This window comes from Geodermatophilus sp. SYSU D00705, from assembly GCF_054050135.1.
This window is the reverse complement of sequence record NZ_JBJGYT010000031.1, coordinates 1-52,523: the sequence shown is the minus strand read 5'-3', so window position 1 is coordinate 52,523 and position 52,523 is coordinate 1. Positions and strand designations below refer to the sequence as shown.

Genomic DNA, 52,523 nt, shown 5'->3' with positions numbered 1-52,523 from the left:
CGCGCTGGTTGGTCGGGGCCGGCGGCGGCGGGGCCGGCCCCCGGAACCCCACGGCCCCGCCTGGGTGGCGTCTAGGCCGAGACGGCCTCGAGCGCCTGCTGGATCACCTCGGTGACGGCCTTCGGCTGGGAGACCATGATCACGTGCGAGCCCTCCGCCTCGACCACGGTGGCGCCGGCTCGCTGGGCCATGGCCCGGAGGACGTCGGTCCCGGCCGCCTTGTCGCCGGTGGGGATGACGGCCCAGGACGGCAGGCTCCTCCACGCCGGCGCCGCGGTCGGCTCGCCGAAGCCGAGCGACGAGATGGGCCGCTGGGTCGCCGCCATGACGCGCGCCTGTTGCTCCGGAACGTCGGCGGCGAAGGCGTCGTGGAACTTCGCCGGGTCGATCGCGAACTCGATCCCGGTGTCCGTCTCACCCATCGGGTAGCGGAGTTCGAGCAGCGCCGTGTTCAGGACGCTGTCCTTGGAGTCGGTCTCGATGTCCAACAGCGTCTCGCCCGCGTCGGGCGCGAAGCCGGCCACGTAGACCAACCCGACGACGTTGCCCGCCCGCAGCGCCGCGTTGGTGATGACGGCTCCGCCGTAGGAGTGCCCCACGGCCAGCACGGGCCCCGCGATCTGCGACAGGGCGCTGGCCACGTAGGCGGCGTCGTGGGAGATGCCGCGCAGGGGGTTCGAGACGGCCTGCACCGGCACGTCGGCGGCGAGCAGGTGTGCGACGACGTCGTTCCAGCCGGCGCTGTCGGCGAAGGCGCCGTGGACGAGTGCGACGGTTGGCCGGGAGCGGCCTGCGGCGGTTCTCTCGGTCATGGTGATCTCCTTGCGAACTGCTCGGCGGAGCCCACGTGCCCCGGACGTCGGGGACGGCATGGCGGGTGACCCGGGACGTTGCTCCCGCGGTCGGGCCGTCGCATCGGTCAAGTGGCCCTGTGGTCGAACCCTCGGGGCCCAGTGGCACGCGGTCGGGCTCCCACGGGGCGCGTGGGACTCCCGGATCGCCAAGGCCCCCGCAGGCACACTCCTCGCGGAGGAACGTGCACGTCAGGAGGGCAGCGGGGGATTCCTCGAGCTGCTGGGGTGACAGACTTCTCTCCCGGTCCATGATCGACACGACCGCGGGGACAGGAGGGAGGCGGCATGGCCCGGACGAGCCCGTACGCCGGCTCCTGGGAGCAGCGCCGTGCCCGTATGGAGCAGACGGCGCTGGAGCTCTTCCGGACGAGGGGCTTCGACAACGTCACCGTCGAGGACGTCTGCGCCGAGGCCGGTGTGGCCCCTGCGACCTTCTACCGGCACTTCGGGACCAAAGAGGACGTCGTCTTCGCCTACCAGGACGACTTCTCCGCGGCACTGCGGACGGCGCTCAGCGCTGCCGCGCACCTACCGGCGCCCGCCCGCATGCCCGTCATCCTCTGCGAGTTCGCGGCCTTCCTGGAGTCGCAGCAGGACCTGCTCGCGCTGCGGGACCAGATCGTTCTCGGACACGCCCGGCTGATGCAACGGACACTGATGGCGCAGCGTGACCTCGAGGGCGTCCTCGCCGCCGGTCTCGCGCAGCTCCGCGGCTTGACCGTCCCTGACGCGGCGGCCCTGCTCGAGGCCGGCGCCGGCATCGTGGTGCTCCGCGTCGCTGTCCGCTCTTGGCGCACGGAGGGCGGCTCGCTGCTCGCGGCCACGCGGCAGACGCTGACCGGACTCCGGGAGATGGTCGGCGGCCTGACCATCGGCGACGACTGACCTCCCGGCAGCGACGACCTCCGCGTGGAGGTCGGTGCGCACGATCCGCGATCGCGGAACCGGAATGGACGGATGACTCATGCTGCGACGCTGCAGATGAGCGAAGCCTCGGTCCCGTCACACGCCCACCCGCAAGGCGGCCGTCGTCCCGGCAGCGCTGACCACGTCGTCCCGCTGGTACGCCGCTCGCTGGTCTCGCCGGTCCGCGACGTCCCCTTGCGCCTGCAGGACAGAGGAGCAGAGCAGCGATGACGGCGGTCGCACGACAAACCGGCAGTGCCATCCGACCCTTCAGCGTGGCCGTGCCCGACGAGGATCTCGTCGACCTGCGCCGGCGCCTCGCGGCAACCCGCTGGCCCGACAAGGAGACCGTCTCCGACCGGTCGCAGGGTGCGCAGTTGGACGACCTGCAGGAGCTGGTCCGCTACTGGGCCACGGAGTACGACTGGCGCAGGGGCGAAGCCCAGCTGAACGCCTGGCCGCAGTTCATGACGACCATCGACGGGGTCGACGTCCACTTCTTCCACGTCCGCTCCCGGCACGGGAACGCGCTGCCGCTGATCATCGCTCACGGGTGGCCGGGGTCGGTCTTCGAGCAGATCAAGGTCATCGGTCCGCTCACCGATCCGACGGCGTCCGGCGGCTCGGCGGAGGACGCCTTCGACGTCGTCATCCCCTCCCTGCCCGGCTACGGCTTCTCGTCACGACCGACCGAGACCGGGTGGGACGTGGAACGCATCGCGCGGGCGTTCGACGTGCTCATGCAGCGGCTGGGGTACGAGCGCTACGCCGCGCAGGGCGGCGACTGGGGCGCAGGCGTCGTCGAGGCGATGGCACGGCAGGCGCCTGAGGGGCTGCTCGCCATCCACACCAACCTGCCGGCCGTGTTCCCGCCCGACGCGGCCGCGGCGATCACCAGCGGTGAGCCCGCACCGGGAGGACTCTCCGAGAAGGAACAGGCGGCGTTCGACGACGTGCGGACCTTCCTCCAGACCGGGGGCTGGGGCTACTACCAGATGATGACCGCGCGACCGCAGGCAGTCGGCTACGCCCTGACGGATTCCCCCGCCGGGCTCGCCGGGTGGATGCTCGTGCACGGCGGGTTCGGGAAGTGGACGTACGGCAGGGACCCCGCGCAGTCGCCGACGGTGGACGAGGTCCTGGACAACTTCTCGCTGCACTGGCTGACGAACACGGCGGCCTCCGGCGCCAGGCTCTACTGGGAGAACCGCGCCCAGAGCCTGATCAGCGCGGCGGCGCAGCAGACCGACGGGATCCGGCTCCCCGTGGCCATCACGGTGTTCCCGGACGACGACCTCTTCCGTGCCCCCGAGACATGGGCCCGGCGCGCCTTCCCCAGCCTCGTCTACTTCCACGAGGCCGAGGCCGGCGGCCACTTCCCGGCCTGGGAGGTGCCCGACGTCTTCGCGGCCGAGGTCCGTGGCGCGTTCCGGTCCCTGCGCGGGCCCCGGCTCCCTCAACCGCGTCGCTGATCCCGCGGCGAGGTCGTGACCGGCGCCGGTCGGGACCTGCCGCGGGCGGACCACACCGGCGATCGGCAGCCCCGCCGAGCCGACGACCGCTGATCGCCGCCCCCCGAGAACCGGGGCGCGACCGCCCCGACCACTGCACGTGAGGTGACCGACATGGCACTCGCAGGTCTGTTGCGCACGGAGAGCCGGATGCCGTCGCTGGACGGTGCGACCGGCTGGCTCAACACGGCGCCGCTGACGGCGGACGGGCTGCGCGGGCGGGTCGTCCTTGTGGACTTCTGGACCTACACCTGCATCAACTGGATCCGCACGCTGCCCTACATCCGGGCGTGGGCGGAGAAGTACCGGGACCTGGGCCTGGTCGTCCTGGGAGTGCACACGCCGGAGTTCTCCTTCGAACAGGACGTGGACAACGTCCGCCGGGCGGTCGAGCGCACCGGCATCTCCTACCCGGTCGCGCTCGACAGCGACTACGCGGTCTGGGAGGCCTTCGCCAACCACTACTGGCCGGCGCTGTACTTCGTCGACGCCACGGGTCACATCCGCCACCACCGGTTCGGCGAGGGCGATTTCATGCAGTCGGAGCTGGTCATCCAGCGGCTGCTCGCCGAGTCCGGAGCCGACCTCGTCGACCGGTCGTTCGTCTCGGTCCGCGGCGAGGGCGTCGAGGCCGAGGCGGACTGGGACCACCTGGAGTCGGGGGAGAACTATCTCGGCTACGCCCGCACCACCGACTTCTCCTCGCCCTCTGGGCTGGCGCCTGATGCCCTCCGCGCGTACGCCCTGCCTGCGCGGCTGCGGCTCAACCACTGGGCGCTGTCCGGGACCTGGACCGTGGGGAGTGAGGCGAGCGTGGTGCACGAGGCCGGTGGGCGGATCGCCTACCGCTTCTCCGCTCGCGACGTCCACCTCGTCATGGGTCCCGCGGCCCGGGACGTCCCGGTGCCCTTCCGGGTGCTCCTCGACGGACGGCCCCCGGGGCGTGCGCACGGCGACGACGTGACCGAGCAGGGCGACGGCGTGGTCCGTGACCAACGGCTGTACCAGCTGATCCGGCAGCCGCCGCCCGTCGTCGAGCGGCAGTTCGAGATCGAGTTCCTCGAGCCGGGGGCGGAGGCCCACGTCTTCACCTTCGGCTGAACCACGCCGGGGGAGCGGCTGAGACAGGCCGTCATCCCGGCGCCGACCGTGCGCGGGCTGTGGCTGTACCCACGAGAGGAACGACACATGTCCCTGAAGAGCAAGGTGCTGGCTGCAGCGGCGGCGCCCATGACGGTCGTCGGCGTGGGCGCGGTGACGACTCTCCCGGCGAGCGCGGCCACCCCGGAGTGCGGGCCGGACTGCATCGCCGTCTTCAGCCCTGCGTTCGGCACGCACGGCGACCCGCAGTTCGTGGAGGCGGTGCTCGGCGGGGTGGGGACGGTCGGCCAACCGCTGATCCTGCACCGCGCCAGCAGCTCGGACCCGTCCGAGGACTTCCTGCCCCGCGGTGGCCTGGTCTCTGACTTCCACGCAGCCGGCATGGTCTCCGCCGCGGTGAACAGTCACTACGGGAGCCTGCGCGCGGCGCAGCTGGAGTACGCGCCGTCCGGTGTCGCCAGCGGCCTGTGCGTGGGTCTGGCCAGGGCCGCATACGAGAACGAGCCGCTCAGTCTGCAGCCCTGCAGCGTCCCCGAGACGACCGTCTGGATCGTCGACACCGCGGACTCGCCCGCGACCGCAGCCGAGGGGTACTCCCCCTTGGTGAACGGCTCGACGAGGGACTTCACCCACCCGTTCGCGATGACGTATCCGACCGATGCGTTCCCGACCGACGAGCCGGCTCCGCAGATCCACGTCCGCCACCTGCGATTCTGCGACGATGTCGGCCGGGACGAGAGCGCAGTGCCCGACCGGCAGCTCTGGGGAACCGACTTCGGCGTCCTCGAGTAGGCAGCCCAGCGCGACCCTGCCGATGACCGACGGTGCCGACGTCCCGCGGTGCCTCCCGATGCCGCATCTCGCTCGGCGTACAGCGGCGCCCATCACGGCTGGACGACGCCTGCTGCGATCCGAGCCGGTCATCGGGCGACCAGGAACGCGTCGTTCCCGGTGGCGACTCCACCGCCACGGGTGACGACCGGGGAGGCAAGTGGGCCACCGCGCGGCCGCGGTCGGTCAGCCAGCGGGCGGAGCAGACTGCACCCCAGCGACGTGTACCGCAGCTGGAACCGCTGCAGACCGTTCCTGGAGTGGGGGGGCTACGGTCGCGCCCCTCGTCCTCCGAGGAGTCGCCGGTCACCTGCAGCCTGATCTTCCCGAGAACGATGTGATCGGACATCGCGGCCTTCGACCGCCGGTGCACCCCGGGGATCCGGAGCCCGGAGGTCCGGGCCGTCACTGACGCGGGAGGACGAGCGCACGCCCGGAGGAGGAGACCGAGATGGCCTCGACGACTGCCCGTGCCACGACGACGACGCGCGCTCCTGTGCGGTTGCCCGGACGCTCGCCATCGAGAGTCCGCCGACGCCGCGACGTGGAAGGCGGCCTCGACCTCTCGGACTCTCTCGGGATCGCCGCTGTGGTCCTCACCGGTCTGCTGGCGGGTGGGATGGTGCTGATCGAACTCGTACTCCTGCCTTTCTGGCGTGGCGCCCCTCCGGCGGAGTTCCGCGCGTGGTTCACCGCACACGCCGACCGCATCCGCGCGCTGATGGTCCCCCTGGGCGCCGCCGCCGGCTTGGCGACCGCTGCCTCGGCGACCGCGCGAGTGCTCTCCGGTCACCGACGCAGCTCGGCGTCCGTGGCCGCTGCCGCGGCCACGGCGGGCGTCATCGCCATCACCGTCACCGTGAACGAACCGGCCAACCACCGGTTCACGGCGGGGACGCTCTCGGACGCCCAGACAACGGAGCTCTTGGAGCGATGGGCGCGCTGGCATGACGTGCGCGTGGTCCTCGGTGTGTTCGCGACCGTGGCGGCCGCGTCAGCCCTGTCCAGCCGGAGACCCTGAGCACCAGGTCGCGGATGCGGGACACCAATCCGCCGCCAAGCCGACGCCAAACGAGTCGTCCCACGCTCACGTCCGTCAGGAACGGGAACGCAGAGATGGGAGCTGGCGATGCGGGAGGACGTGCTCGCCGCCCTGGCCGGCAGGCTGAAGCGGCAGAACTCGGAGCAGCGGCTCAAGCGCCGTCTCTACTTCAAGAGCAGCAGCCTCGACCTGTACCTCCAGATGGCGCTGAGCTACGGCAGCTTCGGCGGCTCCTCCGTCGGCGAGGCGCTCTACGCGTCCTCGCGGGTCCGGGAGAGGGACCTCGAGACCTGGATCACGGCCTGGCAGACGGTCGGCGAGTCGGCCTCCCGGTACGCCGCGGAGGCCGAGGCGCGGGGCGCCGGTGCGAGCGCCCGCCAAGGCTGGCTGCGCTCGTACACCTACCTGCGCACCGCCACCCACGTGGTCCGCCCCGGGGATCCGCGCTTCCGACCCCTGTGGGACCAGGCCGCTGGCGCGTTCGAGCACGCCGCCCACCTGTTCGACCCACCGCTGGAGCGGATCACCGTGCGGTTCGACGGCGGCATCCTCCCCGGTTACGTCATGCGGCCACCGGGCTCGCCCCGGCCGCGCCCTACGATGCTGCTCTTCGGTGGTGGGGAGACCTACGCCGAGGACATGTACTTCTGGGGCGGTGCGACCGGCATGGCCCGTGGCTGGAACGTCATCGCGGTGGAGGTTCCCGGGCAGGGCTCCACCGCCTTCGACGGTCTGCACTTCCGTGCCGACGTCGAGGATGCGGTCTCCGGGATCATCGACACCGTCCTGGCGCGGCCGGACGTCGACCCGGAGCGGCTGGCCGCGTACGGCTTGAGCCTCGGCGGGTACATCGTCCTGCGTGCCGCTGCGCACGACGAGCGCATCCGGGCGGTCGCGGCCAGCACGCCGATCATGGACTGGCGCCGCCTGCTCGACGAGTCGACCCCGTCCGTGCTGCGCCGCTTCCCCGCGCTGCTCGAGGGTGCGACCACTCGGCTCGGCCGCTTCTTCGATCCCACCCAGCTCGTCGTGTTCGAGAAGTTCTTCCAATGGCAGGTCGGTGCGAAGAGCCTCGGGGAGGCGCTGCGGTCGTTCGAACCCTGGAAGGTCGACGTCCGTCGCATCCGGGTCCCCGTGCTGTCGATGGCCGGCGACGGGGAGGGGCCGCCGTTCCGGCGGCAGGCCCGCGAGGTGCACGAGCTGCTGTCCGGTCCCACGGTCCTGCGGGGCTTCCCCGCCTCCAGCGGGGCGGATGCCCACTCCCAGGTCAACAACCTCGCGCTCGCGCAGGAGGTGGTGTTCGACTGGCTCGACGAGGTCCTCCAGCGAGATCGACGGGCGCCCGAGGACGCGGTGCCGATGGTCGCGAGCTGAGGCGCAGGCGGCCCAGGTCCTCGGTGGCACGCCGCACTGCCGGTTCCGCGCCCTGCCGCCGGGCGATCGTCCTCGATGCCCGGAAGGCCACCTCGGCGTCGGCCGTTCGAGCCGGTGTCAGGGCGGCCAGAGCCTGGCCGCGGAGCCGGTACAGCTCGGCCTCGGTGAACCGCTCGTCGGTGCGCTCCACGCACTCCCGCGCGTCGTCGAGGAGGCTGAGTGCCTCCTGGGCCCGGCCCGCCAGCAGTTCCGCCTCGGCGGCCAGGCTCAGCATCGTCGGGAGCATCAGCCGGGCACCGCTCGACCGGATGGCCTCGAGCCCGTGACGCAGGACGGGGATGGCGCCGTCGGGGTCCCCCTGGACCGCCTGCACCCATCCCAGCACCGCCCTGGCATATCCCTGCACGGCCCCGATGTGCCAGGTGGTCGCCAGGGAGAGGGCAGCGCGGGCGCGTTCGCCGCTGGTCCTCGGGTCCCGGCCGAGGACGGCGACATGAGCGCTCATGGCCAAGGCGGTCGCCTGCGCGAAGGGGGAGTGCCGGGCACTGATCAGCAGTGCCTGGTCCACCGCCTCTGCCGCCGCCTCGTCCTCACCCACCAGCTCCAGGACGGCCGCGTGCAGGATCCGCGCGCTGATCGACAGCGGCACCGGCCACGGCGGGAGTGCGGGCGCGGTCTCGGCCAGCTCGAGGCTGCGCTCCATGTGCCGGCGGGCGTCCTGGAACCGTCCCCGGATGTAGAGGGTCCGCCCCAGCGTCATGTGCGCAGCGGCACGCAGTCCTCGGTCGTCCAGCCGCGCGGCGACAGCGAGCAACTGCTCGGCGAGCTCCTCGGCGCGGCGGTGGCTGCCCTCCGCGGTGTACGCCTCGTGGAGACCGCGCAGTGCGGTGAACGCTGCGGAGTCGTCGCTGACCTCTGCCGCCAGTTCGAGCGAGCGGGTGAATGCGTCGGCGGTCCCGGGCTGCGTGGGGCCGTGCAACTGGGCGAGCACAGCGCCCAGCCGGAGGTGCAGCTGGAGCTCGGAGCGGGACCGGTCGAGTGTCGACGGCAGCGAGACGGTCAGCTGCAGCGCCCGCCGGAGCTGCAGCTCGGCCTCCTCGTACGCGAGCGTCGTCAGCGCGCCGTCGGCAGCGGCCAGCACGTGCGGCAGGACCGTCGGGGCGCCGAGCACCGACGCGGCCTGCCACATGTGGTGCGCGAGGTCGGACACGCGTCGGTGGCCAGGGGCGCCGGCGGCCTGCAGCACCTGTCCGATGCGGGCGTGCAAGCGGGCGCGGCGCGCGCGACTCATGTCGTCGTAGATGGCTTCCCGGACCAGTGCGTGCCCGAACCGGTAGTGGCCGACCCCGTCGTCGTCCTCCACCACGAGCCCGCTCAGCAGTGCCGCCTCCACCGCCCCGAGGATCTCGTCGTCGTCGAGAGAGGTCACCGCCTGCACCGTCTCCAGGTCGAACCGCGGGCCGGCAACGGCGCCGACGAGGAGGGCCGAGACGGCCTGCTCGGGCAACGTGGCCAGCCGGCGCCGCAGTACGTCGCGCACGGTCACGGGGATCTGCCGCGCGAGCACCGCCTCGGCGTCGTCACCGCGCAGCCGGCCCTCACCGGCCAGGAGCCGGAGCAGCTCCACGACGAAGAACGGGTTGCCGCCCGTGCGGTCGTGGAGCAGGCCGGCCAGCCGCCGGTCCGGTTCCAGGCCCGTCTCGGCGGCCATGAGCCGCGTGACGTCGCCTGCGCCCAGCCCACCCAGAGCCATTCGTTCGACGGCCGGCCGGCGCGCCAGCGCGGCGAGCGCGTCGGTGAGCGCGTCGTTCTGTGCCCCGATGTCGCGATACGTGGCCAGGACGAGCACCCGTGTACTCGTCACCTCCCCGGCCAGATAGGTGAGCAGCTGCAGCGACGGCGGATCGGCCCAGTGGAGGTCTTCCAGGATGACCACGAACGGCCGCTCTGCCGCCGCCTGCCGCAGCGCCTCGCAGACGGCCTCGTAGAGCCGGAACCGGGCGGCGTCGAGGTTCGGCGCCACCGCACGGGCGCCGGAGTGCCGGTCCGCCAGTTCGGGCAGGAGCGGGGCGAGCTCCGCTGCCAGGGGCTCGGGCACCCTGCCAGGGCCGCCGGGAGGGAGACCGGCGAAGAGCGCGCGGACCACCTGGACCCAGGGCCACATCACAGGTGCGCCGGAACCCTCCCAGCACCGCCCCCACCCGACCTGGCCACCGACGTCGCCGGCCCGCGCCGCGACCGCTTCGGTCAGCCGGGTCTTGCCGATGCCCGGCTCGCCGGTGACGAGAACGACCCGGCCGTGCCCGGCCGCCGCCTCCGCCAGCAGCGCACCGGCGGTGGCGAGCTGCTCGTCCCGCCCGACCAGCCCCTCGCCCGCCGACCGCGGCTGCGCTCTCGCCCCCGTCCTCCTCTCGACAGCGACCCGGGGCGGCGACCAGTCCAGCTCAGCGGACTGCTGGAGAACCAGGTCGTGGAGCCGCCGCAGCCGAGGACCCGGCGAGATGCCGAGCTCGTCGCGGAGGGTGGAACAGGCGGCCTGGTAGGCGCGCAGGGCGTCGCCCTGCCGCCCGGCGCGGTAGAGCCCCAGCAGGAGAAGGCCCTGCAGCCGCTCCTGGAAAGGATGGGTCGCCACGAGCTGCTCGAGCTCGGGGATGACGGCGGTGTGGTGCCCCAGCGCGAGGTCTGCCGTGATGCGGTCCTCCATCGCGGTCAGCCGCAGCTGCTCCAGCCGGGCCCGCGCGGGCTGCACGAACGGCTCGTCGGGGAAGTCGACCAGCACCGGTCCGCGCCACAGCGACAGTCCCTGCCTCAGCACCGTGCTCGCCTCCTCCGGCCGCTGCGCTTCCAGCAGCCGATGGCCGTCGGCAGCCGACGCCTCGAACAGGTGGACGTCGAGGTCCCCGTCGGCGACCGCCAGGCGGTAGCCGGGCGGCTGGCTGAGCAGCGTCCTCGGCGGGGAACCCGGACCGCGGCCGGGTTCCAGCACCCGCCGCAGGTTGGAGACGTAGGCCTGGAGGGAGCCGATGGCCTGGGCGGGCGGCTGCCCGTTCCAGAGTTGCTCGACCAGCTGGTCGAGGGAGACGGCCCGATCGGCCTCCACCAGGAGAACGGCCAGCAGAGTGCGCTGCTTGGGCCGGCCCAGGTGCACCGGCCGCCCGTCGTCGACCACTTGCAGTGGACCGAGGATCTGGAACTGCACGCTCTGCCGCCTGCCAACCCGAGCCCCGCTCGCCGGCCGCGGCGGCCGGGGAGCGGAAGGCGATCTCACAGGGACGCTCCGAGTCCGGAGCGTTCCGCTGGCGGGGGGACGGGTCAAGGCATCGGGCGACGGCCGGGAGAACACCGCCTGCGCGTCGCGTCAGAGGGTGAGGAGGAACCGGGTGACGTCGTCCGCGAAGCGCCGACGGGTGATCGTGCCGCCGTGGCCGGTTCCGGGACAGCGGACCAGCCTTCCGTCGCGGACGCCGTCGGCGGTCCGCTGGGAGATCTCCGGGGTGTGGACACGGTCCTCGACCTCAACTGGCTGGCCACGGCCGAGTTTCCCCCGCGCGCTGCTCTCCGCCCCCACAACCGTGCTGAGCTCGCTCATCGCGCTGGCCGGCCGACGAGACCCCTTCCTGGCCCGCACCCGGGAGAAGTTCCTGTGGCAGTGCGGCGTGCACGAGGTCCGCGAGTTCTTCGACGCCTTCGCCGGGACCTCCGACGAGGAGCTGGTCCCGCGGCTGTCGATCCCGGTCCTCGCGCTGAGCGGCGAGGGCGAGTCCGAGGGACAGCGCCCCAGGCGGAACAGGTGTGTGCGGGGCTGTCCGGACCGAAGCACCTGCGGATCTCCACCGCCGCCGAAGGAGCCGAAGCGCACACCCAGGCCGACCATCCCGCGCTGATGCAGGAGACCGTCTTCGCCTGGCTGGCCGACGTGGGGGCCGCTCCGAAGACGGGACCGGGCCCAGCAGCGGCCGGTCCTGACACCGCATGGCCGGACCCCGCCGACGAGGCTGAGCGCGCACTCTCTTGCCGCCGGCGCCGGACTGGTGTCTTGTGTCGCGCACGCCGGCCACGGCGGCACCAGAGGCCGCGAGACGGATCCTCCGGGGGGTGGGTGTTGGCACAGCGGATGCGGGCCCCGATCAGGACCCCCGATCGCCGGGTGCGTGTGTTCGTGTCCTCCACCCTGGAGGAGCTGGCCCCCGAGCGGCGGACGGCGCGCGCGGCGATCGAGGGCCTCAGGCTCACGCCGGTCATGTTCGAGTTGGGTGCTCGGCCGCACCCACCCCGGGAGCTGTACCGCGCGTATCTGGCGCAGAGCGACGTGTTCGTCGGCGTCTACTGGCAGCGGTACGGCTGGGTGGCGCCGGGCGAGACGGTGTCGGGGCTGGAGGACGAATACGCACTGTCCGGCGACCGGCCGAAGCTGATCTACGTGAAGGCCCCGGCCCCGGACCGCGAGGCGCGTCTCGACGAGCTCCTGCAGCGGATCCGGGCCGACGATCGCGCCTCGTACAAGGCCTTCACCGACAGCGCGGACCTGGCCGAACTGCTCGGGGACGACCTGGCGGTGATGCTGACCGAGCGGTTCACCGCACAGGAGCAGGTCTCCTCGCCTGGCCTGCGGCCGGCCACGCTGCCGGTACCGCTCACCCGCATGATCGGCCGGGACGCCGACCGGGACGGAGTGGTGGCCCGCTTCCGCGATGGCGCTCGACTGGTCACGCTCACCGGCCCCGGTGGGATCGGCAAGACGCGGCTCGCCCTGGACGTCGCCGCCGCGCTGGAGCGCGACCTCGTCGACGGCGTGTGGTTCGTGGATCTCGCGGCGGAGACCGAGCCCTCCCGCGTGCTCGGGGCCATCGCCTCCGCACTCGGGGTCCGCGCGTCGGGACGTCGCCCGCTCCACGACGTGCTCGCCGACCGGCTGACCGGTCGGCGAGCGCTGCTCCTGCTGGACAACCTCGAGCACCTGCTGTCCGCGGCCACCGACGTCGGCCGGCTCCTCGCCGCCGTTCCCGACCTGGACGTGCTGGCCACCAGCCGCACCGTCCTCCGCTTGCGGGGTGAGCAGGAGTGGCCGCTGGCCCCGCTCGCCGTGCCGACGGCGGAGGACTCCACGCGTGCGTCGGGAGTGGCGGACTCGCCCGCCGTGCAGTTGTTCGTCGCCCGCGCCGTGGAGGTCGACCCCCGCTTCGTGCTCACCGCGGAGAACGCCGGCGACGTCGGCGAGATCTGCCGTCGGCTGGACGGCATCCCGCTCGCCATCGAACTGGCCGCCGCCCGGGTCCGGATGCTGCCGCCGTCGGCACTGAGGGACCGGCTGGGGCAGCGGCTGGACCTCGACAGCGGACTGGTGGACCTGCCTGAGCGGCAGCGCACGCTCCGATCGACGCTGGACTGGAGCTACCGGTTGCTCGACCCGCCGGAACGGCTGCTGCTCACCCGCCTGTCGGTCTTCCCGGGGGGCTGGACGTTGCGGGCGGCCGAGGCGATGGCCGGCACGGACGGCGGGAGCTCCGGGCCGGCCGACGTCGTCACGCTGGTGTCCTCGCTCGTGGACAAGAGCCTGGTGACCGCGGACGACGGCGCATCGGCCGCGCCCCGGTTCCGGATGCTCGGCGTGATCAGGCAGTACGCCGAGGAGCGGCTGGACGAGCGCAGCGAGCGCAAGGCGGCGCTGGACCGCATGGCCGAGGTCGTGATGTCGTTCGTCCGGGAGGTCGGTGCGGGGCTGACGACCGGCTTCCATCGGTGGGCGCCGCTGGTCGACGACGAACTGGACAACGTCCGGCTGGCGTGGCGCCACGCGGTCGAGGTCGACGATGCCCAGACCGCCTACGCCATCGCCACGCCACTCGCGTACTACTTCTGGGCCAGGAGCCTCATCCCGGAGGTCCTCGAGCTCGCTGACGCGATGGCGGCTCTGCCGTCGGCATCCCGGTTGGACCCAGCGGCCCGCGGACGCCTGTTGTGGGCGCGCGCCACCAGCTTCTACTCGATGGGGCGCCCCGAGGGCGCCGGCGCCATGCTGGCCGAGGCCCTGCGCATGGCCGAGGACGCCGGTGACGAGGAACTGGGCATCCGCGCCCGAGTCAGCCTCAGCTATCTCGCGACGGAGGCGGAGATCCCCCCGTTGCGGACGGAGCTGGAGGCCGGCGTCGCCTGGTTCCGGCGGCGCGGCGAGCTCATGGGCGCCGCGTACACCCTCTCGGCCCTCGGTCAGCTCATCATGCGATCCGGGGAGGTGGCCGGCGTCGCGGCGGTGTACGAGGAATGCCTGCGGCTCGGCGAGCAGATCGACAACGACCATCTGCAGACGCTGGCCCTGCACCAGCTCGGGTTCGACGCCTTGCTGCGCGGACAACCGGACCGGGCACGGGTGATGTTCGACAGGAGCCTGGCGGCGAACGAGGGGCTGCTCGACCAGGAGGGGGTGTCCTACTGCCTGGACGGCCTGGCCGTGGTCGCCCGGATGGAAGGCCGGATGGGAACGGCCGCGCGGCTGCACGCCGCGGCCGAGCGCATCCGCGGCAGCCTGGGTGTCAGCTCCTGGCCGGTTCTCCGGCCGTTCCACGACGACGGGGTGGCGGCAGTGCGCTCGGCGCTCGGCGTGGATCGGTTCGAGCGGGAGTGGAGGGCCGGACTGCAGTTGCGTCCGGCCGACGCGCTGGCGCACGCCCGGCAGCACCGACCGGACGTTCGCGCGGCACAGGACGGGCCTGCGACGACGGTCGACGGTGGGCCTTCCCGCCGCGTCGAGCAGGCGTCGAACCGCCCCGACCAGCCTGACTGAGCACGCGAACCGGCTGGAGGGGCGATGGCGCCGAACGGGTGCGACTCGCCGTTCGGCATCGTCCTCCCGGCTCGATGCCTCGGAACTGCCCCGAGCAGTACGGGACGAGGTCGATGAGGGAGGTCCGCACGCTGCGCGGCCGAGTCAGGGCCGTCATCCGGCCGGCCAGCGGTGGGCGAAGGTGTGCCGGAAGCGGTGCGGGTGGACGTCGGCGACGCCGGCCCGGGCGGCGCGGTTGTGCAGCACGTCGCGGGCGCCGTCGGGGGTCATCGGTACGCGCTGGCCCAGCAGCAGCCGCGTCGACCGGGCGTAGGGGTGCAGCGCCCGCACCCGCAGGTAGCGGTCCACGGCCTGGGCGGTCCTCGCGCCGAACGGCACCACCCGGGGGCGGGAGCCCTTGCCGGTGACGTAGGCCAGCTCCCGGTCCAGGTCGACGTCGGTGATTTCCAGCCCGCACAGCTCCGACACCCGCACCCCGGTGTCCAGCGGGAGCCGCAGCACCACGCGGCGGCCCGCAGGTGCCGCCGGAAGGACGCGAGCAGGTCGTCCAGCCGCACGGCCACGGCGGGAGGTTTCCGGGGAAACAGCGCTGTGCCACCCCTCCGCGGGCGACCGGATCAGGCGTTGTCGCTGGTAGGGCGTCTGGCGCGACTCGGTTGGACCCGCATCGGCTCGCCCGGCATCTTCGGGTAGTCCGGGGGATAGGGGAGGTCGCCGAGGCCGTCGTCCTTGGCCTGGCGGTCGGCCAGCTCCAGCAGCGGCTCGATGCCGAACGCATGGTCGGCCAGGCCGGCGTGCTTGTCGCCGACCTCCTTGAACCGCGCCGGCATGGTGCGCACGTCGAAGTCGAGCGGCGAGACGTCGGGCAACTCGTCCCAGTCGACCGGCGCGGACACCGGGGCGTGCGGCTTGGCGCGGATCGAGTAGGCCGAGGCGATCGTGCGGTCCCGGGCCATCTGGTTGTAGTCGATGAAGATCTTCTCGCCGCGCTCCTCCTTCCACCACGACATCGTCACGCGGTCGGGGAGGCGCCGCTCCAGCTCGCGGCCGAAGGCGATGACCGCCCGGCGCACCTCCGGGAAGGTCCACCGCGGCTGGATGGGCACGTAGACGTGCACCCCGCGGCCGCCGGAGGTCTTCGGCCAGCCCTGCATGCCGAACTCGGCCAGCAGCTCCCGGACGTGCGGGGCCACCCACACCGCGTCGGCGAAGTCGGTGCCCGGCTGCGGGTCGAGGTCGATGCGGATCTGGTCGGGCTGCTCGACGTCGGACTTCGACACCGGCCACGGGTGGAAGGTCAGCGTGCCGAGGTTGGCGCACCACGCGACGACGGCGACCGAGTCCGGGGCGATCTCGTCGGCGGTGCGACCGCTGGGGAAGGTGATGTGCGCGGTCGGCACCCAGTCGGGCGCGTTCTTGGGCACCCGCTTCTGGTAGAAGGCGTCACCGGTGTTGTCCACGCGGGTGGACAGCCGGGCGCCCTCGAACACCCCGCCGGGCCAGCGCTCCAGCGTCGTGGGCCGGTCCCGGAGCGCGTTCAGGATGCCGTCGCCGACGCTGATGAAGTACTCGACGACGTCGATCTTGCGGATGCCGCGGTCGGCGAAGTACGGCTTCTCCGGACTGGAGATCCGCACGTCGTGGCCGTCGACCTGCAGGACGACGGCGTCCTTCGCAGAGGCCATCACCGACCGGACCCGGATCGCGCGTTCACCCGGCGCACCCTAGGGCCCCGCCGGCTCAGAGGGGACACGTCGCACCGTCGGCCGGGACGACCAGGTCGACCAGGTAGGCGTTGACCACGTCGTTGACGCAGCCGGTCTTCGGGTACGAGGTGTGCCCGAGGCCCTGCCAGACCAGCAGCACGCCCGAGGTCAGCTCGGTGGCCATCTGCTCCGCGCCGGGCAGCGGGGTGACCGGGTCCCCGGTGTTGCCGACGACGAGGATCGGCGCCGCCCCCTCGGCGTCGCGTGCCGGCAGCGGCGTGGGGTCGTCGTCCCACGCCGAGCAGGTGTAGAGGCCGGCGGCCGAGCCGGCGCCGAACAGCGGGTACCGCTGGCCCCAGTCGGCGGCCAGCGCCCGGATCTCGTCCTCGGGTACCTGCAGGTCGGGGTCGCGGTCGGCGCAGCCGATGGCCAGAGAGGCGTCGATGAGGTTCGAGTAGGTGCCGTCCTGGAGGCGACCGTAGTAGGCGTCGGCCAGGGAGAACAGCTGCTGGGCGTCGCCGTTGCGGGCCGCGGCGAGGCCCTGCTGCAGCTGCGGCCACGCGCTGGTGTTGTAGAGCCCGGCCTGGATGGCGGTCATGACCACCCCGGGGGTGGCCTGCCGGGTCTCACCCGCCCGCGCGCTGGGGATCGGCGTCTGCGCGGCCTGGGCGAGCAGCTCCTCGACGAACCGCCGCGGCTCGGCCCCGATGGGGCAGCCGGCGACCAGGGCCGTGCAGTTCGCGGCGAAGGCGTCGAAGCCCGCCTCGAAGCCGGCGGCGCTGGCCTCGGCGTCGGCGCGGGGGTCGTTGTCGGGGTCGACGGCGGCGTCGAGCACCATCGCCCGCACCCGGTCGGGGAAGAGCTCGGCGTAGGTGGAGCCGAGCGTGGTGCCGTAGGACCAGCCGAGGAAGGTCAGCTGCTCGTCGCCCAGCCCCTGCCGCAGCAGGTCCAGGTCGCGGGCGGTGTCGGTCGTGTTGAACGTGCTGAGCGCGTCCCCGTACTCGTCGGCGCAGCCGTCGGCGACCTCCTGGGCCAGCGAGAACGCCTCGTTGAGCTGCTCGTCGCTGACCGGCCGCGGCTCGGCGGCCACGACGCGGTCCTTGAGCTCGTCGGGGACGCACTCGACCGCGGGCGTGGACAGCCCCACCCCGCGCGGGTCGAAGCCGACCACGTCGAAGCGGGCGAGCACGTTCTCCGGCAGGGTCAGCGCCCGCTGGATCGCGGCGTCGGCGCCGGATGCCCCGGGGCCGCCCGGGTTGACCACCAGCGAGCCGAGCCGGTCGGTCTGCCCCGCCAGCCGGGCGCGGACGAGGAAGATCGTGAGCTTCTCGCCCTGCGGCTCGGCGTAGGTGATCGGCACCTGGGTGCGGCCGCACTCGAACAGGATGTCCCGGTCGCTGCCGGGGCTGCCGGCGATCGAGGACTGGATCTGCTCGTCGCAGTCGGTCCAGGCGATCTCCTCGGCCTCCGGCTCGGCCGCCGTCGTCGACGCGGCGGAGGAGTCCGGCGACTCCGAGTCCGAGGACGTGCAGCCGGAGACGGTCAGCAGCAGGCCGGAGACGACGGCGACCAGGCCGCGGGACAGGCGCATGATCATGAGCCTAGGAGCCCCGCGCCGGGACCGCAGAGGCCTCCCCTCACCGCTGCCCGGCTCAGCGGTCGACGGTCACTCGTCGACGACGACGTCCGCGAACGGCAGGTGCGGCTCCACCTCGGGGAACACGACGAACAGCAGCAGCGCGCTGACCGCCGCGACGAGCACCAGCGCCTGCAGCGTCTTGACGGCGGTCGGCCCGGGCAGGTGCCGCCAGATCCAGGAGTACACGGTCGTCGTCCTCATCCCTCCCGGAGGGCGCCGGGGCCCTCCGGGACGTCGGCGCGGGGGATCGGGGCGCCGTCGAGGACGGCGTGGATGATCAGCCGCTGGCGTGCGGAGTACTCGGGGTGGCACGTGGTCAGCGTCAGGTAGGCGCCGGTGGGCGCGGCCTCGGGGGCGCCGGGCGTCGGGTTGATCACCGACACGTCGCTCGGCGACACGATCTGCCGGCCGGGGACGGCGGTGCCGGGCGCGGTGAACGAGCCCGTGGCCGGGTCGCCGATGACGCGGTAGACGAACCAGTTCTCGGCGGTCTCGACGACGATCGGGTCACCCGGGCGCAGCTCGTCGAGCTCGAGGAACGGCGAGCCGCGGCCCACCCGGTGGCCGGCGACGGCGAAGTTGCCCTGCTCGCCGGGCATCGCGGTGTCGACGTAGTGGCCCGGGCCCTGGGCCAGCTCGGTGGCGCCGGTGCCCTCGACGATCGCCCGGGAGTAGTCGGCCCCCAGCCGCGGGATGTGCAGGAACGCGAACGCCTCGCCGTCGGGGAACTCCGCGGGGGCCGCCTGGGCCGGGTCGTCCCACTGCTCACGCAGCTCGGTGGTGAGCTCCTCCTGCGCGGCGGCGCTCTGCAGGTCGGTCACCCACAGCTCGTAGACGACGAACAGCAGCAGCACGAACCCGACGGTGAGGAGCGACTGCCCCAGCCCGCGGGCCGTCGTCCGCAGCACGTCTCCAGGGCTCCTCGACACGGGGAGCGATGCTATTTCGGGAACCGATCGGACCCGTCCGCGACAGGCGGTCTGGTCCGGGTCCCTCGGCCGCTGCGCCCCTCCGGTCACAACGGCCACTCACGCTGCGCTCAGCCGGCGATGACTTCGGCAGCAAGTGACTCTCGGGTGGGAGAGTCGCCGCCCGTCACGAGAGGCCACGCTTTCGGAGGTGAACTCGCCCTCTCGGAGTCCAGCAGCCCCCGAGACGCGAGTTCGACCCGGAAACCGCGCCCGACGCAGTCCTCTTGCGGTGTTCTCCACGCTCGTGCGGCACCGCACGACCGCAAGGGCGTGCACGACACCGCAAGACTTCGCCCGGCAGGAGTCCTGGGTATCCAGAGGTCGTCTCCCGCCCCGAAGTCACCGAGCTGCCCAACTCAGCCGGCGATGACACCGGCCGGCCCCCGCGCCCCGGACTGACCTGTGCTGCGATGCTCCCTGGGCTGTCAGCCGGCGAAGACCTCGGCGAGGTCGTAGCGCACCGGCACGTCCAGCTGGTCGTAGGTGCAGCTGCGCGGCTCCCGGTCGGGACGCCAGCGCAGGAACTGCCCGGTGTGCCGAAGCCGGCGGCCCTCCAGCTGGTCGTACTTGATCTCGACGACGAGCTCCGGCCGCAGCGGCACCCAGGAGAGGTCCTTGCCGGCGTTCCACCGGCTCTGCGCCCCGGGCATCCGGTGCTCGCCGTTCCCGTTGGTCTCCGCGTTCGCCCAGTCCTGCCAGGGGTGCCCGTCGAGCGCCTGGGCCCGGTAGGGCGCCAGCTCCTCGACCAGCTCGGCCCGCCGGGCCATCGGGAAGGACGCCGCGACGCCGATGTGCTGGAGGTCGCCGGCGTCGTTGTAGAGCCCCAGCAGCAGCGAGCCCACGATCGGCCCGCTCTTGTGCCATCGGAACCCGGCGACCACGCAGTCGGCGGTGCGCACGTGCTTGACCTTCGTCATGAGCCGCTGGTCGGGTCCGTAGGGCAGGTCGGCGGGCTTGGCGACCACGCCGTCGAGCCCCGCGCCCTCGAACTCCTCGAACCAGCGCTGCGCCGTCCCGGTGTCCTGGGTGATGGCGGTGGCGTGCACCGACTCGGTGCCCTTCCCGATCACCTGCCGCAGCCGGGCCTGCCGCTCGCCGAACGGCAACTCCATCAGCGACTCGTCGCCGAGGGCGAGCAGGTCGAAGGCGACGAAGGACGCCGGGGTCTGCTCGGCCAGCAGGTTGACGCGCGACTCGGCCGGGTGGATGCGCTGCAGCAGCGCCTCGAAGTGCAGCCGGTCGCCCGCCGGCACGACGATCTCGCCGTCGACCACGCACCGCTCCGGCAGTGCCGCCTTGACCGCCGCCACCACCTCCGGGAAGTAGCGGGTGAGCGGGCGCTCGTTGCGGCTGCCCAGCTCCACCTCGTCGCCGTCGCGGAAGACGATGCAGCGGAAGCCGTCCCACTTGGGCTCGTAGAAGAGGCCCTCGGCGGTGGGCAGCTTGGTCGAGGCCTTGGCCAGCATCGGCTTGACCGGCGGGAGAACGGGCAGGTCCATGCCCGCAGTCAAGCAGCCGCGGCCGGCGGCCGGCAGCTCAGCGGGGTGCGAGGACCCCCGGGCGGGGCGAGTGTGGGGGCGGTGTGGAGGTCGTGTGGGTGCCGCCGTCCCCGGCGCCCGGACAGGCTCGTCGCCATGACCGAGACCTCCTCCGCCCCGCTCACCGACGTCCACGACATGGTCGTCGTCCACCGCACGTTCCGCCGCGAGTTCCGGCTGATCCCGGAGCTGGTGCGGGCCGTCCCCGCCGGGGACACCGCCCGCGCCGCCGTGGTCGCCGCCCACGCCCGGCTCGTCCTGAAGGGGTTGCACCTGCACCACACCGGCGAGGACGAGCTGCTCTGGCCCAAGCTGCTGGAGCGCGCCGCCCCCGACGCCGCCCTGGTCCACCGCATGGAGGCGCAGCACGGGCAGGTCGAGAAGCACATCGACCGGCTGCCCGCGGCGCTGGCGCGCTGGGAGGCCGAGGCGCGGCCGGCGGTCACCGAGGAGGTCGCCGCGACCTTCGACGCGCTGCGCGCCGCCCTCGTGGAGCACCTCGACGAGGAGGAGCGGGAGATCCTGCCGCTGGCCGCGCGGCACGTGTCGACGGAGGAGTGGGCGGAGCTGGGCGACCACGGGCTGGCGCAGATGTCCCTGGCGGAGCTGCCGATCATGTTCGGGTCGGTCCTCGAGGAGGCCACCCCGGACGAGGCCGCCGAGATGCTGGCCAAGCTGCCGCTGCCGGTCCGCCTGCTGGCGCGGACGGTGTTCCTCCGGCGGTACCGGCGCTACGTCAGGCGGGTGCGGTCGGCCGCGTGAGCCGGGCGGCGAGCCCGGGGACGTCGGCCGGCCGGACGCCGCGGCCGCGTTCCCAGGCCCGCCGGAACGCCTCCTCACCCAGCTCGGCGCGCACCGCGGCCAGCCAGTGGCCGGCCCGCTCCAGGTCCGGCGGGAAGCTGACCGCCACGGACGCCGCCTCGGCGGTCGCCGACCCGGCCGCGAACAGCTCCGCCGCCAGCTCCGGGCGCCCGCGCTGCGCGGCCAGCACCGCCAGCCCCGGGAGGGTGTAGGCCAGCGTCCAGGTGGTGGCGACGGCGGCGGCCAGGTCGGCGGCCTCGGTGAGGCAGGCCAGCGCCGCGGCGTCGTCCCCGGTGCCCTGGGCGAGGGTGGCGCGCATGTTGAGGACCGTGGCCAGGGTGAACGGGCTGCCGATCTCGCGGGCCACCCGCTCGGCGTCGTCCAGTCCGGCGGCCGCCCCGGGGAGGTCCCCGGACTGGACCAGCCGCTGCGCCTCGGCGAGGGTCGCGTGGGCCAGCGCCCACGGCAGGCCCGCCGTCCGGCCCAGCCGCGCCGCCTCGGCCAGCTCCCCGGCGGCCCGGTCGAGGTCGCCGAGGAAGACCGCCGCCGACCCGGACAGGACCAGCGCCTCGGCGAGCAGGTCGTCGGCGCCGGCCGCGCGGGCGGCCGGGACCGCCTCGGCTGCGGGGGCCCGCATGCCCGCGATGTCGCCGGCCGCGTAGCGGAGCCCGGCCAGGGCCAGCTGCAGCGCCGCGCGCTCGGCCGGCGGCAGCGTCCCCGTGCCGGTGGCGTCCCGCACGCGCTCGACCCACCCGAGCCCCTCGACGACGTCGCCGCGCAGCGCCCAGTACAGCCAGGTGTCCGCGCCGAGCCGCGCGGCCGGACCCAGGCGGCCGCTGTCGACCAGCCGGCCGAAGGTGGCACTGAGGTTTCCGTGCTCGCGCTGCAGCCGGTCCAGCCACGCGGCCTGCTCCGCCCCGCGCAGGCCGGCCCGGGCGCCCGAGGCGAGCGCGCAGCCCCATTCCGCCGCGCGGTCGGCCACCGCGTCGGTCTCGCCGGCCTCCTGGAGCCGGGCGGCCGCGTACTGGCGCACCGGCTCCAGCATCCGGTAGCGGTCGCCCTGCACGGCCACCAGCGACTGCTCCACCAGGCCGCCGAGCGCCGGGACGACGTCGCCACCGTCCCCCGCCACCTCCTGCGCGGCCGCCAGCGAGAACCCGCCGGGGAAGACCGCCAGCCGGCGCAGCAGCACCTGCTCGTCGAGGGTGAGCAGGTCGTGGCTCCAGTCCAGCGTCGCCCGGACGGTGCGCTGGCGCTCGGGCAGGTCCCGGGACCGCGGGAGGCCCACCGCCTGGTCGAGGCGGGCCAGCAGCGCGGCGGGAGAGAGGAAGCGGGCGTGCGCGGCGGCCAGCTCGAGGGCCAGCGGCAGCCCGTCCAGGCGCCGGCAGATGGCGGCCACGTCGGCCGCCGTCGCCCCGGTCAGCGGCACCGCCCGGCCGGCGGCGCGGGCACGGTCGAGGAACACCTGCGCGGCGGGGGACGCGGCGACCGACGCGACGTCGGCGCCGGCCGGCACGGGCAGCGGGTCCAGCGGACGGTCGCGCTCGGCCCGCACGTGCAGGGCCGCCCGGCTGGTGGCCAGCACCGCCAGTCCGGGGCAGCGGGCCAGCAGGTCGGCGACGTCGGCCGCCGCGTCGAGCACGTGCTCGACGTTGTCGAGGACGACGAGCTGCCGCCGGGTCCCGACGAAGGCGGCCAGCGAGTCGCCGAGGGGAGGGGCGAGCTGCCGGGCGCCGAGGGCGCGGGCGAGCGTCGGCAGCACCAGCCGCGCCTCGCGGACCGGCGCCAGCTCGACGACGGCGATCCCGTCGGGGAAGTCGCCGGCCAGGGCTCGAGCGACGTCGAGCGCCAGGCTGGTCTTGCCCACGCCACCCGGCCCGGTGAGGGTGAGCAGCCGGGTCGCGCCCGAGCGCAGCAGCCCGAGCACCTCCGCACGCTCGGCGTCCCGGCCGACCAGTGGCGTGGGGGGCAGCGGCAGGCCGACCGGGGGTGGCGGCTGCTCCTCCCCGGCGGGGCGCGACGCCGCGGTCAGCGCGGCCCGGTCCCCGCCGGCCAGGCCGAGGGCGTCGGCGAGGGCGCGGACGGTGTGTGGGTACGGCCGGCGGCGCTCGCCGCGTTCCAGGGCCCCGACGGCCTTGGCGGTCAGGCCGGCGCGGGCGGCGAGCTCGTCCTGGCTGAGCGCGGCACGGTCGCGGAAGCGGCGCAGCAGCTCGGCGAAGGACCCCGGACCGGTGCTCGCGTCGCCCACCGGCGGGAAGTTAGCAGCGCCGACCGGTCCCTCGGGTGCCGTGCGCTCAGTCGAGCAGTCCGATCCGCTGCCGTGACGGGGGGACGGCGGGGCGGGGGAGCTGGATGTGGACGGTCGCGTCGGCCAGCAGCGGGGCGTCGTCCGCGGTGGGGTCGCCGGCCCGCGACGGCCGCGGACCCGGCGAGACGGCGATGACGGCGCAGACCAGGAGGATGAGCATGCCCGCGCCCTTGGGCGACTGCAGGATCGCCGCCGTCCGGCCCAGGTTCGCGACGCTGAACGCGTACTCCCCGCGGACCGCGGAGGCGGGGACCGGGTCGATGTCGGGGTCCTCGTTGGCGTCGCCCTGCGTGGTGAAGACGGGCGTGCCGCTGGACGTGTCGACGGCGATGATGCGGTGCGTCACCAGCTCGGGGGAGTCCGGCTCCCGCTGGAAGGTGATGACGTCCCCTACCTGGAGCGTCGCGGGGTCCTCGACCGGCGTGGTGAAGACCATGGCGCCGACCGGCAGCCCCGGCGTCATGCTGCCGCTGAGGACGGCGAGGGCCTGACCGCCGGTCACCATCGGGTAGACCACCAGCCCGAGGGCCGCTCCCGTGCCGGCGAGCAGGACCACGCCGAGCACCCACGAGACGAGGCGGCGCAGCAGGTGGACGGCCGCACCGCCGCTGGGTGCCGGGGTGGGGTCGGGGGAGGGCACGCCCCGATGCTCCCCGGCGGGCTCGTTCTCGACATCATCAAAGTTGTCGATGCGCGCGTCTCTCCCCGCGCCCGAGCATGGGCTCGTGCGTCGACCCCTCCCCGCTCTCGGCGCCGTGCTCGCCGCGGCCGCCGTGCTGGCCACGCCCGGTACGGCGATGGCCGGCGGGCCGCTGGCCCCGGGGAGCAGCCAGACGCTCGACGTCTTCCTCCCGGCCGACTGGGCCAGCGGCGTCGACCGCCTCGGCGTCACGGTCACGGGGCTGACCCAGCTCGAGAACGGCTGCGTCGAGCCGGAGTCCGAGTCCGGCGACCGCTCCTGCGGCGCCGAGGAGGGCGAGCTGGCCGACTTCCTCGACGCCACGGTCATCGGCGGGACGACGGACGGCAAGACGTGCCGCGCATCCGCCACCCCGGACGACGCCGTGACCCTGGACCTGCTCGAAGGTGAACCCAGCGAATTCGACGTCGACGGCGTGAACTGCCTGGTGCTGCGCCTCGAGTTCGGGGACGACGAGTCGCGGAACCCGGACAACTGGGCCCAGTCGGACAGCATCGACTTCACCCTCGGCGTCGTCGGCCGGGAGAAGCTGGGCGGTCAGGCGTCCGCCGGCAACGCCCAGACGACCGCGTCCGAGGACCTCGCCGACGTGGCCGCCTCCGACAGCGCGACCTCCGCCGGCTCCGCAACCGGCAGCGCCACCACCCCTCGCGGCTCGACCGCCGTTGCGGGGGCGCCGACCGGCGCGGGCACGGCGACCGTTGGCACCGCCGTCGCGGGCGGCGCCGCAGACGGTGCGGCCGCCGCGGGTGGAGCCACTCCGGCCGGTGTTCCCGCGCCCGCGGACGCGGGAACCGGCGGCGCGGCGAATGGACCGGTCGTCGGACGGGTGGACACGCCCGTGACCGTCGACGACGGCGGGGTGGCCCTGGCGACCGAGTCGGCGTCCACCTCCCTCGCCGGCCAGGTGCTCGCCTGGGGGAGCCTGTTCCTGGGAGCGGTCGTCCTCGGCGGCGTCGTGTTCGTGCTGGCGCGGCGTCGGCGCCGGGAGCGTGCCGCATGAGGCGCCGCACCGCGCTGGGGCTGGGCGCCGTGACCGCTGCGGCGGCGCTCGCGGTCGGCCTCGGCGGCACGACCGCCGTGCTCAGCGACACTGCATCCGTGCCGGCCGCGGTGGGTGCCGGCTCGCTCAGCCTCTCGAATCAGCAGGGTGACGCGGCCGTCGAGTTCCGGCCGGGCCGGGACGCGATCGTCCCGCTGCGCGCACAGGTCGACGGCGGCGGGCGGGTGGTCCTCCAGGTCTCGCTGGTCGCGGCGGATCCTGCCGTCCCGTGCCCGGAGAAGGTGGGCCTCACCGTCGACGTGGCGTCCGGGACGTGGCAGAAGCCGGTGGAGCTCTGCGACCTCGCGCCGGCAGGTGGGAGCGAGCGGCCGGTCAGCTTTCTGGTGATGGACTCCGCGAAGCCGTCGACCGACCTGTCCCTCACCCTGCGCGCCACGGGGGGACCCTCGGCGAAGGACCCCGCGTGGGACGGTGCCCTCCGCTTCACGCTGCGGCAGACCGACGGCGGCTTCAGCGACTCGGCGGACGTGGCCGTCCGCCTCGTCCCGCCGTCCCCCCAGAACGCGACGCCGGCCGTGCCGAAGGGCAACAGGTCCGCCGGCGCCGCGGTGACCGGTGGTACCGAGCCCACCGTCGACGTCGGTGCGGGGGATCCCGCGGTGGACGCCCCCGCTCCGCAGCAGCCGGTCACCGTGGAGACGCCGGAGACCGCTCCCGATCCGCTCGTCGGCACCGGCAACGCCGGGACGGCGACCGGCTGACCCGGAGCGGCGTCCGGTCAGGACACGGCGGGCAGGTCGAGCCAGCCGGACCGGCGGGCCAGTGCGACGGCCTGCAGCTGCGAGGTGACCTCCAGCTTCGTGAGCACCGCGCGGATCTGGGTGCGCACCGTGGCCTCGCTGACGTGCGCGGTGGCGGCGATCGTGGCCGCCGGCATGCCGGAGGCCAGACAGCGCAGCACCTCGGCCTCCCGCGCGCTCAGCTGACGGAACGGCGCCAGGCGCGCCGACTCCTCGGCGCGGCCGCGGCGGGCGGCGGCCAGCAGGTCCTGGCGACGTCCCTCGGACAGGACGGGCCGGCCCTCCCGGACCGCGGCCACGACCTCCAGGAGGTCGGCCAGGTCGGTGTCCTTGGGCAGCACGGTGACCGCACCCCGCTCGACGGCGGTGCCCCACGTGTGGTCGCCGGTCTCGCCGGTGACCACGACGACGCGGCACCCGGCGGACGACAACGGGCCGACCAGGTCCAGGCCGTCGATCGGCACGTCGTCCTCGCCGTTCCCCAACCGCAGGTCGAGGAGCACCGTCGCCGGCGCGGAAGCGGCGCAGGCGCGTTCGATCTCGTCCGCCGAACGCGGCGGGACCCGGACCGCAGAGTGGCCGGCGGCCCGCAGCCCGATCTCGATCGACTGCGCGAAGAGCGAGTGGTCGTCGACCAGGAGGACCGGTTCCGTCACCCGGCCAGCTTCAGCGGAACGGCCGTGGCGCGCATCCCGGCCGGATGCGTCCCGGCGGTCGCGGGGTGCACCGGCAGCCGGAGTGCGAAGCGGCTCCCGACGGCCGTCTCCTCGGCGACGAGGTCACCGCCCTGGCGGCGGGCCAGGTCGCGGGAGATGGCGAGGCCCAGCCCCTCACCCGGGCTGCCGGGACGCCGGGCGCCCGCCTCGAACGCGGCCGCCCGGCGGGCCGCGGGGAGACCCGGACCGTTGTCGGAGACGGTGACGGTGAGGTGGTCGCCGACGTCCATGGTGACCCTGCACAGCGCGCCCGGCGCGTGGACCAGGGCGTTGCCGAGCAGGTTGCCGAGGATGACGGCGAGCGCGTCGCCGTCGACGACGACCGGCGGCTGGTCCGACGGCGCCCAGTCCACCCGCAGGCCGCGCTCGCGGTGGCCGACCACCAGGGCGCGCACCAGCCCGTCGAGGTCGACGCTGCTCACCGACGGCGGGCGGTCGGGCAGCCGCAGCATCCGCTCCAGTCGGGCCAGCTCGACGGTGACCGACTCCTCCAGGTCCGCGCGGGCCGCGGCGTCCGCTGGCCCCGTGAGGTGCCGGACGGCGGACGAGCCGGCGCGGATGCCCGCGACCGTGGCCCGCGCGTCGTGCAGGCAGCCGCGGACCTGCTGCAGGTGCCGCTCGTGGCCGGCGAGCTGCTCCAGCAGGCCGGCGACGTACCGCTCCTGGCCGGCCAGTGCGTCCGCGAGGCCTCGGGCGGCGGTGTCGAACGCGATCACTGCGACGAGCAGGAACCCGACGTCGGAGACGGTCTGCACCTCGGTGGTGAGGGCCGGCAGCACCGACGGCAGGCCGCGAAGCGCCGTGAGCAGCCCGACGGCGAGCGCGACGACGGCGAGGCTGCGTGCGGACCGCCGGTCGCGGGCGCCGAGGGGGTCGATCCGCCAGGCGGCGATCGTGACGGCCAGCCACGGGGCGCCGGCCAGCACGTAGGCCACCGGCACCGTCGCCCAGGCCAGCGCCGGCCAGGGACCGACGACGGCCGCGAGCGCGAGGGTGGTCCCGGCGAGCAACAGCCCGGTCAGACCGACGACGACGGCCCGCTGGAGCCGCGGCCGGGTGACCGGGTCGGTGAAGGCGCGGAGGCTGACCACCGCCGCCCACGCGACGATGCACAGGCCCGCAGCAGTGGCAACGGCCGGCCAGCGCCGGTCCAGGAACGCGTGCACCGCGATCGTCGCGGGCAGTTGCAGTCCCAGCAGCACGAGGCCCATGCCGGTCTGCCATGTGGCCCCGGTGCCGGTCACGCGCCAGCGGAGCAGGAAGCCGGCTCCGGCAGCGAACAGCCCGAGCACGCCGAGGACGACGAGGAGGGTGTGCCGCCCCTGGTGGCTCGCCAGCGTGAGCGCCGCGACCAGGGCGACGAGAGAGATCACGCGACCGGTCGACAGTCGCCCCCACGTGCCGCGTACCGCGCCGCCGATGGTGCCGTCGCCTGTCGCTGTCCTCATCCGCCCCGTATCCGTTCGCAGAACTCGCCGGTCTCGCTCGGCGAGCACATCACACGAGCGGGTGAGGAGCGGCGGTGGAGTGGCGAGTGCGCCGTGCGTGCCCAATGTGACGGAGGAGTCACGCGGCGAAGTCAATCAACAGTTCTGACGATGCCGCAGGGCGTGGCCGGAACCGAGTCTTGAGTCGTTCGCCGTGCAGATGTCCGGCGAGAACCGTCGTACCGACGGGGACACCGACAGGAGACACCCGTGAAGAAGATCGCCCTCGCCGCTGCCGCCATGGGTGGCACCGCCCTCATCGCCTTCGGCGCCAGCGGCACGTTCGCCGCCTTCACCGACGCCGAGCAGACCAAGACGTCGTCCGGCGCCGGCACGCTCGACCTCACCCTCAACAGCGGCGCTGTTGTCGGCGCCCCGAAGCCGCTCGCTCTCGCCCCCGGCGAGTCGACGACGCAGGCCTTCTGGGTCAACAACGCGGGCACCGTGGCGGGAGCGCTCACGGCCGCCCTGACGATCAACCAGGACGCCGAGCGGGGCTGCCAGGAGCCGGAGACCACGGCTGTCACGGGCTTCACCCCCGACAACACCTGCGATGAGTGGTGGTCCGGCGGTGAGTTTTCGAAGTACGCCCAGGTGCAGTTCCTCGACTCCGAGGCGAACACCGCAGCTGACTGCGCGACTTCGACCACGGGCGCCGAGTCTTGGGGCCGTGCGGTGACGCTGAAGGACGCCGCCGTTGCGCCCGCCCCCATCGGGGACCTCGCGGGTGGTGCGGGGAACTGCATCGTCCTCAAGGTCACCCTGCCCGGGAACGTCGGCAACGACGTTCAGAGCGACACGGCGGAGATCGGGTTCGCCGCCACCCTTGCCCAGCCGACGACCCCGCGGGCCGGGAACCTCTCCGGCCCCGGCACCACCGCCACCCTGAACTGACGTACCTGCCCTCGAGGGCGGTCCGGGATCTCCCGGGCCGCCCTCGCGGCGTTTCGCAGCCACGCGAGCGACTGCGACCAGACTCTCTGCATGACGACGTCCGTCGATCTGCGCGAGGTGGAGGCGCACCTGTCGCGGCTGCTCGAGAAGGTCGCCGCCGGCGAGGCTCCTGGTCAGCGGTCCACCGCGTAGCGGGTGAACAGGACGCCGTCCTCCTCCAGCACGTGCCGCAACTCCAGCGGCACGAGGTCGGTGAGCGGCTCGCCGAGCAGGTGTGGCTGCCCCGCCCCGACCAGCGCCGGTGACAGCGTGAGCGCGAGGTCGTCGACGACCCCGGCCCGCAGGGCGGCGCGGAAGAGCTGCGGCCCGCCCTCGCACAGCACCTGCTCGTGGCCGAGGTCGGCCAGCCGGTCCAGCGCGAGCGGCAGGTCCACGTCGTCCTGCCCGCAGACCAGCACCGTCACGCCGGCGTCGGCCAGTGCCGCCCGGCGGCCGGGGTCGGAGGCGGCGCAGGTGACCAGGATCGTCGAGTCGACCGCCAGCCGGTCCCCGGGGGCGAGCGACGCCCGGCGGGAGACGACGGCGATCGGCGCGGTCGCCCTCCGGCCGAGCGCGGCGCGCAGCGCCCCGACGGCGGGGTCCGCCGCGACCGGCCGGTAGCCCTCGGCCGCCGCCGTCCCGTGCCCGACGAGGACGACGTCGGCCAGGGCCCGCAGGACCCGGAACACCCGCTGGTCGCCCGGGGAGCCCAGCCCGGCGCTCTTCCCCTCGACGGTGATCGCGCCGTCGAGGGAGGCCACGAAGTTCGTCCGCAGCGAGCGACCGGGCGGCGGCCGGTAGGCGTCGGCCAGGTCGGCGTCGGTCAGCTCGGCCGCAGCCCCGGGGAGCAGGCGGCGCACGTCAGCGGGTGGAGACCACGACGGCGCTCTCGCGGGGCACCGTCACCGTGCGCCCGTCGATCGTCGGCAGCTCGCCGCTGGCGAACAGCACCTCGCCCGCCGGGACGTCGAGGTCGACCTCCCGGGCCTCGCCGGAGAGGTTCGCCACCACCCGCAGCGACCCGCGGTGCACGACCAGCCAGCGCTCGGCGTCGTCCCACGTGACCGCGATCCGCGACAGGTCGGGGTCCACCAGGTCCGGGTGCGCCCGGCGCAGGGCCAGCAGCGCCCGGTGCACGCCCAGCAGCCGGGAGTGCGGCTCCCGTTCGAGCTCCTCCCAGTCCAGCTTCGAGCGGGTGAAGGTCTCGGGGTCCTGCGGGTCGGGGACGACGTCGGCGTCCCAGCCGTGTTCGGCGAACTCGCCGATCCGGCCCTCGGCGGTGGCCCGGCCCAGCTCGGGCTCGGGGTGGCTGGTGAAGAACTGCCACGGCGTCGAGGCGCCCCACTCCTCGCCCATGAACAGCATCGGCGTGAACGGGCTGGTGAGCACGATGGTGGCGCCGACGGCGAGCAGGTCGGGGGAGAGGGAGGCGGAGATCCGGTCCCCGACCGCGCGGTTGCCGATCTGGTCGTGGTCCTGCAGATAGGCGAGGAACTTCCAGCCGGGCAGGACGCCGGTGTCCACGGGCCGGCCGTGGTGCCGGCGGCGGAAGCTGGACCACGCGCCGTCGTGGAAGAAGGCCCCGGTCAGGGTCTTGGCCAGGCCGGCGAGCCCGGCCGCGGCGAAGTCGGCGTAGTAGCCCTGCCCCTCGCCGGTGAGCGTGGCGTGCAGGGCGTGGTGGAAGTCGTCGCTCCACTGCGCGGTCAGCCCCGTGCCGCCGGCCACCCGCGGGGTGACCATGCGCGGGTCGTTGAGGTCGCTCTCGGCGATCAGCGTCAGCGGCCGCCCCTCGGCGACCGACAGCCGGTCCACCTCCTGGGCCAGCTCCTCCAGCAGGTGGGTGGCCCGCTCGTCGACCAGCGCGTGGACGGCGTCCAGCCGCAGCCCGTCGACGTGCATGTCGCGCAGCCACATGAGGGCGTTGTCGATGATGTAGCGGCGCACCTCGTCGGAGTCCGGCCCCGACAGGTTGACCGAGTTGCCCCAGGTGTTGGCGCCTTCGGAGAACACGGGGAAGAACAGCGGCAGGTAGTTCCCCGACGGGCCCAGGTGGTTGTAGACGACGTCCTGGATCACGCCCAGGCCCCGCGCGTGGCAGGCGTCGACGAAGCGCTGGTAGGCCGCCGGGCCGCCGTACTCCTCCTGCACCGTGTACCAGAGGACGCCGTCGTAGCCCCAGTTGTGGGTGCCGTTGAAGCCGTTGACCGGGAGCAGCTCGACGAAGTCGACGCCGAGCTCCACCAGGTGGTCCAGCCGCCGGGCCGCCGCGTCGAGGGTGCCCTCCGGGGTGAACGTGCCGACGTGCATCTCGTAGACCACGCCACCGGCCAGGGGGCGGCCGGTCCAGGCGGAGTCGCCCCAGCCGTACGCCGCCGGGTCGAAGCGGCGGGACAGTCCGTGCACGCCGTCGGGCTGGCGGCGCGAGCGCGGGTCGGGCCGGGGCGTCTCGTCCTCGTCGAGCAGGAAGCCGTAGTCGGCCTCCGGTGCCGCCTCGACCACGGCGCGCCACCACCCGTCGTCGTCCCGGCGCATGTCGTGCACCGCGCCGTCGACCTGGAGCCGGACCCGCTTCGGCAGCGGTGCCCAGACGGAGAACTCGACGGGTGCGGACATGCGGAACGCCTCCAGGCGTGTGGGCGAGGACGGTACGGCGGGGGCTCGGGTCTGGCCGGGGCCGGGGAACGGGGCAGATCATGCCCGCACACCCGACGGTCAACCGTGACGTGCGCGGCGGCCGGCGGAGGAGGAGAGCCGATGGCCGGCTGGGTCGAGCTGCGGGTCCACGGGGTCAGCGGGACCCCGCCGGGCTACATGCTGGGCAGCGCGCACACCGTCCAGGTCGCGGGGGACGACCGGAGCCGCTGCTTCCGCCCCGCCGACGCCCAGCAGCACGAGGTGCCGGCCCCCGACGGGCACCTGCTCGAGGCCTTCCACTGGGGCCGGTGGACGTCGGGCTCGTGGGCGCAGGGCCTGTGGCTGCTGCTCATCCCCTTCGGCATCGTCAACGCCGCCCAGTTCATGCTGCCGCCGCCGGAGACCGGCGCCCAGCGTCGCCTGCACGCGCTGTGCGGGGCGCTGCTGCGCACCGTCGGCCTGGTGCTCACCGGCCTGTTCGCGCTCGCCGACTGCCTCGTCGTCGTCGACCTGCTCGCCTGGCAGTGGCTGGCCGGCCGGGGCCTGCCGGTGGCCGACCGGGTCGTCGTCGTGGCCGGACTCCTCGTGGCCGCCGCCCTCGTCACCGGGCTGTCGCGGATCGGCGCGGTCGACACCGGCCGCCGCTACCGGTTCGCCCACGCCGGCCCCCGTGACCTCGGGCACGGCGCCGACGGGCTGCCCGGCCTCGGGGACGCCGCGTTCTTCGACGGCGACCCCGACAGCCCGTCGCTGCGCCGGCTGCACCACGCCGCGGGGCTGCTCGTCGTCGCCTGGCTCGGGCTGTCGGTGGCCGCCGACGGCGGGACCGGCTGGGCGGCGGGCTGGCGCTGGTACGCCGCCGCCGTGCTGGGCCTGGTGGCGCTGGTCGTGCTGTTCGCGGGCGACCCGGAGCGGCGGGCGACGGTGCTGGAGGCCGGTGCACCCGACCGCGCCCGGGCGGTGCGCTGGACCGCGGCCGCGGCCGGGGCCGTCCAGGTGCTCACCGGGGGTGCGCTGGTGCTGGCCCTGGTCGCCGTCGCGGTCACCGACGTCTCCGGCGCCGGCCGGCTGCCGGGGACCGAACCGGCGGTCGCGCTGCTGGTCCTCGCGGGCACCGGCGCGGTGACCCTGCTCGTGCTGGCCGTCGCCGGCCTCGCCGCCGGGACGCGGGCGGCTGCCCGCCGCACGCCGCGCCCGTTCCGCCGCTTCGCCGGCGGGATGTCCGCCGCGCTGGCGACGGCGGTCGGCTGCTACCTGGCGGTCGGCTCCAGCGCCGGGCTCACCCTCGGCGTCGAGGAGCTGGTCGACGGGCTGACCGGCACCGACGTGGACGTGCCGGAGCTCCTGCAGCGGTTCTCCTACGCGTGGGGGCTGACCGCGTTGGTGTTCGCCGCGCTCGCCGTCGCCGCGAGGCTGCGGGCCGGCCGCCGGCGGCGGGTGTTCCGCGCCCGGGCGCAGGCGGCGATGACCTTCGGGGACCCGCCCGCGCTCCACCTGCCGCCGCCGTGGGTGCACGCGGCCGGCAGGGCGATGCAGCGGGCACGGATGAAGAACGCCGTCCCCCTGGTGCTCGGCTTCTGGACCGCCCTCGGCCTGGTGCTGGCCGCGGCCATCGGGGCGGCGTCGTGGTCGGCCCGCGGCGCGGGGGAGGACCCGGCGTTCCCGGTCAGCCTGCTCACCGGCGTGTCCTCCCCGCCCGGCGGCACGGTGACCGGGGACGACGTGGTCATCGGGGTGGGCCAGGTGGCGCTGCTCGGGATCGGGCTGGGCACGGTGCTGCTGGCCCGGGGCGCGCTGCGCAGGGAGGGTGCCCGGCGCGGGCTGAACGTGGTGTGGGACGTGGTGGCGTTCTGGCCGCGCACGGCGCACCCGTTCGTGCCGCCGCCGTACGCCTCGGAGGTCGTCCCGGCGCTGGTGCGCCGGATCTGCTGGCACCTGGGTGTGCCCGACCCGCTGGAGGACGACGAGGACGCCGGGCCGGCCGGATCGCGGCCGGCGGTCAACCCCGCGCCGGTGCGGGAGGTGGTCGTGGCCGCGCACAGCCAGGGCAGCCTGATCTCGCTGGTCGCCCTGCTGTGGCTGCCCGAGGAGGTCCGCGGCCGGGTGCGGTGGGTGACCTTCGGGTCCCAGCTGCGGCTGCAGTTCACCCGCGGCTTCCCGCACTACGTGCCGCCGGAGCTGCTGCGCGGGATGGCGGGGGCGTTCCGGTGGGTGAGCCTGTACCGCGACACCGACCCCGTCGCCGGGCCGGTCACCAGCTGGGACCACAGCCACGACGGCGGCCCGCTGGTCTCGCGGCGGCTCGACGACCCGGCGACGCCGCAGCCGGACTGGGTCGACCCGCGCACCGGCCGCCGGGTGTGCGGCAACGAGTGGCGGCTGCTGGACCCGGTGCCCGGCGACCTCGCGCTGCAGACCCGGGCGGTCACCGGGATCGGCGGGCACAGCGGCTACTGGACCGACCCGGACTGGTCGCTGGCCCTCGAGGTGGCCTGCGGCCGGCTGCCCGACGGCCGGCGGTCGTGGGCGCCGGGCGCCCCGGACGGGCACCCCCGGGGTCGCGGGCGGGACCGGCCGCCCGCGACCCCGGGGGAGAGTCCGGTCAGACCGACAGCACCTGACCGACCTGGATGACGTTCGGGTTGCTCACGGTGCCCTGGTTCAGCGCGTACAGCGCCTGCCAGGTGGTGCCGTGCGCCGCCGCGATCTCGGCGAGCGTGTCGCCGGACCGGACGACGTACTGACCGGACGCCGCGCGGTCGTCCCGGGAGGCCCGCTCGGGAGCGGGCGCCGGGGCTGGTGCCGCAGCGGGCGCCGCGTCGGCGGTGGGTGCGGCCGGGTTCAGAGCACGGCCGCAGGTGGGCCAGGCACCCGGGCCCTGGGCGTCGAGCGTGCGCTCGGCGACCGTGATCTGCTGGGCCTTGCTGGCGAGGTCGGCGCGGGCGGCGAACGCCGTCCCCCCGTAGGCGGCCCAGGTGCTCTGGCTGAACTGCAGGCCGCCGTAGTAGCCGTTGCCGGTGTTGATGCTCCAGTTGCCGCTGGACTCGCAGGCGGCGACGGCGTCCCAGTCGTTGGGTCCGGCGGCCGATGCGGGCTGGGCCAGCACGCCGAGCGAGGCGGCGGCGATGCCGGTCGTGAGGAGGGTCTTGCGGGCGAACGAGGACGTGCGCGTGCGCATGGGGACTCCCGATCCGCCGCCTGAGAGGTGAGCTGTCGGGTTCGGAGCGATCGGTGCCCCGGCCGTGCGCGCACGGCTTCACCCCGAGGCGTCCCGGCGCCCGGCCCGGAGGCCGGACGACGGAGGACGCCGGAATGGGTCCCCCACCCCCGTCCTGGCGGTGCAGGAGGAAACGGATGCCGACGGACGGGGTTCGGCGGATCGGCTCCGGCGCCCGGTCTCGGTCGAGCGGGTGCCGCAACAACGTAACGGTCAGGTCACGACGAGGCACCCCTCGTCCCGCGAGCAACACCCGTCCCGCGCCGGACCTCGTTCCGGAGGTGGCGCGGAAGGGCTGGTCACATCGCCGTGGGAGCGCGCCTCCCGCGGCGATGTGACCTCGGTCTCACTCGCGGACCAGGAGTGCCACGGGCAGGCGCTCGAGCACCGCGCCGACGGGCATCCCCGCGGCGTCGGAGACGAACCGGCCCCCGGTGAGCAGGTCCCGCCAGGAGCCGTTGGGCAGCTGCAGGGCGGTGTCCCGCCAGCCGCCGGCCGCGGCCAGCCCGACCGGCAGGCGGGTCGCGACGGTCACCGCGCCGTCCTGCCCGTCGGCCCCCCGGTCGAAGGCGACCACGTGCCCGGCGGCCGCCCCGGTCGCCTCGACCAGCCGGTACCCGGCGAACCACTCCGGGTGCTCCCGCCGGGCCCGGAGCGTGCGGGTGACCACCAGCAGCTTGGCGGCGCCGGTCTCGTCGACGGCCGGCACCTCCCCGGCGTCCAGCGACGCCAGCAGGCGCCGGCGCAGGTCGTAGTCGACCGGACGGCGGTTGTCCGGGTCGACGAGGGAGAGGTCCCAGAGCTCGGTGCCCTGGTAGACGTCGGGGACGCCGGGCATCGTCAGCTGGATCAGCTTCTGCGACAGCGAGTTGGACCGGCCGGCCGGCGCGATGCGGCCGACGAAGGCCTCGATCTCCGCGGCGGTCCGCTCGTCGTCGAACGCGGCGTCCACGAGCGCGTGCAGCCGGCCCTCGAACTCCTCGTCCGGGTCGGTCCACGTCGTCGACGTCCCCGCCTCGCGGGCCGCCTTCTCCGCGTAGGCGTGCGCCCGCTCCCGCGACAGCGGCCACGCGCCGACCAGGTTCTGCCACACCAGGTGGGCCAGCGGCCGGTCGGGCAGCGGGTGCCGGGTCAGCAGCCCGCGCACGAGCTGGGCCCACTCGGCCGGCTGCTCGGCCAGCACGGCCAGCCGGGCACGGACGTCCTCGCTGCGCTTGGTGTCGTGCGTCGACAGCGTGGTCATCGACTGCGGCTTGCGCTCGGCGCGGCGGACCTGCGCCTCGTGGAACTCCTCGACCGTGCTGCCGAAGCGGGCCGGGTCACCGCCCACCTCGTTGAGCGCCACGAACCGCGCCCACCGGTAGTAGGCGGTGTCCTCGACGCCCTTGGCCATCACCGGGCCGCTGGTCTGCTCGAAGCGGGTCGCCGCCTCGGTGCCGGCCTGGGCCAGCACCGGGTGCAGGGCGTCCACCGCGTCGCGCAGGTCCGGACGCCGCTCGCGCACCGCGGCCACGGTCGCGGTCAGGTGCTCGCCGCCGTCGGGCAGGTAGCTGCGGTAGACCGGGAAGGTCGCCAGCAGCTCGGCCAGCGCCTCGGTCTGCTGCGCGCGGTCGACGCCGGGCAGCTCGCCGATGACCCGCACCAGGCGGGCCACCTCCGAGCCGAGGATGCCGTCGGTCACCTCCCGCTTGCAGCCGTGCACCAGCTCGGCGTAGTCGACCGCCCGGCCCGACAGCTCGGTGTCCAGCGCGGTCAGCGCCGCCTCACCGGCCGGGTCGACCAGGACGTCGTCCACCTCGGCCAGCGCGTCGTAGCCCGTCGTCCCGGCGGTCGCCCAGCTCTCCGGCAGGTCCTCCCCGGGCTCGAGGATCTTCTCCACGACGGTCCACCGGTCACCCGAGGCCTCGGCCAGCCGGTCGAGGTAGCCCTTGGGGTCGGCCAGGCCGTCGGGGTGGTCGATCCGCAGCCCGTCGACCGCTCCGCTCTGCACCAGCTCCAGCACCAGCCGGTGGGTCGCGGCGAAGACCTCCGGGTCCTCCGCGCGCAGGCCGGCGAGGGTGTTGATCGCGAAGAACCGCCGGTAGTTCAGGTCGGCGTCCGCGCGCCGCCAGTCGACCAGCTCGTAGTGCTGGCGGGCGTGCACCTCCTGCGGCGTGCCCTCCCCGGTACCGGGCGCGATGGGGAAGCGGTGGTCGTAGTAGCGCAGCTCGCCGTCGACCACCTCGAGCTTCTCGACGTCCTCGGCCGACCCCAGGACCGGCAGGCGCACCTTGCCGCCGCCGAAGTCCCAGTCGATGTCGAAGGCCGCGGCGTGGGCGCTGTCCCGCCCGTTCTGCAGCACGTCCCACCACCACGGCGCCTCGGCGGGGTCGGCGACGCCCATGTGGTTGGGCACCAGGTCCAGCACCAGGCCGAGCCCGTGCTCGTGCAGGGCGGCGACCAGCCGGTCGAAGCCCTCCCGGCCGCCGCGGGACTCGTCGACGTGCTCGTGGTCGACCGTGTCGTAGCCGTGCGTGCTGCCCGACGCCGCGCGCAGCAGCGGCGAGGAGTACGCGTGGCTCACGCCGAGGTCGGCCAGGTAGCCGGCCACCGCCGCGGCGTCGGCGAGGGTGAAGTCCGAGGTCACCTGCAGCCGGTAGGTCGCCGAGGGGACCCCGCGCCGCCGCTCGTCCGGAGCGCTCACAGCGCCGGACTCGTGAGGACGACGATCGAGCGCCCCCGGACCGTCACCGTCTCGCCCGGCTTGAGCTCCACCGGCTCCACCTCGCCCATCTCGGCGGTGTCGAGCACCGTCGTCCAGCCCTGGGCGTAGTCCTCGCTGGGCAGCGTGAAGTCGATCGGCTCGTGGGAGGCGTTGAACGCGAGGTAGAAGTGGTCGTCCTTCACGTACTCGCCGCGCTCGTCCATCTCACGGATGCCGAGGCCGTTGAGGTAGACCGCGAGCGACTTGGCGTAGCCCACGTCCCAGTCCTCGTCGGCCATCTGCTCGCCGTCGGGGGTCAGCCAGTCGATGTCGGGCACCGGCTCGCCCTGCCCGCGGCGCACCGGGCGGCCGTGGAAGAACCGCCGCCGGCGGAACGTCGGGTGGTCGCAGCGCAGCTTGGTGACCGCCTTGGTGAACTCCAGCAGCCCCTCGTCGACGGCGTCCCAGTCGATCCAGGTGAGCTCGGAGTCCTGGCAGTAGCCGTTGTTGTTGCCGCCCTGGCTGCGGCCCAGCTCGTCGCCGTGCAGGAGCATCGGCACGCCCTGGCTGAGCATCAGCGTGGCGATGAAGTTGCGCCGCTGCTGCGCCCGCAGCTGCAGGATCCCCGGGTCGTCGGTCTCGCCCTCGACGCCGCAGTTCCAGCTGCGGTTGTGGCTCTCGCCGTCGTTGTTGCCCTCGCCGTTGGCCTCGTTGTGCTTCTCGTTGTAGGAGACCAGGTCGTTGAGCGTGAACCCGTCGTGGGCGGTGACGAAGTTGATGCTCGCCACCGGGCGCCGTCCGGAGTGCTGGTAGAGGTCCGCCGAGCCGGTGATCCGGCTGGCGAACTCCCCGACGGTGGCGTCCTCGCCGCGCCAGAAGTCGCGCACGGTGTCGCGGTACTTCCCGTTCCACTCGGTCCACAGGGCCGGGAAGTTGCCGACCTGGTACCCGCCCTCGCCGACGTCCCACGGCTCGGCGATCAGCTTCACCCGGCTGACCACCGGGTCCTGGTGCACCAGGTCGAAGAAGGTGGCCAGCCGGTCGACCTCGTGCAGCTCGCGGGCCAGCGCCGAGGCCAGGTCGAACCGGAACCCGTCGACGTGCATCTCGGTGACCCAGTAGCGCAGCGAGTCCATGATCAGCTGCAGCGACTGCGGCGTCCGGACGTTGAGGGTGTTCCCGGTGCCCGTGTAGTCCATGTAGTACTGCTCGTCGCCCTCGACGAGCTTGTAGTACGTGCGGTTGTCGATGCCCCGGAACGACAGCGTCGGGCCCAGGTGGTTGCCCTCGGCGGTGTGGTTGTAGACGACGTCGAGGATGACCTCGATGCCGGCCTCGTGCAGCGCCCGCACCATGCCCTTGAACTCCTGGACGTGCTGGCCGGCCGTGGTGTCGCTGGCGTACTCGTTGTGCGGCGCGAAGAAGCCGATCGTGTTGTAGCCCCAGTAGTTGCGCAGGCCCTTCTGCTGGAGGGTGTCGTCCTGCACGAACTGGTGCACCGGCAGCAGTTCGATCGCGGTGATGCCGAGGTCGGTGAGGTGCTCGATCGTCGCCGGGTGGGCGATGCCGGCGTAGGTGCCGCGCAGCTCCTCCGGGATCCGCGGGTTGGTCATGGTCAGGCCCTTGACGTGGGCCTCGTAGATGACCGTCTTGTTGTAGGGCGTCCTCGGCGGGCGGTCCACGCCCCAGTCGAAGTACGGGTTGACGACGACGGACTTCGGCATGTGCGCCGCGGAGTCCTCGTCGTTGCGCTCCTTGGTCTCGAAGTCGTAGCCGAAGACCGACGGGTCCCAGTCGATCTGGCCGTCGATCGCCTTGGCGTACGGGTCGAGCAGCAGCTTGTTCGGGTTGCAGCGCAGGCCCTGGGCCGGGTCGTGGGGGCCGTGCACGCGGAACCCGTACTTCTGGCCGGGGTGGATGCCGGGGAGGAAGGCGTGCCAGACGTAGCCGTCCATCTCCGGGAGCCGGATGCGCTCCTCGTTGCCGTCCTCGTCGAAGAGGCACAGCTCGACCTTCTCGGCCACCTCGCTGAAGATCGCGAAGTTGGTGCCGGTGCCGTCGTACGTGGCACCGAGCGGATAGGCGCTGCCGGGCCAGACCTGGGTCATCGTGCGGGGTCCTCCTGCGCTGGCGCCCCCGGGACGCCGGGGGCAGGTGGCCTCCCCGCCGCAGGGCGCCGGTGAGGAGGTCGGGGCACACCGGGCGCCCCGTGCCCCCGTTGCCCCCTCCGGACGCCGCGCACACCTCGCGCCGGCATCCCGGGGGAGATCTCGCTCACCTCCGGACGACGACGCCCCCCGCGGTTCTCCGCGGGGGGCGTCGTCTGCAGGTCCGGCCGGGCAGCGGCGCCGGGGTCCGACCTCGCCCGGGCGCTGCCCGGGTGGCGCTGGTCCTCGGCGATGACCGCTCCTGCGAGCGGGGACGCTAGGGGGCCCCGTACCCCGGGGCAAGCACCGGGGGCCAGTCGGTCGTCCCCGTGCGCCCCGTGCGTGCACCGGCGTCGCACGAACAGCGTCCTGTCACACCCCCGTCGTACCGTCGTCCCCGTGCGCTCGACCACCGATCTCCGGCCCACCCGAGGGCGTTTCCGCGTCGTCAGCGAGTTCGAGCCATCCGGTGACCAGCCCGCCGCCATCAAGGCGCTCGCCGAGCGGGTCAACTCGGGGGAGAAGGACACCGTCCTCCTCGGCGCCACCGGTACCGGCAAGTCGGCCACGACGGCGTGGCTCATCGAGCAGGTGCAGCGCCCCACGCTGGTGATGGCGCCGAACAAGACCCTGGCCGCGCAGCTGGCCAACGAGTTCCGCGAGCTGCTGCCGGACGCGGCGGTCGAGTACTTCGTCTCGTACTACGACTACTACCAGCCCGAGGCCTACGTCCCGCAGACCGACACCTACATCGAGAAGGACTCCTCGATCAACGAGGAGGTCGAGCGGCTGCGGCACTCGGCGACCAACAGCCTGCTCACCCGGCGCGACGTCGTCGTGGTCTCGACCGTCTCCTGCATCTACGGCCTGGGCACCCCCGAGGAGTACGTCGACCGGGCGCTGAAGATCAAGGTGGGGGAGGAGCGCGACCGCGACGAGCTGCTGCGCACGCTCGTCACCGAGCAGTACACCCGCAACGACCTCTCGTTCACCCGCGGCACCTTCCGGGTCCGGGGCGACACCATCGAGGTGTTCCCGGTGTACGAGGAGCTCGCCTGCCGCATCGAGATGTTCGGCGACGAAGTGGAGCGGCTGTACTACCTGCACCCGCTGACCGGCGAGGTGGTGCGCGAGGTCGACGAGCTGTTCGTCTTCCCGGCCACCCACTACGTCGCCGGCCCCGACCGCATGGAGCGGGCCATCGCCTCCATCGAGGCGGAGCTGGAGCAGCGGCTGGCCGAGCTGGAGCGGCAGGGCAAACTGCTGGAGGCCCAGCGGCTGCGCATGCGCACCACCTACGACATCGAGATGATGCGGCAGGTCGGCTTCTGCTCCGGCATCGAGAACTACTCCCGGCACATCGACGGCCGCGCGGCCGGCAGTGCCGGCGCCTGCCTCATCGACTACTTCCCCGACGACTTCCTGCTGGTCATCGACGAGTCGCACGTGACCGTGCCGCAGATCGGCGGCATGTACGAGGGCGACATGAGCCGCAAGCGCACGCTGGTCGAGCACGGCTTCCGGCTCCCCTCGGCGATGGACAACCGCCCGCTGCGGTGGGAGGAGTTCACCGACCGGATCGGGCAGACGGTCTACCTGTCGGCCACGCCCGGCCCCTACGAGCTGGGCCGGGTGCAGGGGGACGTCGTCGAGCAGGTCATCCGTCCGACCGGGCTGGTCGACCCGGAGGTCGTGGTCAAGCCGACGAAGGGCCAGATCGACGACCTGGTGCACGAGATCCGCCTCCGGACGGAGAAGGACGAGCGCGTCCTGGTCACCACGCTGACGAAGAAGATGGCCGAGGACCTCACCGACTACCTGCTCGAGCTCGGCATCAAGGTGCGCTACCTGCACTCGGAGGTCGACACCCTGCGCCGGGTCGAGCTGCTGCGGGAGCTGCGCCAGGGCGAGTACGACGTCCTGGTCGGCATCAACCTGCTGCGCGAGGGCCTCGACCTGCCCGAGGTGTCGCTGGTGGCGATCCTCGACGCCGACAAGGAGGGCTTCCTCCGGTCGGGCACCTCGCTGATCCAGACGATCGGCCGCGCGGCGCGCAACGTCTCCGGTCAGGTGCACATGTACGCCGACAAGATCACCCCCTCGATGGCGCAGGCGATCGAGGAGACCAACCGGCGGCGCGAGAAGCAGATCGCCTACAACACCGAGCGCGGCATCGACCCGCAGCCGCTGCGGAAGAAGATCGTCGACATCCTCGACGGCATCTACCGCGAGGCGGAGGACTCCGAGTCCGCCGAGCTCATCGGTGGCTCGGGTCGTCAGCAGTCGCGCGGCAAGGCGCCGGTGCCGGGCCTCTCGTCGAAGAAGGCCGGCGGCAAGGGCAAGGCCGGCTCGATCGACGTCCAGGGCCTGCCGCGCAACGAGCTCGCCGACCTCATCACGCAGATGAACGAGCAGATGCTCGCCGCCGCGCGGGAGCTGCAGTTCGAGGTCGCGGCGCGGCTGCGCGACGAGCTGGCCGAGCTGAAGAAGGAGCTCCGGCAGTTCGACGCGGCCCACGCCTAGGGGCCGGCGTGGAGCGCGAGGAGCTGGTGGCCCACTGCCTGGGCAAGCCGGGGGCCGAGGAGACCTACCCCTGGGGTGAGGCGGAGCTGGTGGCGAAGGTCGGCGGCAAGGCGTTCGCCTTCATCGGTCTCGACGGCGGGACGGTCGGCGTGAAGTGCGGCCGCGATGCCGCCGAGGCCGCGGAGTGGCGCGACCGGTACCCCGGCGCGATCACCGCCAGCGCCTACGTGGGCCGCTACGGCTGGAACGCGGTGGACTGGACCGGCCCGGTGCCCGACGACGAGGTCCGGGAGCTGGTCGACGCCTCCTACGACGCGATCGTGGCGGCGCTGCCGAAGAGCAGGCGCCCGGCCGCGCCGGCCTGAGGGAGGACCCCGCCCCCGTCGCTCGCGGCGAGACCCCGCAGGGGGCCCGGCCGGGCGCTGCCCACGGCGGTCCCGGGGGCCGGGAACCCTGCCGGGCCGCCGTCCGTTGGGCGCGGTGGATCCACGGTGTCTGCTGTCGATGACGCCTGCCCGCCGCCGGGTCCGAACGTGGAGGGGAGTATCCCTGCGCGGCAGCGCCGTCAACACGAGGTCCCGTGACCTCCGGCGCTGCCGGCCGCCCGGGCTCGGGCGGTGGGAGAGACCTCCGGTACTGACACCTGTCTGTCAACCGGAGGAACCACCGCATGGACGTCCCATTCTGGGTGTGGGCCATCACCGTCGCCGCGATCGTCGGGATGCTCGTGTTCGACTTCGTCGGCCACGTCCGCACCCCGCACGCGCCGACGCTGCGTGAGTCGGCCACCTGGTCGGCGGTCTACGTCGGCATCGCCATCGTCTTCGGCCTGCTGGTCCTGTGGTTCGCGGGCCCGCAGTACGGCGGCGAGTACTTCGCCGGCTTCGTCACCGAGAAGAGCCTCTCGGTCGACAACCTCTTCGTCTTCGTCCTGATCATGGGCAGCTTCGCGGTTCCCCGGGAGCTGCAGCAGAAGGTCCTGCTGTTCGGCATCGCGTTCGCCCTCGTCCTGCGGACGGCGCTGATCTTCGTCGGCGCCGCGGCGATCCAGAACATCAGCTGGATCTTCTACGTGTTCGGCGCGTTCCTGATCTACACCGCGTACCTGCAGGCCCGGGGCGGCCACACCCACGACGAGGAGTTCAAGGAGAACGGCGTCCTCCGGCTCACCCGGCGCCTGCTGCCGACCACCGAGGAGTACCACTCCGACCGGATGACGGTCACGATCGCCGGCAAGCGGTACATCACCCCGCTCGCGATCGCGCTGGTCGCCATCGGCAGCGCCGACATCCTGTTCGCGGTCGACTCGATCCCGGCGATCTTCGGCCTCACCCAGGAGACGTACCTGGTCTTCACCGCCAACGCCTTCGCGCTGCTCGGCCTGCGCCAGCTGTTCTTCCTCCTCGACGGCCTGCTCGACCGGCTGGTCTACCTGTCCTACGGCCTGGCGGTCATCCTCGGCTTCATCGGCGTCAAGCTGGTGATCCACGCCCTGCACGAGAACGAGCTGCCGTTCGTCAACGGCGGTGAGCACGTGACCGCGGTGCCGGAGATCCCGACGTGGCTGTCGCTGACGGTCATCCTGCTCACACTGCTGGTCACGACCGTGGCCAGCCTGGCGAAGAACCGGCGGGACCGGACGCGGGCGCAGGACCGTGCGACTGCCGGCGCCGGTGCTCCGGAGCCCACCGCCTCCGCCGGCTCTCTGCACGGCGCAGACCCGCAGGTGGACGGCGGGGTCGACCGCGACGCGCTCGCGGCGCGGGACGCCCGGCACGCCGGTGGGCCGACGCCGGTCGGCGAGGCCGCAGGCCGCGGCGCCGGTCGCGCGCAGGGCTGAGCGCACCGCCGCCCGGCGCATCACGCGCCGGGCGGCGGGCAGCAGCCCGCGGGAGCGCCCCGTAGAGTCGTAGCCCGTGGATCTCCCCGTCTGGTTCGAGGTCGCGACGTTCGTGGGGCTCACGGTCCTGCTGCTCGCCGATCTGGCCATCGTCGCCCGCCGCCCGCACGAGCCCTCCATGAAGGAGGCCAGCCTGTGGGTGAGCTTCTACGTCGCCCTGGCGCTGATCTTCGGCGTGCTGCTGCTGGCCTTCACGAACGGGCAGTTCGCGACGGAGTTCTACGCGGGCTGGCTGACCGAGTACAGCCTGTCGGTGGACAACCTGTTCGTCTTCGTGATCATCATGGCCCGCTTCCAGGTGCCCCGGCACCTGCAGCAGGAAGCGCTGATGGTGGGCATCATCATCGCGCTGATCCTGCGCGGGGTGTTCATCCTGCTCGGCGCCGCGGTGATCGAGCGGTTCACCTGGGTCTTCTACATCTTCGGCGCATTCCTCGTGTACACCGCGATCAACCTGGTGCGGCACCGCGGCGAGGACGAGGACTACGAGGAGAACGCGTTCATCCGGCGGATGCGCCGGGTGCTGCCGATCACCCAGGACTTCCACGGCAGCAAGATCCGCGTCACGCAGAACGGCAAGAAGTTCTGGACGCCGATGGTCATCGTCTTCCTGGCGCTGGGGACGACGGACCTGATCTTCGCGCTCGACAGCATCCCGGCCATCTTCGGCCTGACGCGTGAGCCGTTCATCGTCTTCACCGCGAACGTCTTCGCGCTCATGGGGCTGCGCCAGCTCTACTTCCTGCTCGGTGGCCTGCTCAAGCGGCTGGTCTACCTCTCCCTCGGCCTGGCGGTGATCCTGGCCTTCATCGGCGTGAAGCTCGTGATGGAGGCGCTGCACGAGAACACGCTGCCGTTCATCAACGGCGGCGAGCACATCGACGCCGTCCCGACGATCCCGATCTGGCTGTCGCTGTCGATCATCCTCGGTGTCCTGGTGATCGCCACCGTCGCCAGCCTGCTCAAGACCCGTGGCCAGACGCCCGAGCCCTCGCCCGTCGAGGCCGCCGGGTCGGTGCGGTCCAGCGGCCCGGAGGCCCTGGCCGACGCCGAGCGGAGGGCCACCACGGGCGAGGGGCTCGAGGCCGACCGGGACCGGCACCGCGGCTGACCCGGCGGACGCCGTCCGCCGGGTCAGCGCGGCCGCATCATGCACCCGACCGACCTGGAGCTCCTCCGCACGCCCGGCGTCCCCACGGTCTCCCCGGACGGCCGCATGGTGGTCGTGGCCGTCACCCGGCTGGACCTCGCCGCGGACGCGTACCGCAGCCAGCTGTGGGCGGTGCCGACCGACGGCTCGGCGCCGGCCCGGGCCCTGACCAGCGGCTCCCGGGACACCGCTCCGGCGTTCTCCCCGGACGGTCGCTGGCTGGCCTACCTGGGCGCCGAGCCGGGCGGCCGGCCCCAGGTCCACCTCCTGCCGACCGCCGGCGGGGCGCCGCGGCGGCTCACCGACCACCCGCTCGGAGCGGGCGCGCCGGTGTGGGCGCCGGACTCCCGCCGGCTGGCCTACGTCGCCCGGGTACCGCAGCCGGGCCGGCTCAGCGCCGACCCCGACGCCGAGCCGCCCCGGCTGATCACGACGCTGCGCTACCGGCTGGACGGCGTCGGCTTCCTCGCCGACCAGCACAGCCACGTGTTCGTCCTCGACCTGCCGCCCGGCGGGGAGGACGACGGGACGCCGCTGCCGCAGCCGAGGCAGGTCACCGACGGTCCCCACGACGACACCGACGTCACCTGGAGTCCGGACGGCGCGGAGCTGGCGTTCGTGTCCGCCCGGCACCCGCGAGCCGACCGCGACCTGGTCCGCGACGTGTACGCCGTCCCGGCCGCCGGCGGGACGCTGCGCCGCGTCACCGACGGCCGGGGCGACTGTTCCCTCCCCGCCTACGACGCGGCCGGCACCACGATCTGGCTCACCGCGCGTCCCGACCTCGGCCCTGACGGCCTCGACGAGTTCGCCCGCAGCGCCACGCTGTGCCGCGTGCCGGCGGCCGGTGGCGCGCTGGAGCCCGTGCTCGACCCGGAGCACACCGAGCGTGGGGACGAGACGCCGGCGACCGTGCTGGCCGGGGGAGCGGCGTACCTCGGGGTGCAGCGCCGCGGCGCGGTGGAGCTGCTGCGGGTGCCGCTGGACGGCCGGCCGGCCGAGGCGCTGGTCGACGGGCCGTTCACGGTCTGCGGGGTCGCGGTCGGCGGCGGGGTCGTCGTCGCCACGGTGGCGCACGACCGCTCCGCCGGGGAGCTGATCGCGATCACGCCGGGACGGCGGCGGCTGCTGACCGGGTTCGGCCGCGCCCTGGGGGCCACCGGGCGGGTGCACCGGATGCGCGAGCTGACCGCGGCCGCGCCCGACGGCCACCCCGTGCACGGCTGGGTCACCGCGCCGGCCGGCCCGGGGCCGCACCCGGTGGTGGTGCTGGTGCACGGCGGGCCGTACCGGCAGTCCGGCTGGACGCTGCTCGACGAGACGCAGGTGCTCGTGTCGGCCGGCTACGCCGTCGTCCAGGGCAACCCGCGGGGCTCCTCCGGCTACGGGCAGGCGCACGGCCGGGTGCTGCACGGCGCCTGGGGGACCGTCGACGCCGACGACGTGCTGGCCCTCCTCGACGCCGCCCTGGCCGATCGGGCGCTGGACGCGCACCGGGTCGGTGTCATGGGCGGCTCGTACGGCGGCTACCTCACCGCGGTGCTCATCGCCCGGTCGGCACGGTTCGCCGCGGCGGTGGTCGAGCGGGCGTTCCTGGACCCGGTGAGCTTCGTCGGCTCGTCCGACATCGGGTGGTACGTCGTCGACGCGCACCTGGGCCGTGACCCGGCCCGGCTGGCCGAGCAGAGCGCGCTCGCCCGGGCCGGGGACATCACCACGCCGACCCTCGTCGTGCACGCCGAGCAGGACTGGCGCTGCCCGGTGGAGCAGGCGCAGCGGCTCTACGTCGAGCTCAAGCGGCGCGGCGTCCCGTCGGAGCTGCTGCTCTTCCCGGGGGAGGGGCACGAGCTGAGCCGGTCGGGCCGGCCGCGGCACCGGCTGGCGCGCCTGGAGCACCTGCTGCGCTGGTGGGACCGCTGGCTGTCCACCGACCCGGGCCCCGGCGCCGACGAGCTGCCCGGCGACGTCGTGGACGCCGAGCCGGTCGAGGACGACGACGGCGAGGGTCGGGAACCCCTCACGGTGCGCGCCACCCGCCTCGCCTGACCCCGGCGGAGGAACCACCACCCACGTCCGGAGCCGCGGGACGTGGGTGGTGGTTCCTCCGCCGCGGCTCCTGTACCGCGGGGCCGCCGGGTCAGCCGGCGGCGGCGTGCTGCACGGTGTGCTCGGCGACGAAGTCGCGCAGCACCGGGTACACCTCGGCCTCCCAGCGCGACCCGCTGAAGACGCCGTAGTGGCCGACCCCGGGCTGCAGGTGGTGCCGCTTGTGCGTGTCGGGGATGCCGGTGCACAGGTCGTGCGCGGCCTCGGTCTGGCCGGGTGAGCAGATGTCGTCGCGGGCGCCCTCGACGGTCAGCAGCGCCGTCCGCCGGATCGCGGAGGGGTCGACCGGCCGCCCGCGCCAGGTGAACCGGCCGGTGGCCATGTGGTGCTGCTGGAAGATGCGCCCGACCGTCTGCAGGTAGAACTCGGCGGGGACGTCCATCACCGCGCCGTACTCGTCGTAGAAGGCGCGGGTCGTCGCCGCCCGCTCCGCGTTGCCGGTGACGAGGTCGCGGTAGAGCCGCAGGTGCGCGTCGAGGTGCCGCCGCGGGTTCATCGACATGAACGCCGTCAGCTGGACGACACCCGGGTAGACCCGCCGTCCCGCGCCGGCGTACCGCCGCGGCACGGTGCTGATCAGCCGGCGCTCGTAGGCCGACAGGGGCTGCTTGCCGGCCGCCTCGTTGATCCGGTTCGGGTTCACGCGGGTGTCGACCGGGCCCGCCATGAGGGTGAGGGTGGCCGGCTGGGCGGCGTCGTCGTCCTCGGCCAGCAGCGCGACGGCGGCGAGCACCGGGACCGCGGGCTGGCAGACGGCGACGACGTGCGCCCCCGGCCCGAGCTGCCGCAGCGCGTCCATCACGTGCTCGATGTACTCGTCCAGCCCGAACGGGCCCTCGGAGACCGGGATGTCGCGGGCGTTGTGCCAGTCGAGGACGTAGACGTCGTGGTCGGCGAGCAGCGTGCGGATGGTCGGGCGGATGAGTGTGGTGAAGTGCCCCGACATCGGCCCGACGACGAGCACCGGCGGCTGCCCGGTCATCCCCGCCTTGCGGAAGTGCAGCAGGGTGGCGAACGCGGTGCAACCCACGGGGTGCTCGGAGACCGCCGTGCGCCGCCCGCCGGAGACCACCGCGTCGATCCCGTAGTCGGGCCGGTCGTGGGTGGGCCGGGACTTCGCGACGATGTCGCACGCCGCCCGCAGGTGCCGCACCCCCGCCGCACCGCCGAGCCGGGGCGGGAGCGCTGACAGCGCGCGGGCGGTCAGCCCGGACGCGGCCACGACGGGCGCGCCCGCCCGGCGGTTGATCTCGTAGGCGGTGTAGAGCATCGGGGCCTGTCCTGTTCCTCTGGTGCGGCATCGACGGTGACGCGCGTCACTGTGCCGGGGACGTTAACCGCCGTTCGCGCCCGGCGCGCGGCGACGCGGCGGAGCGTCGTCCCACTCGTCCCACCGGCACCGCCGTCCTGGCAGGGTGGGCCGGACGCCGAGACCGAGGAGGACCACGTGGTCGATCGCCGGGTGCCCCGCTGGTCGGAACTGCGCGAGGTGATCCGGCCCCGGCGGTTGCCGGGGGACGCGACCGACCGCCGGCTGGCCGCGGCCGCCACGGTCGGCGACCTGCGGGAGATCGCCCGGCGGCGGGCGCCGCGCGCGGTGTTCGACTACACCGACGGCGGAGCGGGCGCCGAGACGAGCCTGCGCCGGTCGCGGGAGGCGTTCCAGCGGCTGGAGTTCCGCCCCAGCGTGCTGCGCGACGTCTCGGTCGTCGACCCGTCGACGACGGTCCTCGGCCGCCCCTCGGCGCTGCCGCTGGCGTTCGCCCCGACGGGCTTCACCCGGCTCATGCACACCGAGGGCGAGTCGGCCGTGGGCCGGGTGGCGCAGCGGGTCGGCATCCCGCACGCGCTCTCGACGATGGGGACGACGACGATCGAGGCGCTGGCCGCGGCGGCGCCCGAGGCGCGCAAGTGGTTCCAGCTCTACCTGTGGCGTGACCGCGAGGCCAGCGAGGCGCTGGTGGCGCGGGCGGCCGCCGCGGGCTACGAGGCGCTGGTCCTGACCGTCGACACCCCCGTCGCCGGCCCGCGGCTGCGCGACGTCCGCAACGGCTTCACCATCCCGCCCGCCCTCACCCTGCGGACGATGGCCAACGCCGCCGTCCACCCGCACTGGTGGGTCGACCTGCTGACCACCGAGCCGCTGCAGTTCGCCTCGCTGCGGTCGTGGGGCGGGACGGTCGCCGAGCTCGCCGACCGCGTCTTCGAGCCGGCCGCGACCCTGGCCGACGTCCACGACCTGCGGGCCCGGTGGTCCGGCGCGCTGGTCGTCAAGGGCGTGCAGACGGCGGACGACGCCCGCGCGGTCGTGGACGCCGGTGCCGACGCGGTCGTCGTCTCCAACCACGGCGGCCGCCAGCTCGACCGCGCGCCCACCCCGCTGGTCGAGCTGCCCGCGGTCGTCGCTGCGGTCGGCGACCGCGCGGAGGTCTACCTCGACGGCGGCATCCTCGACGGGGCGGACGTCGTGGCGGCGGTGGCCCTCGGCGCCCGGGCCTGCCTGGTCGGCCGGGCCTACCTCTACGGGCTCATGGCCGGCGGTGAGCGCGGGGTGCAGCGGGCCGCCGACATCCTGGCCCGCGAGATCGCGCGCACCCTGCAGCTGCTCGGCGTCCCGTCGGTGGCGGAGCTGACGCCGGACCGCGTACGCCTCGGGGCGTTGCCGGACTGAGCTGCGCCTTCCTAGGCTGCGGCATGGACGTCGTCGAGGTCGTGCCCACGTTCGAGCAGTACGCGTTCACCTTCGGCGGCGTCGCCCCGCTGCGCCGGGTCACCCCCGGGACGGCGCTGCGCGTGTGGTCCGACGACGCCTTCTGCGGCGCGCTGCAGAAGACCACCGACCTCTCCAGCGAGAAGGTCGACCTGCGCTTCGTGAACCCGCAGACCGGGCCGTTCTTCGTCGAGGGCGCCGAGCCCGGCGACACCCTCGCCCTGCACTTCGTGGCGATGGAGCCGGCCCGCGACTGGGGCGCGTCGGCGGCGATCCCGTTCTTCGGCGGGCTCACCAGCACCGACCGGACGGCGACGCTGCAGGAGCCCCTGCCGGACACCACCTGGATCTACGAGCTGGACCGGGCCGCGAACACGGTGACCTTCGCGGCGCAGCACACCGACCTGCAGGTCGCCCTCCCGGTGGAGCCGATGCTCGGCACCGTCGGGGTCGCGCCGCCCGGCGGTGAGGTGCGCAGCTCGCTGGTGCCCGAGCGCTTCGGCGGCAACATGGACACCCCGCAGATGCGCCCGGGCACCACCTGCTTCCTCGGCGTCAACGTGGAGGGGGCGCTGTTCTCGGTCGGCGACGGGCACTACCGACAGGGGGAGGGCGAGGCCTGCGGGACCGCCGTCGAGGGCGCGATGACCACGACGCTGATCGTCGAGCTGGTCAAGGGCGGCGCCCCGCTCTGGCCGCGGCTCGAGGACGACACGCACTGGATGACCGTCGGCTCGAGCCGGCCGCTGGAGGACGCCTGGCGGATCGGCCAGGTGGAGCTGGTGCGCTGGTTCGGCGAGCTCTACGGGCTGCACCCCATGGACGCCTACCAGCTGCTCTCGCAGATCTCCGAGGTGCCGATCGCCAACGTCGTCGACGCGAACTACAGCGCCGTGGTGAAGGCCCGCAAGTCCCTCCTGCCGCGGGCCTCGGCCTACGGCGGGTTGCACGACGACCTCCGCCGCCGCGCGGCGACCCTGCTCTGACCCCTGGGAGGAACCCCGTGGACCTGCAGCTCACCGGAGCCCGCGTGCTCGTCACCGGCGGCACGCGCGGCATCGGCCGCGCCATCGTCGAGACCTTCGTCGACGAGGGCGCCGTCGTGGAGTTCTGCGCCCGCGACGCCGCCGAGATCGAGGCGACGGAGAAGGCTCTCGCCGATCGGCGCGGGCGGGCCTCCGGCGTCCAGCTGGACGTACGCGACGGTGCGGCCCTCACCTCGTGGGTGGAGGCGGCCGCCGGACGCCTGGGCGGCCTGGACGCCGTCGTCGCCAACGTGAGTGCGCTCGCCACCCCGGACACCGAGGAGAACTGGTACACGAGCTTCGAGGTGGACCTCATGCACACGGTCCGCCTCGCGAAGGCGGCGATCCCGCACCTGGAACGCAGCGGACACGGCTCGATCGTGGCCGTCTCGAGCGTCTCGGGACGGGAGTCCGACGCCGTCTCGGGGCCCTACGGGACGATGAAGACGGCGATCATCGGCTACGTCTCGGGCCTGGCGATGCAGTTGGCCGGCCGCGGGGTGCGGGCCAACGTGGTCTCACCTGGCAACACCTACTTCCCGGACGGCTTCTGGCAGAACATCGAGCGCGGCAACCCCGAGCTGTTCGCCACGGCGCTCGCGCTGAACCCGACCGGCCGGATGGGGACGGCGGAGGAGATGGCCAGGGCCGTCGTCTTCCTCTCCAGCCCCGTCTCCAGCTTCACGACCGGGACGAACCTGGTGGTCGACGGCGCCCTCACGCGCGGCATCCAGCTCTGAGAGGCTGCGGTATGGCGCTCATCTACCCCGTCGCGGCCGACTCCCCTGAGCCCGAGGACGGCACCGACCCGGACTTCGCCGAGCTGGCGGCCGACCTCTCCGACACCTGGCTGGTCGAGGTGGCGATCGCCGACGACGGGGACGACGCCTGTTTCGGCCCGCTCAGCGCCCGGGCGGCGTGGGACCTCGCGCTCGACATCGACGAGCGGCGCCCGGGGTGGACGGTGTCGATCGTCCCGCTGCACGTGGCCTGCACCGCCGACGAGCTGGTCGCCCTGTTCGAGGACGACGAGGACTAGCCGCCGGGGCATGTCCGACGCGGGGCGGGACCGTGGTGGCTGATCCGGTGCGGAGGCGGGAGCCGCCGTCCCGGTTGCTGGTGATCGGGCCTGCGGGCGCGGCCGTCGTCGCGGTCTCCAGATTGGTGGACCCGGGCAGCACCGTGCCGGTGTGGCTCGCGGCGCTGCTCCTCGTCGCCTCGCTGGGAGCTGTCGTCGCGATCCTCGTCCTGCGCCGGCGCACGATGCACCGGCGCTGACCCGGCGGACGACGGTGCCCGAGTACGGGAGCCCCGGGGGGGGGGGGGGGGGGGGGGGGGGGGGGGGGGGGGGGGGGGGGGGGGGGGGGGGGGGGGGGGGGGGGGGGCGGGCGCGCGGGGGGGGCGGGGCTGGGGGGGGCGCCCGCCC

At 74.0% G+C, this 52,523-nt stretch carries 42 protein-coding genes; 23 read left to right on the top strand and 19 right to left on the bottom strand.

The window, feature by feature from the left end:
• Positions 1–71 precede the first annotated feature (71 nt).
• Positions 72–812 (bottom strand): alpha/beta fold hydrolase, encoded by a 741-nt coding sequence (locus ACI78Q_RS19325; RefSeq protein ID WP_456925063.1) that lies wholly within the window; start codon positions 810–812, stop codon positions 72–74.
• A gap of 327 nt (positions 813–1,139) precedes the next feature.
• On the opposite strand from ACI78Q_RS19325, the gene ACI78Q_RS19320 reads away from it, so the two are divergent.
• The 6 genes from ACI78Q_RS19320 to ACI78Q_RS19295 all read left to right on the top strand — a co-directional run bounded on the left by ACI78Q_RS19320 (position 1,140) and on the right by ACI78Q_RS19295 (position 7,619).
• Positions 1,140–1,739: a TetR/AcrR family transcriptional regulator gene (locus tag ACI78Q_RS19320; protein ID WP_456925062.1), complete on the top strand. Its 600-nt coding sequence runs from the start codon at positions 1,140–1,142 to the stop codon at positions 1,737–1,739.
• 248 nt (positions 1,740–1,987) lie between these two features.
• A complete protein-coding gene (locus ACI78Q_RS19315; RefSeq protein ID WP_456925061.1) occupies positions 1,988–3,232 on the top strand; it encodes an epoxide hydrolase family protein in 1,245 nt (414 codons plus the stop codon).
• A gap of 153 nt (positions 3,233–3,385) precedes the next feature.
• Positions 3,386–4,372, top strand: a complete 987-nt coding sequence (locus tag ACI78Q_RS19310; protein WP_456925060.1) for a thioredoxin family protein — start codon at positions 3,386–3,388, stop codon at positions 4,370–4,372.
• An 87-nt stretch (positions 4,373–4,459) separates the two neighbouring features.
• A complete protein-coding gene (locus tag ACI78Q_RS19305; RefSeq protein ID WP_456925059.1) occupies positions 4,460–5,164 on the top strand; it encodes a hypothetical protein in 705 nt (234 codons plus the stop codon).
• A 490-nt stretch (positions 5,165–5,654) separates the two neighbouring features.
• Positions 5,655–6,224 (top strand): anthrone oxygenase family protein, encoded by a 570-nt coding sequence (locus ACI78Q_RS19300; RefSeq protein WP_456925058.1) that lies wholly within the window; start codon positions 5,655–5,657, stop codon positions 6,222–6,224.
• A gap of 108 nt (positions 6,225–6,332) precedes the next feature.
• Positions 6,333–7,619, top strand: coding sequence for an alpha/beta hydrolase family protein (locus ACI78Q_RS19295; RefSeq protein ID WP_456925057.1), 1,287 nt, complete (start codon positions 6,333–6,335; stop codon positions 7,617–7,619).
• Here ACI78Q_RS19295 and ACI78Q_RS19290 read toward each other — a convergent pair.
• The gene (locus ACI78Q_RS19290; protein WP_456925056.1) at positions 7,513–10,818 is read right to left on the bottom strand and encodes a BTAD domain-containing putative transcriptional regulator; all 3,306 of its coding nucleotides are present in this window, start codon (positions 10,816–10,818) and stop codon (positions 7,513–7,515) included. The genes ACI78Q_RS19295 and ACI78Q_RS19290 overlap by 107 nt on opposite strands.
• Positions 10,819–10,977: 159 nt before the next feature.
• Entirely contained in the window at positions 10,978–11,208 is a 231-nt protein-coding gene (locus ACI78Q_RS19285) for an alpha/beta fold hydrolase (RefSeq protein ID WP_456925055.1), read from the bottom strand.
• Between ACI78Q_RS19285 and ACI78Q_RS19280 the strand changes: the two genes are divergently transcribed.
• Together ACI78Q_RS19280 and ACI78Q_RS19275 are read left to right on the top strand one after the other, a co-directional pair.
• Positions 11,192–11,503: a hypothetical protein gene (locus ACI78Q_RS19280; RefSeq protein ID WP_456925054.1), complete on the top strand. Its 312-nt coding sequence runs from the start codon at positions 11,192–11,194 to the stop codon at positions 11,501–11,503. The two genes, ACI78Q_RS19285 and ACI78Q_RS19280, sit on opposite strands and share 17 nt — an antisense overlap.
• A gap of 275 nt (positions 11,504–11,778) precedes the next feature.
• Positions 11,779–14,400: an ATP-binding protein gene (locus ACI78Q_RS19275; RefSeq protein WP_456925053.1), complete on the top strand. Its 2,622-nt coding sequence runs from the start codon at positions 11,779–11,781 to the stop codon at positions 14,398–14,400.
• A 153-nt stretch (positions 14,401–14,553) separates the two neighbouring features.
• Here the strand turns inward: ACI78Q_RS19275 and ACI78Q_RS19270 are convergent, their stop codons facing one another.
• The 6 genes from ACI78Q_RS19270 to ACI78Q_RS19245 form a co-directional block, all read right to left on the bottom strand.
• Positions 14,554–14,904 carry a tyrosine-type recombinase/integrase gene (locus ACI78Q_RS19270; RefSeq protein WP_456925052.1) on the bottom strand — a complete coding sequence of 117 codons (351 nt, stop codon included), beginning with the start codon at positions 14,902–14,904 and terminating at the stop codon, positions 14,554–14,556.
• A gap of 113 nt (positions 14,905–15,017) precedes the next feature.
• Entirely contained in the window at positions 15,018–16,085 is a 1,068-nt protein-coding gene (gene ligD / locus ACI78Q_RS19265; protein WP_456925051.1) for a non-homologous end-joining DNA ligase, read from the bottom strand.
• 55 nt (positions 16,086–16,140) lie between these two features.
• Positions 16,141–17,697, bottom strand: coding sequence for an alpha/beta hydrolase (locus ACI78Q_RS19260; protein WP_456925050.1), 1,557 nt, complete (start codon positions 17,695–17,697; stop codon positions 16,141–16,143).
• 75 nt (positions 17,698–17,772) lie between these two features.
• Entirely contained in the window at positions 17,773–17,946 is a 174-nt protein-coding gene (locus ACI78Q_RS19255; RefSeq protein ID WP_456925049.1) for a hypothetical protein, read from the bottom strand.
• Positions 17,943–18,653: a class E sortase gene (locus ACI78Q_RS19250; RefSeq protein WP_456925048.1), complete on the bottom strand. Its 711-nt coding sequence runs from the start codon at positions 18,651–18,653 to the stop codon at positions 17,943–17,945. Before ACI78Q_RS19250 ends, ACI78Q_RS19255 begins: the two co-directional genes overlap by 4 nt.
• Positions 18,654–19,141: 488 nt before the next feature.
• The gene (locus ACI78Q_RS19245) at positions 19,142–20,215 is read right to left on the bottom strand and encodes an ATP-dependent DNA ligase (RefSeq protein WP_456925047.1); all 1,074 of its coding nucleotides are present in this window, start codon (positions 20,213–20,215) and stop codon (positions 19,142–19,144) included.
• 135 nt (positions 20,216–20,350) lie between these two features.
• Here ACI78Q_RS19245 and ACI78Q_RS19240 point away from each other — a divergent pair, with 135 nt between their 5' ends.
• Positions 20,351–21,016 (top strand): hemerythrin domain-containing protein, encoded by a 666-nt coding sequence (locus ACI78Q_RS19240; RefSeq protein WP_456925046.1) that lies wholly within the window; start codon positions 20,351–20,353, stop codon positions 21,014–21,016.
• On the opposite strand, the gene ACI78Q_RS19235 is transcribed toward ACI78Q_RS19240, so the two are convergent.
• Both ACI78Q_RS19235 and ACI78Q_RS19230 read right to left on the bottom strand, forming a co-directional pair.
• On the bottom strand, positions 20,991–23,303 hold the full coding sequence (locus ACI78Q_RS19235) for an ATP-binding protein (protein WP_456925045.1): 2,313 nt from the start codon (positions 23,301–23,303) through the stop codon (positions 20,991–20,993). The genes ACI78Q_RS19240 and ACI78Q_RS19235 overlap by 26 nt on opposite strands.
• 46 nt (positions 23,304–23,349) lie before the next feature.
• Positions 23,350–24,003, bottom strand: a complete 654-nt coding sequence (locus ACI78Q_RS19230; protein WP_456925044.1) for a signal peptidase I — start codon at positions 24,001–24,003, stop codon at positions 23,350–23,352.
• Between the two features lie 85 nt (positions 24,004–24,088).
• Here ACI78Q_RS19230 and ACI78Q_RS19225 point away from each other — a divergent pair, with 85 nt between their 5' ends.
• Together ACI78Q_RS19225 and ACI78Q_RS19220 are read left to right on the top strand one after the other, a co-directional pair.
• On the top strand, positions 24,089–25,066 hold the full coding sequence (locus tag ACI78Q_RS19225; RefSeq protein ID WP_456925043.1) for a hypothetical protein: 978 nt from the start codon (positions 24,089–24,091) through the stop codon (positions 25,064–25,066).
• Complete coding sequence (locus ACI78Q_RS19220) at positions 25,063–25,827, top strand: hypothetical protein (protein WP_456925042.1); 765 nt, start codon at positions 25,063–25,065, stop codon at positions 25,825–25,827. The genes ACI78Q_RS19225 and ACI78Q_RS19220 overlap by 4 nt, the downstream gene beginning before the upstream one ends.
• 17 nt (positions 25,828–25,844) lie before the next feature.
• Here the strand turns inward: ACI78Q_RS19220 and ACI78Q_RS19215 are convergent, their stop codons facing one another.
• Complete coding sequence (locus ACI78Q_RS19215) at positions 25,845–26,522, bottom strand: LuxR C-terminal-related transcriptional regulator (protein ID WP_456925041.1); 678 nt, start codon at positions 26,520–26,522, stop codon at positions 25,845–25,847.
• A complete protein-coding gene (locus tag ACI78Q_RS19210) occupies positions 26,519–27,955 on the bottom strand; it encodes a sensor histidine kinase (RefSeq protein WP_456925040.1) in 1,437 nt (478 codons plus the stop codon). Before ACI78Q_RS19210 ends, ACI78Q_RS19215 begins: the two co-directional genes overlap by 4 nt.
• A gap of 324 nt (positions 27,956–28,279) precedes the next feature.
• On the opposite strand from ACI78Q_RS19210, the gene ACI78Q_RS19205 reads away from it, so the two are divergent.
• Positions 28,280–28,963: a TasA family protein gene (locus ACI78Q_RS19205; RefSeq protein ID WP_456925039.1), complete on the top strand. Its 684-nt coding sequence runs from the start codon at positions 28,280–28,282 to the stop codon at positions 28,961–28,963.
• A 173-nt stretch (positions 28,964–29,136) separates the two neighbouring features.
• Here ACI78Q_RS19205 and ACI78Q_RS19200 read toward each other — a convergent pair whose 3' ends face one another.
• Together ACI78Q_RS19200 and treZ are read right to left on the bottom strand one after the other, a co-directional pair.
• Positions 29,137–29,862: a dihydrofolate reductase family protein gene (locus ACI78Q_RS19200; protein WP_456925038.1), complete on the bottom strand. Its 726-nt coding sequence runs from the start codon at positions 29,860–29,862 to the stop codon at positions 29,137–29,139.
• 1 nt (position 29,863) lies between these two features.
• Positions 29,864–31,615, bottom strand: a complete 1,752-nt coding sequence (gene treZ / locus ACI78Q_RS19195) for a malto-oligosyltrehalose trehalohydrolase (protein WP_456925037.1) — start codon at positions 31,613–31,615, stop codon at positions 29,864–29,866.
• A 141-nt stretch (positions 31,616–31,756) separates the two neighbouring features.
• Here treZ and ACI78Q_RS19190 point away from each other — a divergent pair, with 141 nt between their 5' ends.
• The gene (locus tag ACI78Q_RS19190; RefSeq protein WP_456925036.1) at positions 31,757–34,270 is read left to right on the top strand and encodes a hypothetical protein; all 2,514 of its coding nucleotides are present in this window, start codon (positions 31,757–31,759) and stop codon (positions 34,268–34,270) included.
• On the opposite strand, the gene ACI78Q_RS19185 is transcribed toward ACI78Q_RS19190, so the two are convergent.
• From ACI78Q_RS19185 to glgX, 3 genes are all read right to left on the bottom strand, one after another.
• Positions 34,239–34,814: a LysM peptidoglycan-binding domain-containing protein gene (locus ACI78Q_RS19185; protein WP_456925035.1), complete on the bottom strand. Its 576-nt coding sequence runs from the start codon at positions 34,812–34,814 to the stop codon at positions 34,239–34,241. The two genes, ACI78Q_RS19190 and ACI78Q_RS19185, sit on opposite strands and share 32 nt — an antisense overlap.
• Before the next feature lie 385 nt (positions 34,815–35,199).
• Positions 35,200–37,536: a malto-oligosyltrehalose synthase gene (gene treY / locus ACI78Q_RS19180; RefSeq protein WP_456925034.1), complete on the bottom strand. Its 2,337-nt coding sequence runs from the start codon at positions 37,534–37,536 to the stop codon at positions 35,200–35,202.
• Complete coding sequence (glgX, locus tag ACI78Q_RS19175) at positions 37,533–39,644, bottom strand: glycogen debranching protein GlgX (RefSeq protein WP_456925033.1); 2,112 nt, start codon at positions 39,642–39,644, stop codon at positions 37,533–37,535. The genes treY and glgX overlap by 4 nt, the downstream gene beginning before the upstream one ends.
• A 438-nt stretch (positions 39,645–40,082) precedes the next feature.
• Here glgX and uvrB point away from each other — a divergent pair, with 438 nt between their 5' ends.
• From uvrB to ACI78Q_RS19150, 5 genes are all read left to right on the top strand, one after another.
• A complete protein-coding gene (gene uvrB, locus ACI78Q_RS19170) occupies positions 40,083–42,206 on the top strand; it encodes an excinuclease ABC subunit UvrB (RefSeq protein WP_456925032.1) in 2,124 nt (707 codons plus the stop codon).
• Between the two features lie 8 nt (positions 42,207–42,214).
• Positions 42,215–42,571, top strand: a complete 357-nt coding sequence (locus ACI78Q_RS19165) for an MmcQ/YjbR family DNA-binding protein (protein WP_456925031.1) — start codon at positions 42,215–42,217, stop codon at positions 42,569–42,571.
• A 305-nt stretch (positions 42,572–42,876) separates the two neighbouring features.
• Positions 42,877–44,046: a TerC family protein gene (locus ACI78Q_RS19160; protein ID WP_456925030.1), complete on the top strand. Its 1,170-nt coding sequence runs from the start codon at positions 42,877–42,879 to the stop codon at positions 44,044–44,046.
• Between the two features lie 76 nt (positions 44,047–44,122).
• The gene (locus tag ACI78Q_RS19155; RefSeq protein WP_456925029.1) at positions 44,123–45,217 is read left to right on the top strand and encodes a TerC family protein; all 1,095 of its coding nucleotides are present in this window, start codon (positions 44,123–44,125) and stop codon (positions 45,215–45,217) included.
• Between the two features lie 39 nt (positions 45,218–45,256).
• Positions 45,257–47,302, top strand: coding sequence for a S9 family peptidase (locus ACI78Q_RS19150; protein WP_456925028.1), 2,046 nt, complete (start codon positions 45,257–45,259; stop codon positions 47,300–47,302).
• A gap of 91 nt (positions 47,303–47,393) precedes the next feature.
• On the opposite strand, the gene ACI78Q_RS19145 is transcribed toward ACI78Q_RS19150, so the two are convergent.
• The gene (locus ACI78Q_RS19145; protein ID WP_456925027.1) at positions 47,394–48,632 is read right to left on the bottom strand and encodes a polyhydroxyalkanoate depolymerase; all 1,239 of its coding nucleotides are present in this window, start codon (positions 48,630–48,632) and stop codon (positions 47,394–47,396) included.
• Between the two features lie 177 nt (positions 48,633–48,809).
• On the opposite strand from ACI78Q_RS19145, the gene ACI78Q_RS19140 reads away from it, so the two are divergent.
• The 5 genes from ACI78Q_RS19140 (at position 48,810) to ACI78Q_RS19120 (ending at position 52,375) form a co-directional block, all read left to right on the top strand.
• Positions 48,810–50,033 (top strand): alpha-hydroxy acid oxidase, encoded by a 1,224-nt coding sequence (locus ACI78Q_RS19140; protein ID WP_456925026.1) that lies wholly within the window; start codon positions 48,810–48,812, stop codon positions 50,031–50,033.
• A 23-nt stretch (positions 50,034–50,056) separates the two neighbouring features.
• Entirely contained in the window at positions 50,057–51,058 is a 1,002-nt protein-coding gene (locus ACI78Q_RS19135; protein ID WP_456925025.1) for an acetamidase/formamidase family protein, read from the top strand.
• Between the two features lie 17 nt (positions 51,059–51,075).
• Positions 51,076–51,837 (top strand): SDR family NAD(P)-dependent oxidoreductase, encoded by a 762-nt coding sequence (locus ACI78Q_RS19130; protein ID WP_456925024.1) that lies wholly within the window; start codon positions 51,076–51,078, stop codon positions 51,835–51,837.
• A gap of 11 nt (positions 51,838–51,848) precedes the next feature.
• The gene (locus ACI78Q_RS19125; RefSeq protein ID WP_456925023.1) at positions 51,849–52,136 is read left to right on the top strand and encodes a hypothetical protein; all 288 of its coding nucleotides are present in this window, start codon (positions 51,849–51,851) and stop codon (positions 52,134–52,136) included.
• Positions 52,137–52,216: 80 nt separating this feature from the next.
• Positions 52,217–52,375 carry a hypothetical protein gene (locus ACI78Q_RS19120; RefSeq protein ID WP_456925022.1) on the top strand — a complete coding sequence of 53 codons (159 nt, stop codon included), beginning with the start codon at positions 52,217–52,219 and terminating at the stop codon, positions 52,373–52,375.
• Positions 52,376–52,523 lie beyond the last annotated feature (148 nt).

Excerpts from the sequence above, each read along its gene's own strand:
- ACI78Q_RS19325 (WP_456925063.1), bottom strand. The coding sequence starts at position 812 with ATGACCGAGAGAACCGCCGCAGGCCGCTCCCGGCCAACCGTCGCACTC.
- ACI78Q_RS19320 (WP_456925062.1), top strand. The coding sequence starts at position 1,140 with ATGGCCCGGACGAGCCCGTACGCCGGCTCCTGGGAGCAGCGCCGTGCC.
- ACI78Q_RS19315 (WP_456925061.1), top strand. The coding sequence starts at position 1,988 with ATGACGGCGGTCGCACGACAAACCGGCAGTGCCATCCGACCCTTCAGC.
- ACI78Q_RS19310 (WP_456925060.1), top strand. The coding sequence starts at position 3,386 with ATGGCACTCGCAGGTCTGTTGCGCACGGAGAGCCGGATGCCGTCGCTG.
- ACI78Q_RS19305 (WP_456925059.1), top strand. The coding sequence starts at position 4,460 with ATGTCCCTGAAGAGCAAGGTGCTGGCTGCAGCGGCGGCGCCCATGACG.
- ACI78Q_RS19300 (WP_456925058.1), top strand. The coding sequence starts at position 5,655 with ATGGCCTCGACGACTGCCCGTGCCACGACGACGACGCGCGCTCCTGTG.
- ACI78Q_RS19295 (WP_456925057.1), top strand. The coding sequence starts at position 6,333 with ATGCGGGAGGACGTGCTCGCCGCCCTGGCCGGCAGGCTGAAGCGGCAG.
- ACI78Q_RS19285 (WP_456925055.1), bottom strand. The coding sequence starts at position 11,208 with ATGAGCGAGCTCAGCACGGTTGTGGGGGCGGAGAGCAGCGCGCGGGGG.
- ligD (WP_456925051.1), bottom strand. The coding sequence starts at position 16,085 with ATGGCCTCTGCGAAGGACGCCGTCGTCCTGCAGGTCGACGGCCACGAC.
- ACI78Q_RS19260 (WP_456925050.1), bottom strand. The coding sequence starts at position 17,697 with ATGCGCCTGTCCCGCGGCCTGGTCGCCGTCGTCTCCGGCCTGCTGCTG.
- ACI78Q_RS19255 (WP_456925049.1), bottom strand. The coding sequence starts at position 17,946 with ATGAGGACGACGACCGTGTACTCCTGGATCTGGCGGCACCTGCCCGGG.
- ACI78Q_RS19245 (WP_456925047.1), bottom strand. The coding sequence starts at position 20,215 with ATGGACCTGCCCGTTCTCCCGCCGGTCAAGCCGATGCTGGCCAAGGCC.
- ACI78Q_RS19240 (WP_456925046.1), top strand. The coding sequence starts at position 20,351 with ATGACCGAGACCTCCTCCGCCCCGCTCACCGACGTCCACGACATGGTC.
- ACI78Q_RS19220 (WP_456925042.1), top strand. The coding sequence starts at position 25,063 with ATGAGGCGCCGCACCGCGCTGGGGCTGGGCGCCGTGACCGCTGCGGCG.
- treZ (WP_456925037.1), bottom strand. The coding sequence starts at position 31,615 with ATGTCCGCACCCGTCGAGTTCTCCGTCTGGGCACCGCTGCCGAAGCGG.
- ACI78Q_RS19190 (WP_456925036.1), top strand. The coding sequence starts at position 31,757 with ATGGCCGGCTGGGTCGAGCTGCGGGTCCACGGGGTCAGCGGGACCCCG.
- ACI78Q_RS19185 (WP_456925035.1), bottom strand. The coding sequence starts at position 34,814 with ATGCGCACGCGCACGTCCTCGTTCGCCCGCAAGACCCTCCTCACGACC.
- glgX (WP_456925033.1), bottom strand. The coding sequence starts at position 39,644 with ATGACCCAGGTCTGGCCCGGCAGCGCCTATCCGCTCGGTGCCACGTAC.
- ACI78Q_RS19160 (WP_456925030.1), top strand. The coding sequence starts at position 42,877 with ATGGACGTCCCATTCTGGGTGTGGGCCATCACCGTCGCCGCGATCGTC.
- ACI78Q_RS19150 (WP_456925028.1), top strand. The coding sequence starts at position 45,257 with ATGCACCCGACCGACCTGGAGCTCCTCCGCACGCCCGGCGTCCCCACG.
- ACI78Q_RS19145 (WP_456925027.1), bottom strand. The coding sequence starts at position 48,632 with ATGCTCTACACCGCCTACGAGATCAACCGCCGGGCGGGCGCGCCCGTC.
- ACI78Q_RS19135 (WP_456925025.1), top strand. The coding sequence starts at position 50,057 with ATGGACGTCGTCGAGGTCGTGCCCACGTTCGAGCAGTACGCGTTCACC.
- ACI78Q_RS19125 (WP_456925023.1), top strand. The coding sequence starts at position 51,849 with ATGGCGCTCATCTACCCCGTCGCGGCCGACTCCCCTGAGCCCGAGGAC.